This window comes from Rheinheimera sp. (genome assembly GCF_037442525.1).
Classification (GTDB): domain Bacteria; phylum Pseudomonadota; class Gammaproteobacteria; order Enterobacterales; family Alteromonadaceae; genus Pararheinheimera.
In genome coordinates this window covers 56,913-114,583 of sequence record NZ_JBBIQD010000006.1, presented here as the reverse complement: position 1 = coordinate 114,583, position 57,671 = coordinate 56,913, and the positions used below count along the sequence as shown (strand labels likewise).

Below are 57,671 nucleotides of genomic sequence, written 5' to 3'. Positions count from 1 at the left end.
GCTACGCCCTGTTAAAAATTGCCAGACCGAAGGGCTGCGCAGATAACCAAAATAAATATGGCCGCTGTCTTGCTGCCGCACTCTGCAGGTCAGGCTGGCGGCTCTTTGTAATGCCAGCGCTTCTTTGTAACTCATCTGATGCAATAAAAATAAGGTACGCAGCGAAAAACTGCCGGGCTGAGCTATTTCACCGGCCAGGATTTTGGCCCACAGCTGCTGCATAGTGGGGTTCGAGATATTCAGTACCAGTTCGCAGTATTGCTGAAACCAGTCCGGGTCTACCTCTAAGCTGGCCACATGTTCAGGGCAATAATCCTGCGTCAGTCGCATCACCTGTTCCAGATTGGCCTGTTGCCGCTCCTTGTGCATACGTTCCCGCCGCTGTGCCCGTTGCAGCAGACTCAACTGCTGGTACCCGGTCTGGATGTCCAGTTCAGCGCCGGAGCGGCTGGCCAGCTGCTGGTGGCGTTGACTGAATTCTACAGGAGCGTTGGCGGCTGTTGCCTGGCTCTGAGGTTTGCTCTGATCGGTCGCCAGCTCATGCCCCAGTTGCTGGCGGACCAGCCGTTGCAAACGCTCAAAACCCCGACCTGACTGAATGCGCTGCATCCGGTTTGACTCCACTGCGTTGCCGCTTGTTAGGGACCTTATCCGCGTTACCATAACACGCTCTTTTTGTCGTCATGATATTGAAATGTTAACTGCATGATTTAAGTGAACTTTAACAAAATGAATTGCTTTTTTTGCCTGAGGGTATAGTGTAAGCTGATTGGGTAAAAAAACTGCAAAGGATGCTGGGCGGGGCGGAATAAGCTAAGGTTGATCAGAGAAACCAACGCGTTTTCATAGCAGACCGGATTTCCCCCTGGACAGAGTAGTAAAAGGTCGGAACATGGTGTCAAAAGCGTCAGAGGAAGAGTTCCTGTTTCTGGCAGAAGAAGAGCAGGAAGCAGCGCCAGAGTCATTGCACAGCGGAGAGTGGCACCTGCTGATTGTCGATGATGATGAAGAAATTCATACCGTTACCAAACTGGCTTTATCTGATTTGCTGGTTTTGGACCGCAAGCTGGTTTTTCATCACGTGTATTCCGGCAAAGAAGCGCTGTCCTTTCTTAAAACCAATCCCAATATTGCTGTGATTCTGCTGGACGTGGTGATGGAGTCCGACAACGCCGGCCTGCAGGTGGTCCAGCAAATCCGTGAACAGTTGAAGCTGGATGAAGTGCGTATTGTACTGCGCACCGGGCAGCCTGGGTATGCACCTGAAGAAAGTGTGATCAAAGAATACGATATCAATGATTACAAAACCAAAACTGAGCTGACCCGCAACAAGCTGGTGACCACCATCATCGCTTCTATCCGTTCTTACCAGCAAATCCGCACCATCAACCAAAACCGGCTTGGGTTGCAGAAAATTATCAATGCCGGCGCCAACCTGTTGGAGCAACATTCGCTGCACGAGTTTTCCGAAGGGGTGGTCACACAGATTTCATCACTGATTGGCCTGCATGCGGAAGGTGTACTTTGCGCGCAGATTGAAGACGACGGCAGCGCCAGCGACACTATTTATGTGCTGGGTGCAGCAGGCAACTACGCACCTTTTATTAAATGTCGGCTGGAGCGGCTGAATAACGAACGTATTATTCAGCAAATCACCCAGTGTCTGGAGCAACGCCGGCATATTTTTACCGACAGAGACACAGTGCTGTACCTGGGAAATTCTGAACATGCGGCTGCTGTATATCTGGAAACCAACAGACCGGTTGAGGATTTTGACCGTCAGCTGATTGAAGTGTTTTTAAGTAATATTTCCATTGGCTATGAAAATGTCACCTTGTTTCAACAGCTCAAGCATGCGGCTTATATAGACCCGCTGACGAAAACACCGAACCGTAATGAGTTTACTGTGTTGTTGCAGGACACCCGGCGGCTGGATCCTGAGCAGACAGTGGCGGTGCTGGTGGATATTGATCACTTCTCCGACGTCAACGATGGGCTGGGCCAGGAAATTGGCAATGAGCTGCTGGTGGCTGTGACGCACCGTCTGGTGGCGCAATTTGGCGAAATCGCCCAGATAGGCCGCATTGGTGCGGATGTGTTTGGGTTAATTGGTCCGCAGTCGGCACTGAATCCGGAAAGCCTGAACGGTATTTTTGAAATGCCGTTTCAGTGCTCAGAACATGCGTTGCAGGTCAATGCGACTTTTGGTTTTTGCCGTCTGAAAGACAGTGCCAAACAAGGCATCAGCATTCTGAAGCAGGTGTATATAGCGCTGAACAGAGCGAAGAAACATCTGGCGCAGAATTTCGAGTATTACGACGCGCAGATGGAAACCATGATGATGGAGCGGCTGGTAATGCTGCGCAGCCTGCGTTCTGATTTTCAGCGCAACAAACTGCAGCTGTGGTATCAGCCGCAGGTCTGTCTGAAAAGCAATGAAGTGATAGGCCTGGAAGCCCTGCTGCGCTGGCCTCAGGCTGAAGGTGGTTTTGTTTCTCCGGCCACTTTTATTCCATTGGCTGAGTACTCGGGCCTGATTATCGAAATAGGCGACTGGGTGTTGCAGCAAGCCTGTCAGATGTTGCAGCAGCTGACCCATGCCGGTCATACCGGGGTCCGTATTGCGGTCAATGTGTCGATGCCACAGTTCCGCCATCACCGTTTTGTTCAGTCGGTGATTGACTGCATTGAGCACTATCAGGTGGACCCGGCCCGGCTGGAACTGGAAATTACGGAGTCTGTGGTGATGGACGATCCGAAAGCTGTGATAGCGGCGCTGGAGCAGTTGAAAGCCTTTGGCGTGAAGGTCGCGATTGATGATTTTGGTATCGGCTTTTCGTCACTGAGTTACCTGCAGCAACTGCCGCTGGATAGGATCAAAATTGACCGGGCTTTTATTAAAGACTTTAAAGGCACCAATGGGTCTCTGATTGCCGAAACCATAGTGCATCTGGGGCAAAAGCTGGGGCTGGCCACTATTGCTGAAGGCATTGAAACGGCAGAGCAACAGCAACTGATGGCTGCTATGGGTTGTGAAGAAGGGCAGGGCTTTTTGTATGCCCAGGCCATGCCTGCGACAGAATTGTTTCAATACCTGAAAACCACCCGCCACTAACGCATTGCCGCAGACAGTCGGTTTCATCGGCTATCTGCGGCAGATCGTGGAACTCTGCTGTGCTTTTGCTCTCTTATCCGGCATGGTGCCCTATCAGAACGAACCTGTTTCTGCCCTTGCGGTTCGACGCAGTGAAGAGGATTCTCTATGACAACATCAAGTGCCGTCAGTCTGCTGCGCAGTCTGGCCGGGCAAAGGGACGGCCAGTTGGTGGCAGGCCAGCTGGTGCATTGGCTGAGCGCACAGCATTTTGGTTTTGAACAGAAAAGCCGGGCCCACAAGTTCGCTGAGGCGATGACCGCTAACCCCAAACATGCGGCTTCCCTGGCTGCATTATTGTTTCAATGGATAGGCCAGATGCACCTGTACCCGGCGCTGGTCAGTCTGGGGATCTTTTCCCGTCGGGGGTTTTTCCGCGAAATGGCGGCGCGTTTCTATGAAAAAATCAACCCGGCACCGAAAGATTACGCCGACTTGAAAGATGTGCTGGTGCAGCTGTTTAAGTCGAGTGACCACGAAGACTGGCTGGAGCGGGGGGGAGCCGACGAGCTGGTGCAGGTTCTGCTGGATCTCGCCTCCTATTGTCCGCCTGAGGTGATGCGCTCTCTGGAACTGCATTGCCGCGAAGAAACGCTGTACGCTCTGGAAATGCTGGGGATTTGGGTGGCGGCTGAAGAAATTGAACCGGATCTGATGCGGATGGACAAACGTCTGATCAGTATCGATTCCCCTTTTATTGCTTTACACCGTGAAATGACACTCTTTGTCGAACAAGGCAAACGTCAGCTGGAAAACCCGGAGCAGCCTTGCTACGACCTGGCGCATTTTGATGTGATGTTGCGCCAATGCCGCGATCAGGTAGAGCGGTTGCGCCGACGGGGCGCTGGTGTCGGCAGTTCAGTGTCTGTGGCACATTTGCTGGAACGGCTGGAACAGACCTTAGACCGGATTGAACTGCTGGTGGCGGTCTGGCGGGAGCCCGAGCCTGAACTCTGGCAGCAAAAGTTGTTTCTGGTCCTGCGAACCCTGGTCACCGCTGGCATTGAAAAAAACTCGGTGTCCGCCTTGTGGCGCAGTAGCAGTCAGATGTTATCCAAAAGCATCACGGTCAATAAAAGTAGCCATGGCGAACATTACATTGCCCGTAGCAAGGCGCAGTTTTTTCATCTGGTCCGGTCGGCAGCCGGAGCTGGTGTCATTATTGCGTTGATGGCGCTGCATAAGATCTTTATCGAAAGCCAGGGGCTGGCTCCTTTTGCCAATGCGTTGCTGGTCAGCCTGAATTACGCTTTGGGGTTTGTGCTTATTCATATGCTGGGTTTTACCGTGGCCACCAAACAACCGGCCATGACGGCGGCCAGTTTTGCCTCGGAGGTGGAGCGTGGCGAAAACGGCCGGGCTGTGCATAAAAAACTGGCGGCTTTGCTGATTGATGTGAACCGGTCGCAGTGGGCGGCGGTCTGGGGCAATGTCACTGTTGCTGTGCTGACGGCCAGCAGCATAGCGGCACTGGTCTGGTGGTGGCAGGATGCTCCGTTACTGAGCGCCGAACAGGTCGCTTATCAGCTCAGGGCGGTATCGCCTCTGGCGGGGTCGTTGTTTTTTGCGGCCATTGCCGGGGTCTGGTTATTTTGCTCCGGTCTGATTGCCGGCTTTTTTGAAAACAGGGCCAATTACCTGGATTTACGGGTTCGTCTGTACCAGCATCCGGGCCTGAAACAAATTTTGCCTGAGCGCTCACGCAAACGATTTGCTGCTTATATGCACCAGCATTATGGTGCTTTGGCGGGTAATTTCTTTTTCGGTATTTTGTTGGGTATGACAGGGTACCTGGGGTATCTGACCGGTTTGCCGCTGGATATCCGCCATGTGGCTTTTGCGTCGGCGAATCTGGGATACAGTGCCGTCAGTGGCGATTTATCGGTTCTGAGTTTTGTATTTCATCTGTTGCTGGTGTTGTTGATTGGTTTTGTCAATTTATGGGTCAGCTTTACGCTGGCGCTGGCGGTGGCGCTGCGGGCACGCGGCAGCCGTCTGAGCCGCATTCCCGCCTTGCTGAAGTCCGTGCTGGAACAGGCCAGGCAAAACCCACTGCAGCTGTTTTTCCCTGTGGTGCTGGCACAAAAAGCTGCGCAGGACGCGGTGAAACCCCCTGCGGCAAACGCAGTGCAGCCGACAGCCGGCAGCACAGAAAATACCACAGAGTCAGGTCAGGTTCAGTAACTGGGGCTTATGCTCTCCTCTGAATCTGCACAGAGGAGAAACTGCATGAATCACAGAATCAAACTCTGGACTCTGCTGATAGTCCCGATGCTGGGCGGTACTGCCGTCGCGGATCCGGCGTTGCCCGCTGGTCAGAGTAAAACCAAGGGACCAGCAGGTTCGCCGCATCAGGGGTACAGCCCGACTCTGGTTGGGGCAGGAATATCCGTCAATGAAGCCCGCCAGCTGGCGCTTGAATACCAGTTAACAGGGGAAAAACCTTTAGCTCCGGGCAGCCGCAACAAACTGCGTAAAGGCAAACCCTTACCGCCTGGCCTGCAACAGCGGGCGGCCCCTGTGGGGTTTCTGGACCGGTTGCCTGTCCATCCCGGCTATGAGTGGCAATTGCTGGGCACGGATCTGGTGTTGGTTTCGGTGGCAACCCTGATTGTCGCTGACGTGCTGACGGATGTATTCCGTTAGCTCAGACTGCCGATGCAGAGGTGTTTGAGTTCGCAATAATCGTCAAGCCCATAGACGGAACCCTCCCGGCCCAGGCCTGATTCTTTGACACCGCCAAAAGGAGCGGCGGCGTTGGAGATCAGGCCTTCATTCACGCCTACCATACCCAGCTGCAAGGCTTTGGCTACCCGAAACACCCGTGCAACGGACTGGCTGTAAAAATAACCGGCTAATCCGGTTGGGCTGGCATTGGCCAGTTCTATCGCTTCCTCTTCCTGATCAAACATCGTCAGTGCCAGCACAGGGCCAAAAATTTCGCTGTGGCTGATCGCCATTTCTGGCGTGACATCCGTCAGGATAGTCGGCTGAAAAAACAAAGGCCCTAAATCGGCGTCTATGGTACCGCCCAATAACAGCTCGGCACCATGCTCCAGCGCATCGTCCAGCAGGCGGTGAATTTTATCGACAGCGGCCTGGTTGATCAGCGGGCCCAGCTGGCAGTTGGGGTCCAGCCCTGGCGCCAGCACCAGAGCTGCTGTGGCTTTGACCAGTTTAGCCAGAAAGTTTTCGTAGACAGCGCTGTGCACCAACACCCGGTTGACACAAACACAGGTCTGGCCGGCGTTGCGGAATTTAGCCGCCATCAGGCCTGTTACTGCTGCATCCAGATCGGCATCGTCAAACACGATAAAAGGGGCATTGCCACCCAGTTCCATCGAGACTTTTTTGACAGTGCCGGCGCATTGCGCCAGCAGCAATTTGCCCACTGCAGTGGAACCGGTAAAGCTGAATTTGGCAATACGGTGATCCTCTGTCAGGTGCTGTCCTATCATGGCGGCTTCTGTGCCAGTCAGCACCTGAAACACCCCCGGCGGCAACCCTGCACGTTGTGCCAGTTCGGCCAGTGCCAATGCAGACAAAGGGGTCAGCTCTGAAGGTTTGACGATAAAACTGCAGCCCGCAGCTAAGGCCGCTGCTGCTTTGCGCAAAATCATCGCATTCGGGAAGTTCCAGGGGGTGATGGCGCCGACGACGCCAACAGGTTCTTTTAAGACCAGAATTTGTTGGCCTGGCTGCAGGGCAGGCAAGACAGCACCATTCATCCGCAGGGCCTCGTCGGCAAACCAGCTGACATAGGAAGCCCCATAAGCAATTTCCGCTTTGGCTTCGGCCAGAGCCTTGCCTTGTTCCAACGTCAGCAGCAGAGCCAGGTCCTGTTGATGTTGCAGCATCAGTGCCTGCCAGCGGCGAAGTACAGTCGCACGCTGAATGGCCGGGCTCTGGCTCCAGAGCGCAAAGGCCTGGGTTGCTGCACCAATGGCCTGCTGCACCTGAATGCTGCTGACCTGGGCCACCAAAGCCACCAGGCTGCCGTCGGCCGGGTTATGCACGGCAAAGTGGCCTGAGCTGGCCGGGGCAAACTGGCCTTGAATAAAGCTACTGTGTTTCAGCAGTGTCGGATCCTGCAGTTCGTGGGTCATCAGTGTCTGCCTGTGTTCTCTCTGTATGCAGAGTGTACTGTGCCGCGATTGCTTTGTCAGTGCTGTGACATCTGCTGCAACTGGCGTTGCAACAGACGGCGCTCCGGTTCCAGCTGACAAAGTTGCAGCGCCTGCTGCAATGCGTCAGCCGCCAAAGACCACTGCTGCTGCTTTTTGTAGCAGTCTGCCAATGCCACATAATACAAATGGTACGCCGCCAGTTCCTGCTGCAGAGGGAGCAACAGCGTCAGTGCTGCGGCAGCACCATGCAGTTGGCCGAATGCCACAGCCCGGTTTAACGCTACGACGGCGCTGGGTTGCAAACGCAACAGCAGATCATAGAGACCAATGATCTGAGCCCAGTCGGTGTCTGCCGCTGTCGGGCTTTCGGCATGCACAGCGGCGATGGCTGCCTGCAGTGCATAAGGACCAACCCGGCCGGACTGCAATGCCTGTTCGGTCAACCGGATGCCTTGGGTGATCAGCCGTTGGTCCCACAGGGCCCGGTTTTGTTCAGCCAGCAGCACCACCTCCCCCTGTGGGTCCAGCCTGGCCTGACTGCGGCTTTGCTGCAGCCACATCAGCGCCAGCAAACCTTTGACTTCCGCATCAGGAAACAGCGGCAGCAGTTGCTCCGCCAGCCGGATCGCCTGCACTGTCAGCTCGCACGACAACAGCTGTTCACCGCTGCTCTGGTGATAACCTTCGTTAAACAGCAGGTAGATCACTTTGAGCACTGCATCCAGCCGTTCCGGCAGTTGCTGATCCGATGGCACCTGATAAGGAATAGCGGCATTTCGGATCTTTTGTTTGGCGCGCACTATGCGCTGGGCAATGGTAACCGGGCTTTGCAAAAAAGCCCGTGCCACCTGCTCTGTGGTTAAACCACAAATCTCCCGCAGTGTCAGTGCCAGCCTGGCTTCAATGGCCAGCGCCGGGTGGCAGCAGGTAAACACCAGCCGAAGCTCGTCATCGGTCAGCAACGAACTGTCCTTGTCCTGGCACTCACTGGCCAGCTCTGGTAATTCGGCCATGCTCTGTTCATGCTGCTGGCGCCGCCATTTGTCGATGGCTTTAAAACGTCCGGCACTGACCAGCCAGGCGCGTGGATTGGCTGGCAGGCCTTGTTCCGGCCATTGAGCCAGTGCGGCGATAAAGGCTTCGTGGCAGGCGTCTTCAGCCTGATCAAAATCACCCAACAGACGGATCAGCGTGGCCAGCACGGCCCGCTGATGCTGTTGATACAGTCGGGCTATTTCAGCGTGGGCTGGGGTCATTGTGCCTGCAGATCCGGGAAGTCGGCGGCAATTTGCTGAATCTCAGGCGGAAAATCTTCCAGTTCCTGCACCTGACGGATCTCAATGATCTCATTGGCTGACGCCGGGCAGCGGCAGGCCCAGTCAATGGCTTCCTGCCGGCTCCTGACGTTCAGCATCCAGTAACCGCCCAGCACTTCTTTGGTTTCGGTAAATGGGCCGTCTGTCACCACAGGGGTGCCGCTGGCAAAGCTGACGCGGGCGCCAACAGCGGGCGGATGCAGGCCGTTTAAATCCAGCAGTACGCCGGCTTCAGACAGCTGGCGGTTAAAGGCCATCATGGCGTCCACCTGCGCTGCGGTGGGCATGGCACCGGCTTCGGCGCTTTCATACCCTTTGGGGATCATCAGTAACATAAAACGCATGTTAAACCTCCAGTTGCCGGACAGGCCGGACTTCGACTGACCCCACCCGGGCGGCCGGAATACCGGCAGCCAGTTGAATGGCTTCATTCAGATCACGGGCTTCGACCAGATAAAAACCGGCCAGCTGCTCTTTGGTTTCGGCAAAAGGACCGTCGGTCAGCAGCAGCTGGCCTTGCCGTACCCGCACAGTGGTGGCTGTGGTCACGCTTTGCAGTGCTTCGGCTGCCAGCATACGGCCACTGTGCTGTACCGACTGGGCATAAGCCATGCATTCACTGTCCTTCGGGCTGTCCGGCAGGCTGTGCAGCAACTCTTCATTGCTGTAGACCAGGCAGAGGTATTTCATACAGGCTCTCCTTGTTCGGGGCTCAGTTGGAACAGCACCTGAGTGGTTACCATATCAAATGGCACTGAAAAATGGTCGTGAATAATACGCCAGTTGTTCTGCTGCAGTTGCCAGCCCTGGCTCAGCCGCATCCAGCAGCCCTGGCTGTTGCCCTGCTCGTCGCTGCCGGCGCAATACACCAGTGCTGTCACCAGAGCCAGTTCGCCGCTGCTGTGCAGTTGTACCTGATGCAGGTCAAAGTGGCTATGGCCGGGGCAAAATTCCATGCATTGCTGCCAGTGCACAAAGTAGTCGCCTGCGTTAAATTGCAGCTGCTTTACCGCGTCAAACGCACGGAACTCTGCGGGGTAAAAACTCTGTATTTGTGACAAGTCCTGGCGTTTGACCGCTAAAGCCCAGGCTTGTTGTAACGCATAAACCGGATGGGTGGCTGACATCTTGGTGCTCCTGTTTCAGTGATGATTCAGAGCTTAGTCGGTTGGGGCTGATGAAAATCGACAGCAGAACGAAAAATTTTTTACAGGAAAAACAGCCAGCCACTGAAAGCTGGCTCAGGGATCCGTGCTTAGGACTGAGGTAACGAAAAATCCCAGCTCGCAATATGCTGCTGGCCTTGCCAGTCTTCTATCAGCAACCACAGCTTTTGATTGCTGGCGGTGGGGGACTGCACTAAAGCATGCACATGCTGCATATGGTTATCGCCATGCAAAATGCCAAGGTGCGCGTCGGCAAACTGGTCCAGGCTTGGCTGCTCTGTGGCAATGGTCATATAGGCCTGACGGATCTTCGGCACACAACCGTCACAAAACTGCAGCATAAAATCTTTCACCCAGTCGCCGTCGTGCTGATACGGCGCGTCATTGGTCAGTGGTGACGGGGTGACGGTAAAAGGGCCCACCTGCTGCTGAGGCAAAGCCTCCGGAAAGGTCATGTTCATGGATTCATACAAAAACCAGAATGGCAGAATAAGCACCAGACCATTGAGTTTAAACTTATGGCGTTGCCACCAGCTGTTGTCACGTTGAGCCATCAGGACAATACCTCTTCAGTTGTGGCTGGTGCTTCGTTGCTACGGCGGGCGGCCCGCACTGTACGGCTGCCCCAAATCATAAAACCTGTGATCGACATGCCGGATAAAATCAGCCCAAACAGAAACCAGATGGCTTTGGTCCAGATGCCGCCCAGGGTGCCATAGTGCAGCGGGTCGGCGATATGCATCACTGTCTGCAAGCCGGTCATCTGCTCAGGACTGTATTTGTCCAGCACTTCACCTGTCCAGGGGCTGATATACACAGACCAGGAATACTGATCAAAAAACACAGAATCACCGGAGCCGGAAATTTTATAGACGTCCCGATGATGTTCCGGCATGCCAATATAAGCCGGTTTCAGTTGCGGAAATTCTTTCTGCGCGCTTTGCAAGGCGTCTTCCAGGCTGATGCGTGACTCTTGTTGTCCGGAAGCAGGCAGCTGCTGCTGTGTCAGCATGGGAGCTTCTTTGTAAAAGGCGACGCCGTTGTGCCACAAAATGGCCTGCACCAGATACCACAAACCGGTCAGGCTCATCAGCAGTAAAAACCAGACAGACCAGACACCGGCCAGCCGGTGCAAATCAGTCAGCAGAGTTTTGCGGCCCTGATCAAGGCGGATTTTCGGTGCAGTAAAAGCGCGCCAGAAATTTTTATAAATCACCAGACCTGTGATTAAAGCACCCAACATCACCACGGCCATAGCACAGACCAGGTAATAACCCACACTGTAACTGGCCTGCCAGGGAAATAATAACCAGCCGTGCAGAGCGCGCATAAAGCTGATGAAGTTCAGACCATAGTTCAGCTCCTGCACTACACCGCTGTATTGGTTCACATAAGCCACTCCAGGCGGCATGCCTTTGCTGGAAAACAGCACGGCGTTGACCAGGTAAGGCTCCATCACCATCACGGTGCTGACTTCGGCGTCCGGCACTTTCTGTTGGACGGCGAGGATCAGTTCAGGCGCCGCTTTGGCTGGCAAGTGCTGCGGGTTTTCCGCTCTGGCGTTTGGGTTGGTCAGCCAGGTCAGTTCATGGCTGAACACAGCAATGGTTCCGGTCAGACACACAGCACAGAAGATCAGCCAGACAGGCAATGACAACCAGCCATGTAATAAAAACCAGAAACGTTGCTTCAGCTTGAACATCACCACAGACCCTATGCAGAAAAAGGCGATAGATAGTAGTGCGGATACGAATAGTTATCAATGGTTTCTCTGGGTTTTTGCGACCAGAGACCTACGGTTGCTGACAGTTTTTTTGTTGCTACAGTTAAGTCTGGGATCAAGTGGTTACCTGAGAGTGGTGAACTGGAGGGAGTTTTGAGTCGTCAGGTTCATGGGTTTAGTTTGCTTGAACTGATGGTGGCAGTGACAGTGGCGTTGGTGTTGCTGGCTCTGGTGGTGCCGGCTTTTAATGATTTGCTGGCGCGTAATCGTGTCAGCAGTGATACCAATTTGTTGCTTTCTGCGGTGCAGCTTGGACGCTCAGAAGCCATTAAACAGAATCAGACACTGGTGTTGTGCAATGCCAACGCCGAGCTGACCGCCTGCTCAGGCCAGGCCGGACAATGGCAAGGCTTTGTGGTGGTTGATTTGGCTGACCCGCCTGCTGTGCTGAGGGCCGGACACTTCAGTGACAACGCAACCGTTTCTTTTGCCCAGCCGCAGTTGAGGTTTAATCCGCAGGGGTTTTTTCGCACTTCGGCCAATCAGCCATTAAATGACCAGTTTGAATTGTGTCCTGAGCAGGACGGCCCGGGCCGTTTGTTACGTCTGTGGTCGGCTGGCCGGACCGAAATCAGCCTGACCCAGTGCGGAGGCTCCTGATGCAGAACCGGAGCTGTGCAGGGGTGGCCCTGGTGGAGGTGTTGGTGGCGATGCTGGTGCTGGCGGCTGGAGTACTTGGGGTGGTGGCGCTGCAAAGCAGCTCAGTGCGACTGAACCAGAGTGCGCAGCAGAAAACCCATGTGCTGCTTGCGGTCAATTCGTTGGCTGAACTGCTCCGGGCTGACGCAACACGGGCCAGAACCGGCGCTTATGCCGGTGATTGCGAGCAGGACTTGTTGGCGGATTGGACAGCGCAGCTGCAACAGGCGTCGGCTTCTGCCTTATGCCCTGAGTTGAGTTGGGATGCGGCAACGGGCTTTTATACCATTGCGTTGGCCTGGTCCGACGAACGGCTGACTGCGGAGCAGGCTGTCGTTGTGCAGGTGCGGCCATGAACAGAAAAGCTTCAGGTTTTACCCTGACTGAACTGATGGTCGCCCTGGTGCTGGGGCTGTTTGTCACGGGAGTCACCCTCAATGTCTATTTGTCAGCCGATAAAACCGCCAGCTTGAATCAGCAGCTGACAGTGCTGAATGAAGCGACCCGTTCCGGCTATAGCCTGCTGGCACAGGACATCCGGCGTGCGGGGTATTCGGGCTGCGGCAATTCAGTCAGGTTATTGAATGTGGCACAGGACGCTGTTGCCGGGCAGAACTGGGCCGTCTGGAATGACGGTATTGAAGGCTTTGAACAGCCGGCTCCGGTTTTTAACGGTGTAACGCCAAACGAAGCCATGGATGCCATCCGGCTGATGTTTGCAGCGGGCCGCAGTTATGCCGTGTTAAACCACGACACTGCGGCAACTTCGGTGCAGCTCAATACCAGCGTTGGTTTTGCAGCGGGCGATTTGCTGCTGCTCTGTGACGAGACCCTGAGCAGTATTTTTGTCGCCAGCGCTGTGGCCGACGACACAGTACTGCATCAGCTGGGCGCGGCCAATTGCACCTCGGGTTTGGGGTTTCCCCTGCTTTGTGACGGAGCAACCGGCACTGTGCGGCAGTTCTCCACCAATGCAGTGCTGATGCGGCTGGATTCGGTCAGCTGGTATGTCGCCGACAGCGCCGACGGTCAGGCCTTGTCTTTGTACCGGGTGCTGAACAACGCAGAGGCAGAAGAGGTGGTGTATGGCGTTGAGGATTTTCAACTGGCGTTTATCAGCGGGCCGAATCAGGCCTGGCAGGATGCCGATTCGGTAGCAGACTGGGCCGACGTGCTGGCGGTGCGGGTCAGTCTGGTGTTGCAGTCTCCGCCGGGCATGGAGAGCGAGCTGGCAGCGGCCAGCCGGACCTTGTCTTACAGCGTTCATTTGCGCAACAGAGGCTAAACCGATGAACAGGAGCATTCAGCAGCGGGGAGTGGCATTGGTGGTGGTGTTGTTACTGCTGCTGGCGATCACGCTGGTGGCAACCTCCAGTATGCAAAGTGGCATCATTCAGGAAAAAATTACGGCCAATCTGTACGACCAGATCAGTACCAGCCAGCAGGTGGAAGCGGCTTTGCTGGAAGCTGAACAACGTCTGACAGTGGCTGACCCTGTGGCCTTGATTGATAACGCCGGTATTTATGATTTGGCGGTACCAGGGGCCACAGAGCGCTGGCTGGATGCGGAATCTGTGTGGATAGATGCCACGCTGCCAACTGCCGGGGTTGGTGAGCCGGCACAGTACCTGATTGAGTATCTGGGCGACTGGCCGCATCCTCCGGACTGCGCCAATGTGGCCAGCAAAGACCGGATTTCGGTTGGCTGTCTGTCGCCAACCTTTCGCATTACGGCGCGTTCTGTCAGCAGTGCAGGGCGTTCGGCCGTCATCTTACAAAGTCTGTTCAGGCGCTAAGAGGGGGAACCATGTCTGCAGGCTCAAACCGGGGTTCAAAGCTAAAGATGGCTCTGCTGAGCCTGTGTGCTCAGGTGTTGCCGGTCTGGGCGGCGCTGGATTTAACCTCGCCACCCTTGCAGACCGGCAGTTCAGTGGAACCCAATATTCTGTTTCTGATCGATGATTCGGGTTCGATGCACTGGGAAATCACACCAGATTTGTATACAGATAACCCTTATTACCTGTATCCCAGAGCGGACGGTATTTATGGGGCGGACGACACCAGCAATGTGGTGGTGTCGTTCCGGGATGAAAGTGACAGTGGGACTTACAATGCCGCTAACAATAACGAAGCCTTATACGCGCGGGCGATGCGCTCGTTCAGCCTGAACAAGTCCTACTACAATCCGGCCATCACCTACAGACCATGGATTAAAGCCGATGGCAGCTCCTACCCCCAGTCCAGCCCGACCGCGGCTTATCATCACCCGGTGCGCACCTCGTTGGGCAGCCGCAATTTAACGGCAACCCAAAGTCAGAATGTGACCTGGCGTTACTGCACTATCAGCGCAACCAGTAAAACCAATTGCCAGAATAGCAGTGGCAGCCGCAGCTTTTATCCTGCGGTTTACTACCGCCATACCGGAGGCAGTTTATTCACTTACACCAACTATACGCGGGTGGATATCACAGCTGGCACCGCCAGTTATTCCGGCGAAGGGCGGGAAAACCGCACGGATTGCAGTGCAGGTGTGTGCTCTTATGCGGAAGAAATTCAGAATTTTGCCAACTGGTACACCTACTACCGCTCCCGTTTGCTGGCGGCTCAGGCTGGCATAGGCCGGGCTTTTTCGACCCAGACTGCTGCCTTACGGGTAGGCTTTGGTGCCATTAATAAAGGCAGTTCCACTGTGGATGGGGTCAGTATGGGCACCCTGGTCTCCGGGGTACGTAACTTTACCGGTGCCGATCGCACTGCCTTTTATCAGCAATTGTACGAGCGGGTTTATGATTATCAGGGCACGCCGCTGCGTAAAGCGCTGAACAATGCCGGTCAGTATTTTTCCCGCACTGACAATGCCGGGCCCTGGGGCAAAACGCCGGGCAGCAATGACAGCGCCGACCATATTATGTGCCGGCAAAGCTACAGCATTCTGATGACGGATGGTTATTGGAGTGAAGACTCGGCCTCACAGGCGGAGACCTCGGCGGCGCGTAGCAACAATGACGGCAGTACCAGCAATAACCAGACCATCACCAAGCCAGGAGGTCAGTCTTATACCTACAGCGTGGCCGGGCCTTTTTCTGACAGTTACAGCAATACGCTGGCGGATGTGGCCATGTATTACTGGAAGCGCGACCTGCGCACCGACCTGGATAACCTGGTGCCGACCAGCCCGGTCAATCCGGCCTTTTGGCAGCATATGGTGACATTCGGCGTTGGGTTGGGGGTCGAAGGCACCATCAGCAGTGCCACTGCCTTTAATGCAATAGGGGCTGCCAGCAGCATTGCCTGGCCGAATCCGCTGAATTCACAGCCAGCCAAAATTGATGATTTACTGCATGCAGCAGTGAACAGCAGGGGCGGTTTTTTCAGTGCGGCCGACCCGGACACTTTTGCCGCCGGTTTGTCCAACACCCTGTCAGCCATTATCGCCAGGGTGGCGTCCGGCTCCAACCTGGCGGGCACCACCACCTCGTTGCAGGCCGAGCAACATGTCTATCAGGGCCGTTTTAACAGCGGTGACTGGAGTGGTGATTTAGTCAACTTTAATATCGACGACACCACCTCTTATGTCTGGAGTGCCGCTGAACAACTGCCGGACTGGACAGAACGGCAAATTTATTTCGGGCAGACCGAAACCACAGCAGCTGAATTGCTCTGGGGCAATCTGAGCTCAGGTGCCGGCAGTCAGCAAGCAGCGCTTGGCAGCAGTCTGGTGCTGGATTATCTGAAAGGTGACCGCAGCAATGAGCAACAAAATGGCGGTAACTTCCGTAACCGCAGTACGCCCCTGGGTGACATCGCCAACTCGTCCCCTGTCTATGTCGGGGCAGCCGTCAACTACAACTACCACCAGTACAGCTGGCCCGAAGCCAGCAGTTACCGGGCTTTTGTTGCGGCACAACGCAACCGCAGCCCGGTGATTTATGTGGGTGCCAATGATGGTATGTTGCATGCCTTTTCGGCCGACAGCGGCACTGAACTTTTTGCCTATGTACCACGTGCAATGCTGACAGCCGAGGCCGACCTGAAGCAGCTGAGTGAACCCAATGTCAGTGGGGTGGTGCGCAAAGATTATTATGTCGATGGCACATCGGTCACCGCGGATGTCTATATGGATGGCCAGTGGCGCACTGTACTGATTGGTTCCACAGGCCGTGGTGGGGCCCATTTGTTTGCTCTGGATGTGACAGACCCGAACGATTTTGACGGTTCTAAATTGCTTTGGGATAAGAGCTTTCCCCAGTTGGGCATCAGTACCAGCAAAGCCGTGATCACCCGGTTAAACAACGGCAGCTGGGCTTTGGTAGCAGGGTATGGCTACAACAGCAGCAGCGGCAAAGTTGGCCTGCTGGTGCTGGATCTGGCCACAGGCGAGCCCATAGTGAATGCGCTGGAAGCCAGCACCACGGGTGATAACGGTTTAGGGGCAGTGGAAGGCTGGGACTATGATCGCAATGGCAATACCGACTGGTTTTTTGCCGGTGATTTGCAGGGGAATCTGTGGAAATTTGATTTGTCAGCCCTGAACCCGGCGCAGTGGTCAGTGGCCTACAGTGGCCAGCCGCTGTTCAGAGCACGCGACAGTCAGAACAATGCCCAGCCGATCACTGGTGGGGTGGTGCTGGCGACAGAACCTGAAACCGGTCAGCTGTGGGCTTTTTTTGGCACTGGACGTTATCTGGAAGAACAGGACCCGCAACTGGACAGCGAACAAAGCTGGTACGGCATTATGGACGCTGTGGTCGTGTCGGGCCGCAATCAGCTGAAAGAGCGCAGCCTGACCAATGTGATGCATTCGTCCGGCGCTGCGGCCCGGCTGGTGTCCCCTGCCAGCGCCAATGATATGGCCGGTTTGCGTGGCTGGTATATGGATTTACCTGAGGACAGGGAACGTATTGTGGCGTCGCCCAGGCTGATTGGGGATGCGTTGGTGGTGACCAGCATTATTCCGGACAACAATTTGTGCAATCCACAAGGTGATGGGTATGTGATGACAGTCGACCCCTTCAGCGGCAGCCGGCTGAAGATTCATTTTTTTGATTTTACCGATGACGCTGAATTTACCGATGAGGACGGCGTGGAGCAGGGGGACGAGGTCTGGGTACTGTCCGGTTTACGTTTTGACAGCATGCCCACCGAGCCGTTATTTTTTGAAAACCAGATGGCAGTTGGGCTGGCCGACACCAATGTGGTGAATCTGGACGTCAATACACAACTGCGAAGGGGCCGCATGTCATGGCGCGAAGTAGAACAATAACGGGGTTTTCCCTGATCGAACTGCTGGTGGCTATCACTATAGTGGGCATGCTGGCAGCCATTGCTTACCCCAGCTACACCGACTATGTGCTGCGCGGCGGCCGGGCGGCGGTAACGGCCTGCTTACTGGAGCAGGCGCAGTTTATGGAGCAGGTGTACAGCGTCAACCTGACTTATGCCAGCAATAATGGCGAAGACACCGCCTTGCCCGACTTGCAGTGCAGCCGCGACCTGGCAGGCAAATTCAGCTTTGAACTCACGGATCTGGATACCCGCACCTTTACCCTCACCGCCTCTGCCCAGGGCCAGCAGGCCAATGACAGCTGCGCCTCCTTCAGCTACAACCAGGCCGGCGTAAAAACCGCCAATGGATCTGGCAGTGCCGATGCCGTGAATGCCTGCTGGTAAGATCCGAGGTGTGACCATCGGATCCGGCATTGATCTTTAGCTGTCCCGAATTAGGCTTAACTGAGTGGATCTTGAACAGGGGCAAAGGATATGCCGTACAGTTCTGGTTTTACTCTGATTGAACTTCTGATCAGCCTGACGCTGGCTGCCGTGCTGGCGTTGGGCTCCTTACTCGCCTTGTTATCTGCCCGCCAGCAGGTGTTGCTGGCGGCACAATACACTCAGGCCAGCGCCGCTCTGGCCGATTTCGCCACTCTGTATGCAGACAGCGTCGGGCCCAGCCGTGACTGGTTGCCGCTGTCTGCCGGGCCAGCCAGCTGCGCCGACGCGGATTGCAACACGCCTGTTCCGGTGCAACAGGCGGTGCAACAACGTTTTAACCGCACTGCTTTGCCTTTGTTACCAGATCCACAGCTCTGTATCCGCAGTGGGGGACTGCAACTCAGCTGGCGCAGCCGCCTGCAACTGCAGCAGCAAAGCCGCCTGTGTCCGTTGGCTCCTATGCGGCTCAGCACCAGCCTGCACAGCGCGTTATGAACGGCCGACAACGGGGGTATAGCCTGGTGGAGCTGTGCATCAGCATGGGGTTGGCGCTGGTGCTGCTGAGTTTTTTAATTGGAGCCGTGGTGACGGGGCGTAAATCAGCCTTGCAGACAGAGCAACTGGTGCAGTTACAACATCAGGCTCAGCTGGCCCATCGTCTGCTGCAGACTGAGCTGCAAAATCTCTGGTTTGTGGCAGGAAAAAGCTGGGCTGAATTGCAGGGAGCCCAGTCTCCGCCTGAACAACCGGCCGCTGATTGTGCTTTTGCCGGACAAGCGGGCAGTTTTCCGCAGGCCACACTGGGGTTTTCACCTTTGTATACGGCCTTGATTGGTCAGGTCGCACCTGCCTGTTTATCCGGGGCCAGTGCAGGCTCAGAGCTGCTGCAAATCCGCCGTTTGTTGGGTGTACCTCAAGGGCCTGCTGAATTGCTGGCAAATAAAGTGTATTTCGATCCGGCTGGCGTGGGGCGTTTTGTGGCGGGCACTGGCGGCGGTAGTGCCCTGCAGCTGTGGCCTTACCATCATGTGGTGTATTACATCCAGCAACAAAGTTGGGATGGCGGCAAGATCCCAGTGCTGATGCGCAAGCGCCTGCTGCGCAGCAGCTCTGGTCAGTTGGTGATGTCTGCCGAATCTGTGCTGGACGGGGTTGAACGGTTGCATCTGGAGATGGGGCTGGATTTGAACGCGGATGGCCAGGCCGACCAATGGTTCAGTACTTCTCAAATGACAACAGAGCTGTGGCAGCAGCCAGTCATTAGTGTGCGCTATTACCTGTTGCTGCGAAGCCTGCAAGCCGACCCGGGTTATCGCAACACAGTGTCGTACCAGTTAGGGGCGGTGCGTTTTCAGGCACCGGGCGATCCGTACCGACGGCTGCAGCTGAGCAGCGCGGTATTGATTCATAACAGCAGGTTATGACAGGACTAGTGTGATGAAACAACAGGGTTTTGTATTGATTTGTACTTTGATATTGGGTGCAGTGCTGATCATGATGGCTGGGGCCGTGTTGTATCAGTCAAGGTTAAGTCTGGCAATGGCCAGCGCAGGCATCAGTGCTCAGCAGCAGCTATTCCGTCTGCATCAGCAACGTGGGGACATGGCAGCAGCGCCACAGGCGCTGGTGTTTGGCGATTGTCCGGCCGATTATGCAGCCTGGTCGGAACCGCTGTTTCGTTGTGCCACCACCAGTCTGGTGCAACAACAACAGCAGTTTGCTGTGGTCAGTCTGGTTCAGGTGCAGCAACTGGCGGAGGCTGGTGATGAACGCCTTTAGTTTGGCACTGTTGCTGCTGAGCTGGCCGCTGTGGAGTCTGTCGCTCTATACCCACTGGCCGGATACTGGCTGGCAGGATCTGTTTCTGCTGTCTGAACCCCAGCATCAGCAACTGGCTGAGAAGTTACAGCTGACTTCGGGTGAAACACAACTGTGGCTGCAGGAATTGCAGCAGGCATTGGCCTCCGAGCCTTGTGAGCACAAAGTGGAAGCTATTGAGGTGACGTTCAATGCCGAATCTGTTCTGGTCAGCAACCGACAAGGTTTGTTGCATTTTGCCCCCGCTTCGGGACCTGGCTGGTGGTATCTGCCCTGGCATTTGTTTGACCGGTTGCCCAACCCGCATCAGGCAACAGCTTCGGCCTTGATGCATACAGGTCAGACGCTGTTTGCTGAGCATGCTGCCGGGCTTTATGTGGTGAACCTCAGTCAGCCACAGCTGGGGCCGGGTTGGCACTATGATCTGACTGAGCTGCGGTTGCTGATGGTGTCGCCTGCGGCCGTGCTGGTGGCGCGGCAGCAGCAATTGCAGTGGCTGGACCCAATGACTGGGGGGCTGATGGCTCAGTGGCAGTTTCAGCAGCAGGTAGAATGGGCAGGTATGGCCGGGCCATCGGTGCTGTTGTCCACGGCCGACCAGCAAATCTGGCGGTTGAATGCGTTGACGGAAAAGGCTACCCCGGCTGAGCTGGTTGTTAACCTGAGTCAACTGGGATCTTTTGTGGTGCGGCAGCTGCAGCTGATTGACGCCATGGTGCCACTGCAACCTGCTGCAGGCATGCATTGGCGACGACCGTCACAAGTATTATTGCTTAGTGCGGAGAAAGAAGGTGGGGCTATGTTGCTGATGTTGCGGTTAAATCATGGCAGCAGACACCAGCCCAAACTGATTGGACAGCAGCAGGACCGCCTGATGACTGAGGCTGAATTTCAGCAATTGTTGGATGCCGATGGCTGGTACAGCGAATTTGCCGCGCCACTGTACGCAGATTTTACACTGGCGGCCGGGGTCTGGTATCAACAGCTGGCGCTGCAGCACTCCGGGCCCTGTGCCACACAACCTGCAGCCGTGTCCCTGCTGGCATTGCATCTGCATTATGGCACTGCCGTCTACAGCAGCAGGCAATTGAGCAGCGACCAGGTCGCCCGACAGCTGAAGGCCAGTGTGTCGGGTCGTGGTTTTGCGCTGCAGGACGCCGGAACAGGGGAGGTTGTACTGCCTGAATTGCTGGAAATCAAGGCGCATTGTGCACAATGCAGCAGCCCTTTATTGGTTGAACATTTTCCAAGACAGAAGTTACTGGCGGTGTACCAGACTGAACATGGAGGTCAGGAATGAAAACTCAGGGTGCAGGTTTGATTGAATTACTGGTGGCTTTGGCTGTGCTGGGCATTCTTGCCTCTGTGTTGCTGCCTTCTTACCAGCAGGATGTACTGCGTAGTTACCGGCTGGAAGCGCAGCAGGAGTTATTAAAAGTGGCGGGTTTGCAGGAAGTACTGCAAGCAGACCAGCAGCGTTATACCCGCGATCTGACCGAGCTCGGGTTAGCTGGCAAGGTCATTACTACCCCATCTGGCCGGTATCGCATCAGTGCTGAGCTGACGGAGCAGGGATACCGGCTGGATGCGCAGGCTGTCGCGATGCAGCAGAAAGATGCGGACTGTCTGAGTTTTTCCCTGACCAGCCTGGGACAAAAACTGAGCGCGCCTAAAACCAATTGCTGGATGCATTAAAAGGGGAACCCGATGAACTACAAAGGGCACAGGCCTGGCACCAGGCTGGAACGGTAACGTCCGGCCTGCGATAAACTCAGACGAAAATGCCAGGGCATCACCTGACGACTGCATAAAATAAAACTACCTGAGCCCAATAAATCCAGGCTGCCATCGGGGCGAAAAATAAGCTGCTCTCTGCTGTAACTGAAACGGAACTGCGTTGGATCCGGTTCCAGCTGCTGCAGGGCAAACTCCGCCATGCCGGGCATGGCCAGCACTGTGCTGGTTAAAGGTGCGGAATCCCAGTTATTCAGACAGAGGGTTCCGAGTTGTGGACAAACCCGTACCAAGCGTTGCTGGCTGATCGCATAGACTCTGCTGTAGCGAAGTTGTTGCTCCAGCTGATGCATAAAGTGTCCGGCTTTGTACCTCAACCAGACCTCGCGCAGATTGGGGCCGGCTGACAGCGCCAGCACCATCAGCAGCACCATCACAATTAAGAGCTCCATCAGGGTAAAGCCGTCATGGTTGTGCTGGTCACTTTGCATGGCTTCACATTCCTTGTGAATCAGTTGGGATTTAAGTCTAGCTGTCTTCATTGAGCCAGCTTGCAAAACTCGTTACCATAAGCGCAATTTTAGCCATCCAGGCAGGTCCAGATGTCCTCCGCTGTTACAGTCACGCTGGTGCAGCAACCCTTTACTGTGGGTGCTGTGTCCCAAAACACCGAAAAAGTACTGAGTATTGCCAAAACCAGCACTGCCGATGTGCTGCTGTTTCCTGAATTAACCCTCACCGGTTACCCGCCGGAAGATTTGCTGTTACGTGATGAATTTCAGCAGTTGGTTGAACAGGGGCTGCAACAGCTGCTGGATGCCCGGCTGGCGGTCACTTTGGTGGTGGGCCACCCCTGGCGCGACGGTGACGCATTGTATAATGCCGCGTCGGTAATTCAGAATGGTCAGTTGCTGGCGCGCTACTACAAGCAGGAATTGCCAAACCATGGTGTGTTTGACGAGCTGCGGTATTTCACGCCCGGTGACAAGGCCTGTACTTTTCAGCTGAAAGGCCAGACCTTTGCAGTGCTGATTTGTGAAGATATCTGGCACGGTGGCCCGGCTGCACTGGCAAAAAGCGAAGGGGCAGAATGGGCGCTGGTGCTGAATGCATCCCCTTATTGTGTCGGCAAACCGGCGCAGCGTGAGCAAATACTGACCACTTTGGCCAGACGGTTAAAACTGGGTTTTGTCTATGTAAACCATGTGATCGGCCAGGATGAACTGGTGTTTGACGGCCAGTCGCTGGTGGTCAGCCCAGACGCCGAAGTGCTGTTCCGTGGCGCCAATGCCACTGCAGAGTTGCATACGCAGGAACTGTTGCCGCGTGACACCCCGTACTCGCAGCCACAGCCTCGTTCTGCCCTGAGTCTGGAAGCCGAAGTGTACCAGTTGCTGGTCATGGCCACCCGCGACTATGTGCAGCAAAACGGTTTCCCCGGTGCTGTGCTCGGTTTGTCCGGCGGTATCGATTCCGCCTTAACCCTGGCCATTGCAGTGGATGCTTTGGGTGCAGACAAAGTGCAGGCGCTGATGTTGCCTTTTACCTACACCTCGGGCATGAGTGTGGAAGATGCCGAAGCTCAGGCTCAAGCCATGGGCATTGAGTTTGGTTCTGTGTCCATTGAGCCTATGTACAACAGCTTTATGCAGCAGCTGTCGCCACTTTTTGCAGGCCGTGGTAAAGACACCACCGAAGAAAACCTGCAGGCACGTTTACGTGGGGTGCTGTTGATGGCGTTGTCGAATAAAACCGGCCGCATTTTGCTGACCACAGGCAATAAAAGCGAAAATGCCGTGGGTTACTGCACCTTGTATGGCGATATGTGTGGTGGTTTTGCCGTGATTAAAGACGTGCCGAAAACCCTGGTGTACCGGCTGGCGGCCTACCGCAACAGCCTGTCGCCGGTGATCCCGCAGCGGGTGATAGACCGGCCGCCATCGGCAGAGCTGGCGCCGGACCAGACCGACCAGGACAACCTGCCGCCTTATGACGATCTGGATGCGATGATTGAAGCTTATGTGGAGCAGGACAAATCGCTGCCGGAGATTGTCGCTTTGGGTTATGATGAAGCAACGGTGCGGCGTGTGCTGCATCTGATTGATATTAATGAATATAAAAGACGCCAGTCGGCGGTTGGCCCCAAAGTGACCCGTCGTAATTTTGGCAAGGACAGACGATATCCCATCACATCCTGGATGCGGAAACAGCGGTGAGGACCCTATGAAAAAAGTGGAAGCCATTATCAAACCCTTTAAGCTGGACGATGTACGCGAAGCCTTGGCGGAAATTAATATCACCGGCATGACAGTGACCGAAGTGAAAGGCTTTGGCCGTCAGAAAGGCCACACTGAGCTGTACCGCGGCGCCGAATACATGGTGGATTTCCTGCCAAAGGTGAAACTGGAGCTGGTGCTGTCAGACGATCAGGTTGAACGCTGCATTGACGTCATTATGAAGACTGCTCAGACCGGCCGCATTGGCGACGGCAAAATCTTTGTATTCGACGTAGAGCGGGTGATTCGTATCCGTACCGGCGAAGAAGACGAAGAAGCGGTGTAACTAACCCCCATCCAGATAAAAAACCAGTCAGCAGGGCTGACTGGTGGTACAACATCAAGGCTTAATGGCCTGAAGTTAATCTTTCACCATCGCTACTTGCTGGCCGTCGGCCAAAGGCAAAGCACCGGCAAAGGCCTGGTACAGGCCAACCAGTTGCTGGTAGTGGGTCAGCGCTTGCTGGGCCTGCGCATCCCGGCTTTGCAGCCAGTCACGTTCCGCATCCAGTAACTGCAGAAATTCCACAGTACCGGCGTCGTATTGCGCCCGGATCAGCTCGACCGCCTGCTTTGTTGCCGCCACTTGCTGGCTGAGCCAAAGCTCTCGTTCGCGGCTGCTCTTGTAGCCATGAACCGCCGTTTGCATTTGTGCCAGCGCATCAAACACCGCCTTCTGGAAGTTGGCGACTGCCAGTTGCTGTGAGGCTTCTGCACCGCGGATGCGGGCTTGAATGGAGCTGAGCTCAGTGGCTTGCCAGCGTAAGGTTGGAGCAATGCTCCAGCTTTCGTTGGCGCTGCCCAGGCTCAGGCCTGGTGAGGCTAAAAAGCCCAAAAAGCCGGTCAATGACAACTGAGGGTAAAGCTCAGCGGTCGCCACACCTATGTCGGCATGGCTGGCCGCCAGCTCACGTTCGGCTTGCGCCACTTCAGGCCGGAATTGCAAGTAGTTCAGCTGGCTGTCCAGCTGCACCGGGTTATCAAAGGCTGGTAAGGCCGGAGTGGCCTGGCTGGCCACCACCAACTGCTGCGGGCTTTGCGCCAGCAAGGCGGCCAGCGTGGCGTGCGCAGCTGTTTTCAGCTGGCGCAGCGCCGGTAAAAAGGCCTGTTGCTGGTAAATCTGCGCATCAATACGGCTCAGCTCCAAATCCGAAGCCACACCCGCGTCGCGACGGGCCTGAATAATCTGCTTGGTGCGTTTTAAGTTCTGCAGGTCCTGCTCGGCAACTGACAGGCGCAGTTCAGCGCCGCGGTAATCACCGTAGCTGCTGGCCACCTGAGACAGCAGCGCGATACGCGCCTGCTGCCAGGCTAAGCCTGCGGCTTCGGCCCGGGCATTGGCCGCCACCGCGGCCTGCTCCAGTTTACCGAATAAGTCCAGATCCCAGCTTAACTGGCCACCTAAGCTGGCCTGACGCTGGATTTGTCCGGCGTTTTGCGCGGCACTGTCCGGGATTTGCTGGTTCTGCTGGCTGGCCGCGAGATCCATCCGGGCCCAGTCGTCATTGTCGGCATCCTGAAACACGGCATAAGCGCGGTCAGCATTGGCTTTGGCGGCGGCCAGCGTCGGGCTGGCCAGCAGTGCCTGTTCAATCAGACGGTTCAGTTCAGCGTCACCCAGTTGAGCAAACCAGTCGCTGGCCTGTTCAGCCACCTGATACTGCTGTGGCAGGTTTTGCCCGGCAAAGGTGGTTGGTGCCTGATAAGGCTGGCCCACTGAGGCGCAGCCAAACAGGGTTGCGGCCAGAGCCAGGCTCAGGCTGGTCAGTCGAATGTGGTTACGCATGAGCAGACTCCTCGGAAGTTTCAGCCTGAGCCAGTTGACGGTCACGACGACGGGCTAAGGCGTAATAAAACAGCGGGGTTAAAATCAGACCAAAGACGGTGACCCCAATCATGCCGGCAAAGACTGCCACCCCCATGGCCTGACGCATTTCTGCACCAGCGCCAGTAGAGAACACCATAGGCACCACACCCATAATAAAGGCGATAGACGTCATCAGAATGGGGCGTAACCGCAGCCGCGCCGCTTCCAGAATGGCCTCCATGGTTTTCATGCCGTGGTCTTGCAGTTCTTTGGCAAACTCAACAATCAGGATGGCGTTTTTGGTCGCCAGGCCCACCAGTACAATCAAGCCAATCTGGGTGAAGATGTTGTTATCACCACCATAGATCCAGACACCTGTCATCGCCGACAGCAGGGTCATAGGCACAATCAGAATGATCGCCAGAGGTAAAGTCAGGCTCTCGTATTGCGCAGCCAGCACCATAAACACCAGCAGGATCACCAGAGGGAAAATCAGCAGCTCGGTATGGCCAGCCAGAATTTGCTGGTAGCTCAGCTCAGTCCACTCATAGGTCATGCCTGGTGGCAGGGTTTCTGTCAGAATTTTCTCAATAGCAGCCTGGGCTTCACCTGTACTGAAACCTGGGGCCGGGCCACCGTTAATTTCAGCTGTGGTATAGCCGTTGTAATGCATCACCCGGTCCGGGCCTGCCACATGCTTCACGCTGACAAAAGAACCCAGTGGGATCATCTCGCCTTTGTTGTTGCGCACTTTCAGCTGACGGATTTGCTCAGGGTTCTGCCGGAACTGCTCGTCGGCCTGAATATTGACCTGATAGGTACGGCCAAACTGGTTAAAGTCGTTCACATAAGTCGAGCCCAGGTACACCTGCAACGTCTGGAACACTTCATCCAGATCCACACCTTGTTGTTTGGCTTTGGTGCGGTCCACGTCCAGGTCCAGTTGCGGCACATTCACCTGATAGCTGGAGAACACACCTGCCAGTTCCGGGGTGGCCCAGGCTTTTTGCATCACTTGCATGGTCACACCAAACAGGGCTTCGTACCCCAGGTTGGCTCTGTCCTGAATTTGCAGACGGAAGCCGCCAATGGTGCCTAAACCCTGTACAGGTGGTGGTGGGAATATGGCAATAAAGGCGTCCTGAATACCGGCAAACTTCTGGTTCAGTTGCATCGCAATGGCGTTACCAGACAGCTCTGGGCTGTTACGGCTTTCAAAACTGTCGAGGCCAACAAACACAATGCCTGCGCTTGGGCTGTTGGTAAAACCGTTAATGGACAGACCTGGGAACGCAATGGAGTTGGCCACACCAGGGTGATCCAAAGCAATTTGCGACATTTCTTTGATCACTGCTTCGGTGCGCTCTAACGAGGACGCATCCGGCAACTGGGCAAAAGCCACCAGGTACTGTTTGTCCTGCCCAGGCACATAACCTGTTGGGGTTTGCTGGAACTGCACCGCAGTTAAGCCAACCAGACCGACATAGAGCACCGCAATCAGTGCACCCATGCGGATCACTTTACGCACCATCCACTGGTAACCATTGGACGCTTTGGCAAAGAGGCGGTTAAAGGGACCGAATAACCAGCCACCGAAAGCTTTGTTCAATACACGGGTCAGGGCATCCGGTTTGGCACCATGGGGTTTGAGCAGCAGGGCAGACAAGGCCGGGCTCAGGGTCAGTGAGTTCAGTGCCGAGATAAAGGTAGAGATGGTAATGGTCAGCGCAAACTGCATATAAAACTGACCGGTCAGGCCCGACATAAAGGCCGTAGGCACAAACACCGCAGCCAGTACCAGGGTGGTGGCGACTATAGGGCCTGTGACTTCTTTCATCGCTTTTTGCGTGGCCGCCATGGGCGACAGACCATCGGCAATATTTCGCTCGACGTTTTCAACCACCACTATCGCATCGTCGACCACAATACCTATGGCCAGTACCAGGCCAAAGAGCGACAGCGCGTTCAGTGAGAAGCCAAACAGATGCATCATGGCAAAGGTACCGACCAGGGAGACTGGTACTGCCACCAACGGAATGATCGAGGCGCGCCAGGTTTGCAGGAACAGCACCACCACCAACACCACCAGTAACACGGCTTCCAGCAGGGTTTTCACCACAGCTTTAATTGAGCCACGTACAAACACTGTTGGGTCGTAAACGATGTCGTAACTCAAGCCTTCAGGGAAACCTTTGGCCAGTTCAGCCATAGTGGCACGCACATCTTCAGAAATCTGAATGGCGTTCGAACCCGAGGCCTGGAAAATAGGAATGGCCACGGCGTCTTTGTTGTTTAGCAAGGAACGCAGGGCATAGGTTTGCGCACCCAGCTCAACCCGGCCAATATCGCGCAGGCGGCTGACTTCGCCGTTGTCACCGACTTTCACAATAATGTCGGCAAATTCCTGCTCTGTGGTCAGACGGCCTTTGACGTTAATCAGCAACTGGAATTCGCTGTCGCCACTGGGTTGTGCTCCCAGGCTACCGGCAGCAGCCTGCTGGTTTTGCTCACGAATGGCGGCAACCACCTGAGCAGGTGATAAGCCCAAAGCGGCCACTTTATCCGGATCCAGCCAGACCCGCAGGCTGTATTCGCCGGCACCAAATAAACGGACAGCACCCACCCCTTCAATACGGGCCAGTTCGTCTTTGATATTCAGTGCGGCATAGTTCGACAGATACAGCATGTCGTACCGCTCATCCGGCGAGGTTAAGTGCACCACCATGGTCAGATCCGGTGAGGACTTTTCGGTGACCACACCTAAACGCTGCACTTCCTGCGGCAAACGGGGTTTGGCGCGGTCAACCCGGCTTTGCACCTGGGTTTGGGCGCGGTCCACGTCAGTGCCAATGGCAAAGGTGATGGTCAGCGTCATACGGCCGTCTGAAGTGGCCTGGGAGGACATATACAGCATGTTTTCCACGCCGTTAATTTCCTGCTCCAGAGGGGAGGCAACTGTATCGGCGATCACTTTCGGGTTGGCCCCTGGGTAGTTGGCGGTGACCACCACAGTAGGTGGCACCACTTCAGGGTACTCGGTGATTGGCAATTGCCAGACGCTGATGGCGCCGCTGATAAAAATCAGCAGCGACAGCACGGCGGCAAAAATCGGTCTTTTGATAAAAAATTGCGAAAACATGCTGGTGCTTACCCGTGTTCAGGTTGATTGGCGGCGGCAGCAGTCAGTTGTTTCTGATGCTGTTCCAGTTGTTGCTGCTCGGTACGCAATTGGCCTATCTGTTCATCGCTGGCCATAGGCACAGTCTCCGGGCTGATGGTCATGCTGGGGCGTACCCGTTGCAGCCCGTTCACCACAATGCGGTCTTTGGCATTCAGGCCGTCTTTGATCAGACGCAGGCCATTGATCTTTTCACCCAGGGTGACAGCGCGGTACTGCAGCTGATTGTTTGCATCCACCACCAGCACAAATTTGTTCGACAGGTCGGTGCCAATGGCTTTGTCGTCAATCAGTACGCCCTGACTGCTGGCCTGACCGGCCAGTTTGATGCGGGCAAACAAACCTGGGATCAGCTGTTGATCTTTGTTATCGAAGCTGGCGCGGGCACGGATAGTGCCGGTTTGTGGGTTCACCGCATTGTCGATAAAGTCGATACGGCCCACATGGCTGAAATTGCTGTCACCGGCTAAGGCCATATAGACAGTGCCGGATCCGGCGGCGTTTTTACCTTGTTGCGCCTGACGCTGATAACTTAAGAAGGTTTGTTCGTCGGCATCAAAATAGGCATACATAGTGCTGGTGCTGACTAAGCGGGTCAGCTCGCTGCTGCCTGCGGTGACAAAGTTACCGGCGGTGATCTGGGCATAAGACACTTTGCCGCTGATGGGCGCTTTCACTGCAGTGAAGGATAAATCCAGTTCCGCTTTATCCAGTGCGGCTTTGACCGAAGCCACAGTGGCAATGGCTTGTTGTTTACGGGCCAGACGGGTGTCCAGTACCTCTTCAGAGACGGCACTTTTACGCTCCAGTTTAGCGGCACGCTGGTAATCATTGCTGGCTAAGCGCTCTGCGGTTTGCGCACTTTGCAGTTCGGCTTTTAAGCGGCTGACTTCGGCCTGGAAGGGGCGAGGGTCTATCTGGAACAGCAGGTCACCCTGTTGCACCAGAGCGCCTTCTTCGAAATAGACTTTTTCGATATAACCGGACACGCGTGGCATCAGGGTGACAGTCTGTGGTGCCTGCAGGCGGCCGGTAAATTCATCCCAGTGGGTGATGGTTTCATACACCACTTCAGCCACCTGCACTGCAGGGGCCTGCATGGCGCCTGGGTTTTGCTCAGATGGTTGACCACAGGCGCTTAACACGGCAGCGGCAAGGGCTCCTAATAACAAGGGTCGAATGCGGTGTTTCTGGCTCATGGCCTGCTCCTTAAACTATTTACCTAGAGGTGATGTGGCACAATACAACTTAATTTTGTACTGGTCGGTAAATATATAGGAGTCGAAAAGGAAGTCAATTAATTTTTGTACTGATTGGTAAAAAATAATAGACCATTTTTTTAACTGAGCGCGGCTTTTGGTTATATCTCAGGACTGTGACAGCCTGCAGTGGTTGTTATTCTATACAATAATGTACCGTGTAGTAAATATCCCTTGCTGGACAAGTGCTGTAAAGCTGTTTATCCTGTAGCCACTTTAATAGTCCGGAGTATGAGATGTCAGCTACTGCCTCTACTGCAGCGCCATCTGTAGGACGCCCGCGCGCTTTTGATATGGACACCGCCTTGCAAAAGGCCCTGGAAGTTTTTTGGCTGAAAGGCTATGAAGGGGCTTCTTTACCTGATTTATGTGAAGCCATGGGCATCAATAAGCCCAGCCTGTATGCCGCTTTTGGTAATAAAGAGCAGCTGTTTTTAAAAGCCATTGAGCTGTATGAAAACCGGCCTTGTGCCTTTTACTACCCTGCACTGGAGCAGCCGACCTCCTACCAGGTGGTGCAGCATATGCTTTGTGGCGCGGCGAAGGCCAATGCGGATCCGGCCAACCCGCCGGGTTGTGTGATAGTGCAGGGGGCTTTGGCCTGCAGCGAGTCTGGTGCTTCGGTGAAACAAGCCTTGATTGAAAAACGCCAGAAAGGCGAAGTGGCGTTGCGGGAGCGGTTGGAACGGGCCCAGGCCGAAGGGGATTTACCTGAGGATGCTGACCCGGCGGCGCTCGCCCGTTACATAGGTGCTGTGCTGCAAGGCATGGCTATTCAGGCCACCAGTGGTGCCAGTTGTGATGATCTTCGTAGGGTGGCCGAAACCGTGCTGCAGGCCTGGCCAGGGAAAAAGTAAGCTGCTGTTCTGGCAGCTGTAACGGCATTTATACCTGCAGCTGCCAGCCTGTGCCGACAAAGTTCTGCCTGACGGCTGGCAGTGCTTTAAGTCTCTGCTAGTGTTAACAAAACGTCTGCTTTGAGCCTGTTGTTCATGACTTTTGTTGACCAGAAATTCCAACTGAAACTGATCGAATTTATTCAAGTCTGCAAAGACGGTTACGCCATTCTGGATGCGGATGATCGGCTGATGGGCTGTAATCAGGCCTTTTGTGACATCTTTTATCTGGATATGGGGGCCATGCAGGGCATTCGTTTTGATGATCTGATGCGATTATCTTACGGCGCGCGCAAAGGCATCCGTTTTGACACCGATAATATTGAACAATGGTTACAGGAAGCGCACCAGAAACGTCGGCAAAATCCATTTCGTTTATTTGAGGTGGATTTACTGGATGGCCGCTGGTTTTTGTTTTCCGAGCAGGTGCTGGAATCCGGTGAAATGCTGATCCAGGCCAAAGAAATCACCAAGCAGAAGGTACTTGAGCATCAGCTCAATTCCAAAGTGGCCAGTTTAAGCGAGCTGGCACTGACCGATGAGCTGACTAAAGTGGCGAACAGGCGCAGCTTTGTGGAGTCGGTCGACACCGAACTGGCGCGTTGTCAGCGGCAGATGAAACCCTCCGCATTGTTATTGCTGGATCTGGATTTTTTTAAATCCGTCAACGACACCTATGGCCATCAGGCCGGTGATGAAATTCTCAAAGCCACCGCATTACGTTTTAAAAAAGCCTTACGGGAGTACGATATTGTCGGCCGGATTGGCGGTGAAGAATTTGCAGTGTTTTTGTCCGAAACCACACCCAAAACCGCCTTGCAGGTGGCCGAACGTATGCGATCCTTGCTGGCCGATTACCCGCTGAAAGCCGGCAGCGTTGAGCTCTGTATGACCACTTCTATTGGGGTGGCCTTCTGTCAGGGGCAAAGCAGTTTTGAAGCGCTGTATATCGAAGCCGATTCGGCCTTGTACCAGGCCAAACGCAATGGCCGTAACAGGGTAGAACTGTACAAAATGCCTGAATACCAGTCTGGCAATTGAGTGGAGAAATCTTCAGAATACGCGCCTTTAACCCCAGGTTGTTGACGGGAACATGAAATGAATCACCCGCTGTTTTTAGTCTGTTGCCGTGCTCTGGCTGCTTTGCTGTTGTTACTGGTGCTGATGTCACCGGTGCTGGTGCAGTGGCCTGCGAGCTGGCATTGGGACTATCTGAACTGGAAGCTGTTGCCCGCCGCAGGCTTTTATTTGTTGTTATTCAGTCTGTTCAGCAAAATCCGCTGGGGTTTGATGTTGCTGCTGCCCTTTGTGTTGTTGGTACCGCAAGAAGTCTTTTATCTGCACACCTATCAAAAATCAACCGACGCCCATGCGCTGGCTATCGTGGCAGAGACGGATCTGGCGGAAGCTGCAGGTTATCTGACGGGGATAGGTGTAGTGCTGGCGCTGGCTGTGCTGGTGCTGGGACTGCTGTGGTTTTATGCAGTACGCACGGCCTGGCTGTTGAAGTGGCAGTGGGGTCAGGGCTGGCGACCTTTTTTGTGGTTGGTGTTTATAGGGCTGGGAGCCTCACTGGCCTGGCACGAATGGCAGTACCAGCAATTGAATAAAGCGGCTGAGCGCAAAAATCCGCAGGAAACCGTATTTGCCAGCAGGCCTTTGCCTTACAGCCACGAAAAGTTTCACGCCACCTACCCGCTGAATTTACTCTTGGCGCTGAATGAGTTCAGAGTGCAACGGGAAGCAACGGCACAAGTGGCATCGCAGGTGGAGCAATTTCGTTTTGGTGTCAGGCAGGAACCTGAAATCAGCGGGCGCCAGATCTACCTGCTGGTGATAGGTGAAACCTTAAGGCCCGATAGGTTGCAGCTGAATGGGTATCCGCGTTCCACCACGCCGCGGCTGGCAGGTACAGCCAATTTGGTCAGCTACCCGGATATGATCAGTCCCTGGGCCTGGACCCGCATGTCGGTACCCGTGATGTTATCGCGTAAGGCTGGTACGGATCAGCGGTATTTCCCCACTGAAGCCTCGCTGGTTTCGGCGTTTAAGGAAGCTGGTTTCAGCACCTACTGGCTGTCCACTCAAAGCCCCTTAGGTGTGCATGACTCTTCGATCGCCTTACATGCCAGCGAAGCTGATCAGGTGCAGTACCTGAACCCTGTAGGTTACCGACAGGAAGGGTTTTACGATGAAATTCTGCTGCCTGCGGTGGAGCGGGTGCTGGCACAGGATGAATCTAAACAGTTGATTGTGCTGCATACCCTCGGCAGTCATTTCAGCTATGCCGACCGCTACCCGAAACACTTTGACCTCTTTACGCCTTCCGGCAAAGGGGAACGCATCAGCATGCATGACCGATCTGCCCGGCAGAAGCTGAATAATGCCTATGACAACAGCGTGGCCTACACCGACTTTGTGCTGTTTAACCTGATCAACCAGCTGAAACAGACCAACGCCAGTGCAGCGCTGTTGTATGCCTCGGATCACGGTGAAAATATTTTTGACGGTCAGTGTGGCAAAAGTGGCCACGGCCACAATACAGAGTTTGATTACAGAGTGGCCGCCCTGCTGTGGTTTTCGGATGCACTGAAAATGCAACAGCCACAAAAAACGCAATTGGCGCAAAGCCGGCGCGAGCAGCCCCTAAGTACCACCCAGCTGTTTGACACCTTGCTGGACTTAGCCAACCTGAGCTACCCGGAGCAGCAATTGCAGCAGAGCTGGGTCAGTGCGCAGTGGCAGCCAGCTCCACGTATTCTCCAGCACGGGCTGGATTTTGACAAAGCCAACAGGGACCCTGTTTGCAAAGAGCTGTCTGCACCAAAGTAGATTGTCATATTATTGAAATATTTCAGTCATAAAATAGCCTTCAAATGGTCACCTGAATGACATGAAACTGTCATTCTGTCACGCGCTTAGCGCCTGCCATTGAACGACGCCAAAGCCGGGTTGGGCCCGCTTTGGTGTTATCCAGTACAACATTCAAGTCATTCTGTTGGCTTTGGCCCGGATCAGGAAATTAACTATGTTTGCAAAAACTCTCGTTGCTATGGCGTTGACTGCGGCTGCCGTGTCGGTTGCCGAAGCAAAGGACTGGGAAATTTACGGCAAAATTAATGTGTCGGCTCAGCAGTCTGATGAGGGGGAAGGATCCTTTGGTGAATTAAAAAGCAATGCGTCACGCTTCGGTATCAAAGGGGATTATGCACTGGAACATAACCTGACGCTGATTTATCAGCTGGAATGGGAAGTGGATCCATCTGACGAAGCCAACGAAAAAAATATCAAATCACGGAACCAGTTTATTGGTCTGCAGGGTGAGTTTGGTACTGTGCTGGCAGGCCGTCATGATACGGCGCTGAAATTAGCTCAGGGCAAAATTGACCAGTTCAATGACTATGAAGCCGACATCAAAACGCTGTGGAAAGGCGAAAACCGGGTCAGCGATACGGTGATGTACCAAAGCCCCTCTGTACTGGGGTTTAAATTCACGGCGCAACAAATTATGGCCGATGAGCCAGAGGCAGACAGTGCGCAGTCCTATGCCATTGGCTATGGTGACGAAGAATTAAAAGAATCCGCCTGGTATGCAGCCGTGGCGCTGGATAATGGCGTCAATGGTTACGATGCGACCCGTCTGGCGCTGCACACCAAGCTGGCAGGTTTTAAGCTGGGCGCCATGCTGCAGCAGCAGGAAAATGTGGAAACCGGTGATGAAAAAGACGGTTATCTGGCCAGCCTGGCCTACCCGCTGGGCAAATTCGAACTGAAAACCCAGTACCAGGTGCAGGAAGACGACAACGGAGTCTCTGTGGGGGCCGATTACAAGCTGGGTAAAAATACCAAGCTGTATGGCTGGTACAGCAGCTTCGACTTCGATTCAGCCAACGACAGTGACTATCTGGCTATTGGGTTGGAACATAAGTTCTGATCCACAGTGAACAGGCCGCGTCAGCGGCCTGTTTGCTTTTGAATGCCTGAATTAAAGACTGTTACATCCGACAATACGGGCATGCTCTTGGTGCAGACGTACCACGAATAAAGGACAGCTGCTGACCCCTTCAGGTTGTTTCCGCTCTGCTCCGAGCCATAACTGCTGCACATTGAGCAAATACAACACCGGACTCAGAGGTTGGCTCGACAGCAGGCGGTAGTGCACCTGACGCTGTGGGTAGAATTCCGCCAGGCCTTGTTGATACTGCACTATGGCTCTGTCTCCGGCCACCCGTTGTCCAAGCAAATTAACCAACAACGCATCAGGCTCAAATAAGCCGGCCAGGCTCAGCCAGTGTTGCTGGTTAATGGCGTCAGCCAGTTGGTTCAGCAGTTGATGAATAGCGTCTGGAACCGGGTTCTGTGCGAGGGGGGCTGCGACAGCCTGTACAAGTGCGGACATATTTTGATTGCTCCCTGTGTTGGACTGCCGTTATGCTAAAACCTCAGGTTAACTTGAGGTCAAGTGATGAATTCATCTGGTGCAGAAAAAATCTGGCTTTCGGTGGGTGAAGTCGCGTCGCGATCCGGCGTGACTGTGTCTGCATTACATTTCTACGAGCAAAAAGGTTTAATCCAGAGCGTGCGTAATCATGGGAATCAGCGGCGTTATGCGCGCGATGTGTTACGCCGTGTTGCCATTATTAAAGTGGCGCAGCGCACTGGCATCAGTCTGGAGCAGATCAAACAGGCTTTTGATGTGTTGCCTAAGGGGGAACCCCCGTTGCAGCGGCACTGGCAACAAATGTCGGAAGTGTGGCATCAGGACCTGACAACCCGGATTGAGCAATTAACACAAATGCGCGACCAACTCAGTTTATGTATTGGCTGTGGTTGTTTGTCGTTGGCGCATTGCCCATTACGTAACCCCGCTGATCAGTTAGCGACCCAAGGGCCTGGTGCCCATTTTGTTCCGGCTGACGACAAGGTTTGAGCGACCAGGGCCGGAAATAACAAAGGGGCCTGGCAGCCCCTTTGGTTTTTAGTCAGCAGTTTAGTACTTGTAGTTGAAACTCAGGCCAAAGCTCTGGCCTTCGACGCGGCGTTGCAGCAATTCGCCTTGTTGCGTAATTTCCACGTCTTCATCCAGCAGGTTTTTCACACTGAACTTAACGGACGTCGCTTCCCATGGGGTGTAGGAATAGACGAAGTCCAGTGAGTTAAACGGCTGCTCGTAAGCGTCATCTTTGGAGTTGACGCCAGCAAACGCAATACGCTTACCAAAGACGTTGTAGGTCAGTGTTGCGTTATGTTTGTCGTCGTCTGAGTCAAAGCCTAACTGGAAGTTCACCACATGCTTGGAGTGACCATTCAGCGGACGTACCAGGTTGGTCAGGTCGGCACCCGTGATTGGCTGAATGTTAATTTCCGATTCTGACCAGGTGAAGTTACCGGCCACAAAGAAATTGCTCAGCCAGCTTGCTGTGTCACCGTCAAAGATGTTCAGCTGTTGCAGAAACTCGGTTTCCACACCATAGACTTCACCGCTTTGGGCGTTACGGAAGGACATCAGCAGGTTACCGTCTGAACCGCTCAATTCGATCGATTCAATCGGGTTTTCCAGATCTTTGTAGAACACACCGATGCTGTAGTTGCTGTCGTCGTAGTACCATTCCAGACGGGCGTCATAGGCGGTCACGTCTGTGCTTTTTAAGCCAGAGAAACCTGTCACTTTAAAGTCGGTCAGCGGGTCGACGAACAACACAGGTGTCACTTCACGTAAGTCCGGGCGCACCACGGTCTGGCTGTAACCAAAACGGGCTTGCAGATCTTCGGTGACAAAATAAGTGAAGGACAGCGACGGGTAATAACCATCTTCCAGCAACATGGAATCTTGCGGATCACCACTGATATCACCGTCGGCATTCAGCGGCAATGACACCTGGCGGAAATCTTCGTAACGTACACCCAGGTTCAGACGGAACAGGTAGTCGTAGTTCATTTCCATGCCCACATAAGCGGCATCGATCATCTGAGCAGCGACGTAATCATCCGCCTGAGTGGTGACGTTTGATACCTGGAAGCCTTTGCTGGCATCCAGAATATTGGCGTCTGAGAAAATTTCTGAGAAGCTGCCACCCAGTTCGGCCAGGCTGTAACCCACTGTGCTGAAGTTAAAGAAGTCCGTACTGGAGTTACGTTCACGTTCGAAGTACGAATAACCACCGTTCAGTACCACTTCGGCTTTACCGAAGGTCAAGGGTAGTTTGGCATTCCAGCTGCCGTTTTCAGTTTCGTCATCCATACGGGCGAAGCTGTAGTTCACGGCATTTTGGTTGCGGCGCATAAAGCGGGTGACAGAACCATCTTCACCAATTTCGTTCAGGTAACGGTATTCCACTTCACCTGGTGCGTAACGCTCTGCTTTAGCGTCTGTGAATTGCCAGTCGACACTGATGTCGTACAACCAAGGCAGGTCATGACGGCCACGGATTTGGTTCGACAGCATCGAACGTTCTTCGTAGCGGATAGAGGTGTCTGTATTGAAACGGTTTTCTTCGTTGACTGTTTCGATACTTTCACCGTTTTTGACCTTGATTTCGTCTTTGGTATCGCGCAGGTAAATGGTCGAGGTTTCAAAGCGGTGGTCTTCGTTCAGCTCCAGACCAAAGTTCAGCATACCGGACAGTTTCACCTGGTGTTCCGTGCCTTTGATATCGTCCCAGATATTCAGTGGCACCAGGCTGTCACCTGACACAGAGAAATAACGTTCCTGTTCCTCAATGTTCTGGGTAGAGCGGTCATAACTGACACCGGCCATCACCCCAAACACTGAGCTGCCGATATCGAACTTATTGCCATAAGACAGGCTGCCGTCGAAATCCGGTTTGATGCTTTCGCGTTTCACATCAATATCGCGGTTAAAAGCCAGACCCAGCTCACGCACTATGGTGCTGGCCTGGGCCAGGTTGCCGGCATTGATACCACCTAAAGCCTCGGCGATATTGATTTGGCTGATGGTGCCGTACTGGTCCAAAGCGGCGCGCAATTCGGGTGACATGCCGCGGGTACCATCGTCGCTGCCACGCCAGTCATCACCGCCGCCATTGTAGCTGTAGGCATCGTCGCTGTTCAGACTGTTGTAGCCCGTACCCAGACTCAGATTGAAACTTTCCTGCAACGGAATAGAGGCGGTGCGGATATTGACGCTACCACCACCAAAGGCGGCTGGCAGTTCAGGTGAATAAGCTTTTTGCACCACTAAGCTTTCAATAATACCGGCCGGAAACATATCCAGCGGAATGACGTTACGGGTTGGATCCGGGCTTGGCACCAGAGCGCCGTTCAGCAGGGTGCTGGAGTAACGTTCCCCCAGACCACGCACATAAATAAACTTGTCTTTCACCAGCGTCAGACCAGTGACACGGCGCAGCGCCGAGGCTGCATTGCTGTCACCGGCGCGGGAAATCTGTTCCATCCCTAATAATTCTGCCACATAAGGCTGTTCACGGCGTTCGGCCGCGGCAGATGCCGCCGAGCTCATCAGACGACCTGAGACGGAAATACGTTCAACGTCCTGTTCTTTGGTCTGTGCCGTTTCCGGGGTGGTTTCCTGGGCGGTCGCCAGCAATGGCACTGAAGCGCAGGTCAACGCCAGCATCACCTGGAGACCTAACTGACTGATACGAAATTTTTGTTTAGTGTTCATCTGAACTGGGTCCTATCAGCGGAATCTTTTTGCTACATCAAAGGCCGGTCAATTCCGGCCCATAAAAAAAGCTGCCGGACTGGTGTCCGACAGCTTCAGGCTGATTAATCGTCTAAACCTACAGCCCAGCCAGCTGTCCAGTTATTGCTTTGTGATACCGCACCAACAAAGTTCACAGTGTCAAAGAATGAATCCACAGTTTTCATATCTTTGGCTGCTGTGGTGTCTGTGGTGAAGATGCCGTTCAGCACTGCAGTACCGTCTTTCAGCACTTTGTTACCTGTTTGACCCAGGAACCAGGCTTCAGTGGTGACACCAGTCGCCACTGTGCCTTTCACGGCTTCGGTCTGGCAGGAAATCACAGAGTTGGTCATGGTCAGTTGACCCGCTGCAGCAAAGGCGCGTGATTCGTTGGATTCAATTTCCAGGCACTCACCCATACCGGCAGGACCAGTGATAACAAAGTTAGCCAGTTGCGCATTGGTACCGGCACGCAGTAACACGCCTTCTGAATCGTCATCACCGTCGAAGCTGTTACCGATAATGGTCATGTTGGCCACTGTCGGGTTCGACACCGGAGCTGCGGTCAGGTTACCTGCCTGGTTGTCTGCTTCAATACCGCGGTTGGCCTTGGCATTGTTTGGATCCATTTTTACCAGCACGAATTGCAGTTTACCGTTGTAACCGTCCGCCCAGTCGACGTTGTCGTCGCCGTTTGAGGTCAGCACCACGTTTTTACAGTTCACGCTGCCACCGAAGAACTCCACACCATCATCCACGTTCTGGTGAACCTGAATGTTAGAACATTGAGTGCCTGAACCGACGCCAGCGAAAGTGATACCGTTTAATTCGTTATCCGGAATTACTTCGTAACCTGCGTGTTTCACTACCACATAGTTCAGGGTGCCGCTGCTGTCTGCTGCGTTAGCGCCACCATATGGACCGGCTTCGCCTTCGGCCTGAACAGAACAGTTATTGATATCAGGGCACTTGTTGGTGATGGCGTTACCCAGTAATACCAGACCGCCCCATTGACCGGCCGCAGTCGGTGAACCAATCACGTCCTGTACAGAGGTCATGGTAATTGGGTTGGCTGCAGTACCGCTGGCATTGATTTTTGAACCACGGCTGATGACCAGGAAATCAGCACCTGATTTACCGTAAATAGTTACACCAGGTTGAATGGTCAGAGTGGCGCTGTTGGTATTGTCACCACCGATACGGACACGGCCGTTTAATACATAGTCAGCACCGGTCTGTAAGGTGACGTTGCTGGTGATATCGCCAGTCAGTTGACAGTTCAGACGGCCAGTTAAGCTGGAGGTTTCTGTGGTACCAGCAGGGCACTGCGTCAGACCTGAACCGCCTGTGGCATGCAGACCATGGGTCCAGCCTTTGGTCCAGTCGGTGGTGCCATCAAAAGCACCGATATAAGTGACGTCGTCAAACCAGCCGTTGACGTTGTTAGCCACGTTGTAGCCGTTGTTCAGGGCAACAGAGTTAGGTGCCGGGATATAACCACCCAATAAGGCATCACCAACGATATTGCCTGGCTGAGCACGGAACCAGTCACCAGCATTGAAGGTCACGTTACCGGCAGCATCTTTGATATTGGCAAAAGGCTCAGCACAATCAATGATGGAGTTACGGAAAATCAGCTGACCACTGTTGGCAAAAGCCGCAGTTTCTGAGGTGTTGATCTCAAAACACTCACCCATTTTTTCCGGGCCAGTGACAATGACGTTATACAATTCGGCATTGGTACCGGCACGCAGCAGGATACCTTCTGAATCTTCGTCACCGTCAAAGTTATTACCAATGATGGTCAGGTTAGAGATTTGTGGTTTAGACACCGGAGTGGCCGTGAAGTTACTGGACTGGTTGTCCGCTTCGATACCACGGTTGGCTTTGGTGTCATTCGGGTTGTGGCGGATCAGCACGTGTTGCATACGGCCTGTCCAACCATCCGCCCAGTCCAGCGAGTCGTCGCGGTTGCCCGTCAGCACCACGTGTTTCAGATCCACTGTACCACCGAAAAACTCAACGCCGTCGTCGACGTTGTTGTGCACCTGGATGTATTCCACTGTGGTGCCACGGCCTACACCGGCAAAGGTGATACCGTTTAATTCGTTGTCAGGAATGACTTCATAACCGGCGTATTTCACCTGCACATACTTCAGGGCGCCGCTGTTGTCTTCCGGATTGTTACCACCGTATTTACCGGCTTCACCTTCTGCTTCCACTGCACAGTTGGTTAAATCAGGGCACTTGTTGGTGGGTGCATTACCCAGCAATACCAGACCGCCCCACTGACCTGCTGATTCTTCATCAGACAGGCCCAGCATATCGTTGACTGATGTCATCACTATGGGGTTGCTGGCTGTACCTACCGCCTGAATTTTTGAACCGCGGGAAATAACCAGGTAGTCCGCACCGCTCTTACCGAATACTTTCACGCCAGGTTGAATGGTCAGGGTCGCGCTGTTGGCATTATCACCACCGACGACCACTTTGCCAGACAGTGCCCATACGGCATCTGTGGTCAGCGTGATGTTTGACGTAATGGTGCCGGTGATTTCGCATACAGGCAAAGTAATACCGGCCAGGCTGCTGCCCTGAGTTGCAAAGCTTGGACAAGCACTGGTTGGTGGAGGGGTCGTGCCGCCGCCATCGTCGTCGCCACTGCCTGCATTAATATTAATATCACCACCACCGCAGCCAGCCAGTATCAGGGCTGTTGCTACTGCACTCAGTTGTAAAAACTTGCGTAAAGCCATCACTCAGTCTCCGTAAGCAGAAAAAAGCTGTTGTTATAAGAAGCTGGGCGGATACCTTAAGTGGGGATAATGACTGTTTTATTACAGTGAGCATGCTGTTGTGGGAACTTATTGGATGGGGGCAGCACTGGCGCGGCCTGTAGCCGCTGTTGTCAATAAAGATTCATTAAACTGTCATGTAATTGCCTTTTTTGAAGTTGCTAAATTGTTACCGTGGTGCGGCAAAGCTGAATAAAGACTGGTCTGTTCATCGTTTTTTACACGGTTTATTTCATAAAACTGTCATAAACTTCACTGATACTGGTTTGCATAGAAAAAACACTAATTTTGGGTAGAAGGTATGTCTAGAAAGATTCTGGTGGTGGAGGACGAAGCTCCTATCCGCGACATGTTGTGTTTTGTGCTGGAGCAGAATGGTTATCAGGCCAGCACAGCGGAAGATTTTGATTCTGCAGTGAATATGCTGGTCGAGCCTTACCCTGATTTGGTCTTATTGGACTGGATGTTGCCCGGTGGCAGTGGTATTCAGTTTGCAAAGAAAATGAAAAGCCATGATCTGACCAAAACCATTCCGATCATTATGATTACCGCCCGCGGTGAAGAAGAAGACAAGGTGCGCGGCCTGGAAGTGGGCGCGGACGACTATGTGACCAAGCCTTTTTCGCCAAAGGAGCTGATGGCCCGTATTAAGGCGGTGATCCGCCGGGTTGCCCCCACCTCATTGGATGAAGTGATAGAAGTACAAGGCTTAAAGCTGGACCCGGTGTCGCACCGGGTGACTGCGGCTGAGCAGCCTGTGGATATGGGGCCAACTGAATTTCGCTTATTGCATTTTTTTATGACACACCCGGAGCGGGTTTACAGCCGTGAGCAACTGCTGGATCATGTCTGGGGCACCAATGTTTATGTCGAAGACCGTACTGTGGACGTGCATATCCGCCGTTTGCGCAAAGCCATTTCGGTAGAAGGCCATGATCGTCTGGTGCAGACTGTCCGGGGTTCAGGTTATCGCTTCTCAGCCAAGTAGGTGCTATGCGACTGTTATTATCCAAAAGGAAGATCTTCAGCAAAATCTTCCTTTTGTTTTTTTTGGTCACCTTGCTGGGCTGGTTGACTGACCTGCTGTTTCCGCTGTTATTTGTCACCAGTCTGATCCTGCTGATATGGCACTACAAACATCTGCTGATGCTGGATAAATGGCTGTGGCGTGATAAAAAACTGTCTCCTCCGACTGGCGATGGCAGCTGGCGGCAGATTTACGATGGAATCTATTACCGCCAGCGCAAAGCCCGTAAAAAGAATAAAGAATTGCGCGCGCTGATCCGCCGTTTTCGCGATGGGGCAGAAGCCTTACCTGATGCCATTGTGGTACTGAATGATGACTGGACCATTGTCTGGTGTAATAAACTGGCGCAGCAACTGGTGGGGTTGCGCTGGCCACTGGATGAACATCAACGTATTGATAACCTGATCCGAAACCCTGAATTTCAGGCATATGTGCAACAAAAGCAGTTCAGCCAGGCGCTGGAGCTGATGTCTCCGGTCAATGATGAACTGACGCTGGAATACCGGGTGCTGGCGTATGGCCATAACCAGTTTTTGATGATAGTGCGCGATATTACCCAACTGAAACAGCTGGAACAAATCCGTAAGGATTTTGTCGCCAATGTGTCGCATGAACTGCGTACGCCGCTGACGGTGCTGCAGGGCTACCTGGAAGTGATGGAACCCCAGCAGTTGCCACAGGCCGCTATCTGGCAAAAAGCCCATACCGTGATGCTGGAACAGACCAAACGTATGGATGCGCTGGTGCAACAGCTGTTGACCCTGTCGCGCATTGAAGCAGCCACCAAAGTTCAGTTTGATGAACAGGTGGATGTGCCAGCTATGCTGGCGATGCTGGAACAGGAGGCGCAAAGCCTGAACCGGGACAAGCAGCATCAGATTGAGTTTTTGATCGACACCGGGCTTTGTGTGAACGGTATTACCGAAGAGCTGCGCAGCGCCTTTTCCAACCTGATCACCAACGCCATCAAGTACACGCCGCCAGGAGGGCAAATTAAAGTCAGTTGGCAGCGTCAGCATCAGAAAGCAGTGTTTTCAGTGCAGGACAATGGGGATGGAATAGCTCCACAACATGTGAAACGACTGACGGAACGTTTTTACCGGGTCGATCAGGCCCGCACCCGGGCCACGGGCGGCACAGGTCTGGGGCTGGCCATCGTCAAACATGTATTGCAGCGCCATAACAGCAAGCTGATGATTTTCAGTGAACCCAAACACGGCAGCACTTTTTCGTTCAGTCTGCCGCTGGAACCGGTGCGTGCTACCAAGGCGACTAAGCTGAAAATAAAAACTCAATAAAGGCCGTCAGCACGGGGCTCTGATAGCCCTTGTGCTGCACCATCCGAAAATGCCGCTGCAGCCGCAGCGGGCTGTCCAGCCGGATCAACTGGCCGGAGCGCAGTTCCTCTTCAATCGCCAGCAGTGGCAGGCACCCAATGCCCAGGCCATGCCGCACCGCCTGTTTTATCGCCTCAGGGCGCTGCAGTTCCAGTACTTTGGCAGGAGACCAGCCTAAACGTGCCAGTTCGTGCTCCAGCACGGCTCTGGTGCCTGAGCCGCGTTCCCGGACTATCCAGCGTTGTTGCTGCAGTTGGTTGGCATTGAGCTGATGGTGTAAATCCGGCTGACCAAACAACACAGTCAGGTCGTCACGCCATAAGCGGATATCAAATGCATCGGTCAGTACAGGCCCTTCAATAAAACCCAGCTGTGCCTGTTGCTCAGACATGTACTGCAGTACTTCAGCGCTGTTGCACAGCTGCAGCTGAAACTCAAAGTCCGGCCGCAACCGACTGAAACGGGCCAGCAGCTCTGGCAACAAATAACAACCTGTGGTTTCGCTGGCCACCAGCCGCAATGGATTGCTGGAATGGCTGTTGTGAACCAGTTCAGACTGCAGGTCGAGAAGTTGTTGTAGCTTTGGCCGTAAATCCAGCGTGTGTTGAGTGGGGACTAACTGACGGCCCTGGCGCAAAAACAATGGGGTGCCAAGCCGTTGCTCCAGCTCTTTTAATGCCTGACTGGCCGCTGGCTGGCTCAGGTTCTGCTCGTCGGCAGCTTTCGTCAGGCTGCGCAACCGGCAAATGGCATCCAACAGCAGCCAGTGGCGTGGGCTCGGGTAGTTCATAATTTATTTGGATTTTAAGTATTTAATAAATCCATTATTCTTATATTTTAATGGCAGTACAATCACCTTGTTGAATTGACGGAGTCACAACAATGCGTTTTGTGCTGGGTACTGTGCTTTGGCTTGGCTGGCTTGCCTTCTGGCTCGCACCAACACTAGGGCTCAGTCCTGTGTTACTGGCTTTGGTCAGTGGTATGGTCTGGAGTTTGTGGCAACAGAGGCAGGCGCCGGGCAACAGCTGTCCTGGCTGGCTGAGCCGTTATCAGCCCTGGGCGCTGCGGGCCGGGCTGGTGCTGTTTGGCCTGCAGCTGCCCACTGGAGTGCTGGATTTATCACTGCTGCAGCGCTTGTGGCCTTTAGTCTTTGGTGTGCCGCTGGTGCTGGTGACAGGGCTGTGGCTGGGACGAAAGCTGGGGCTCAGTGCCAATACCAGCTGGCTGGTCAGCGCCGGTTTGGCTTTTTGTGGTACTTCGGCGCTTTTTGCGACCCAGACGGTTCGCAAAGCATCGCCCGCTGAGCTGAGCCAGAGTCTGGCCGCAGTGCTGTTGATGGGATTAGTGTCCTTGCTGTGCTATGGCCTGCTGCCGCTGACGTCCGAAGCAACGGCTTTGCTGATCGGGGCTACGGCGCCAGAAGTTTCGCAAGTGGTGGCAGCCAGTAGTCTGTTACCTGCCAGTGTTGCGGTGCTTGCGATACTGCTTAAACTCAGCCGGGTGTTGTTATTGGTGCCTTTCCTATTGTGGTTGCCTCTGTTACAGGCCAAAGGGCAAGGCAGAGCCTCAGGACCCTGGTTTGTGCTTGCAGTGCTGCTGGCTGCCTGGGCGTCTCAGGCCGGTTGGGTGCCTGCGACTATGGTGCCACTGAGCAGGGGGGCTGCGGAATTTCTGTTGGTTTCGGCAATCTGGCTGGCTGGTGTGCACACCGACTGGCGGGCCATGCGCCAGGGCAGTGGCAAGGTACTGCTGCTGGCGCTGCTGTTACTGCTATTGCTGTTCAGTTGGTTCTTTCTCTGGCTGGCTGTTGCAGGTAGTCCAGCGCCAGCGCCGTCAGGGCTCTGACACCGTTTTGCAAGGCGGCTTCATTCACCGCGAAATAAGGGGAGTGATTGGGCGCCACCTGATCGAGAGCTGTATGTTCCGGCGCTATACCTAAAAAGAAGTAGACCCCGGGCACCTGCTGCTGAAAAAACGAAAAATCTTCCGAAGCCGTAATGGGTTTGGTGGTGGTGACACCGGCATCCCGTGCCGCCCAGCGCAGGCTCGGCATGGCCCATTCCGTCAGCGCCGGGTCATTCCAGGTGACGGCGGCAAACCCATGCTGATGAAACTCGGCGCTGGCGCCGCTGGCCGCTGCAATATGCTGCGCTGTATGCTGCATTTTTTGCAGCAGCTGCTCGCGCATTTGTGGGTCAAAGGTACGCACTGTGCCTTCCAGTTTGACTTCATCCGGAATAATGTTCCAGCGCACTCCGCCATGCACCTGACCCACAGACAACACGGCCGGTGCCTGGGTCACATCCAGCTGACGGGCCGGGATCTGGTGCAGCGCCGTAATCAGCTGGCCTGTAACGGCGACAGGGTCTATGCCACGCCAGGGGCTGGAGCCATGCACCTGTTTGCCTTTGACTGTGATACTGAAGCTGTCGGCGGCCGCCATAATGCCTTCGCTTTTCACCTGCAGCTGACCTGCAGGGCCTGGCCAGACATGCAAACCAAAAATGGCGTCTGGTTGATGCTCAGCAAAGACCCCTTCTTTGAGCATCAGTTTGGCTCCCCCTTCTTCGCCGGCGGGCGGGCCTTCTTCGGCGGGCTGAAACACAAATAAAATGGTGCCCGAGAGTTCATCCTGCAGTGGTGCCAGCACGGATGCGACTGCCATCAGGATGGCGGTGTGGGCATCGTGACCGCAGGCGTGCATCACACCAACCTCCTGACCATTAAACTGACTGCGCACTTTGGAGGCAAAAGGCAGGTTGACCATTTCGGTGACGGGCAAGGCGTCCATATCAGCACGCAGAGCCACCACAGGGCCCGGCTTTTTACCCTTCAAAACGCCCAGTACACCGTGATGGGCGATGCCAGTGCGCACTTCCAGCCCCAGAGATTTCAAATGAGTGGCCACGGTTTTCGCGGTATTGACTTCCCGGTTGGACAGTTCGGGGTATTGATGAAAATGCCGCCGCCATTCAATCAGCTGTGGCTGAATGGCGGCTATCGCGGTTTCAGTTTGAGGTTTTAAATCAGCCGCCACAGCGGGCAGGGCCAGCATAGTCAAAGCGAAAACAGCACAACGCATCACAGACTCCTTGGGATCTTTTTCTTTACCTTAGAGTCTGTCCTTTGAAATGCAAAGCTTTTTCTGGCTCAGCCAAGGGGCGTGTCAGTCATCCAGATCGGTCAGATCAAAAGCGCCGGCCAAGGCAGCGCATTCAGTCAGCACTGGGCAATCCAGATGAAAAGTGATTTTTTTCAGCAATTGCTGTTCCTGTTGTAAATCTGCCAGCAGTAAAGGTTGTTGCAATAACCAGTCTTTTGGCAGCTCCAGCGTGAGCTGATGAGAGCGGGCACTGACCTGTAAAGGCGGTAGGAAGTCGTCCTGACGTTTTTGGTTTAACAGCACGGCCAGGCGCAATAACACCAGCAGGTTTAACACGGCTGGCATCTGGTACAAGTGAAAAGCCGGCAGTTCATCGGCTTTAATTTTGCGGCGGTGAAAACGTACCAGGGCGGACAACAACAACTGTTGCTCCTGATTAAAACCCGGCAGGTTGGCGTGGCGCAAAATATAAGCACTGTGGCGCTGCACACTGGACGAATTGATATGTAAACCAATTTCATAGACTGTGGCAGCCCAGCCCAGCAAGTCGGCATGATCATCGTCCAGTTGCCAGCCGAGCCGGACCTGGGAGAATAACTCCATCGCGGTTTGCCGTACCCGGCCGGCCTGCGCAATATCAATGCTGTAGCGCTTAATCAAGCTGTGAATGGTGTGCTCACGGATATCATGGTGATGCAGCCGGTCGCTCATTTCATAGAGCACACCTTCACGCAAGGCGGCGTCGACGTAATACATCTGCTCTATGCCCAGTAACTGGAAAGCGGCGATCAGTATCGCGAGGCCCGAGCAAATCAGCGGTTTACGATCATCTGCCAGACCGGGCAAGTCCAGCTGGTAACTGTTTTGCTGGGTGATCAGCAATTCCTGCAGCCGCAGCAAATCTGGCAAGGTAATGCAGACCGGGTGCCAGCCAAGGCCAACAATCATATCCCGGATGGTTTTGATGGTGCCTGAAGTGCCGACAGCCTGCTGCCAGCCTGTCTCTTTGTATGCCGAAACCACAGGTTCCAGTTCCTGTTCGGCCTGGATAATGGCGCGTTCAAAGCGTTTGCCGCTGATTTTGCCATTGGCAAAAAACTGGTTGGCGTAACTGACGCAGCCCATATTGCGGCTGGCAAGGCGCAGCGGGTGAAAGCCTTCACCTATGGCAAATTCGGTGGAACCGCCGCCAATGTCCATGACCAGACGGCGGCCATCATAGTGTTCAAAGTGAGCCACCCCCTGATAGATAAAGCGGGCCTCTTCCTGACCGGAAATCACTTCAATAGGGTAAGGGAAAACCGCCTGAGCCCGGTGCAAAAACATAGCGCTGTTTTTGGCGCGGCGCAGGGTGTAAGTGGCAATCACCCGCACCGACTGGGCCGGTACGGGCTTTAAGGTGTCCGCAAACTGAGCCAGAACGGTCAGGCCCCTGTTGATGGCGTCTTCCGATAAAATCAGCTCCTCATTCAGGCCTTCGGCCAGCTGCACTTTTTGTTTTTCCCGGTGCAGCAGCTGCAAAGCCCCATCGACCACCCGGGCTATCACCATATGAAAGCTGTTGGAGCCGAGATCCACGGCCGCCATGTAGCCTGAATCCTGCGGGTTTGCAGTCCAACGTTCAGTCATTGGTGCAGGTCCTGATGCAGGCTGGCAAAGTAGTCATAAATCTCCTGTTGGCTGCGGATCGAACGTTTATTACCACGTTTGACATAATGATTGCTTTGATCGCGGTCTATCATCCGTGCTTTTACATTGTCGTGCCACTGAATGTCCAGCGTGGTCAGGATCTGTTGTTTAATAGTGGCATCATAAATAGGCACGCCCACTTCGACCCGCTGGTCCAGATTACGGGTCATCCAGTCGGCGGAAGACAGATACAAATCGGTTTCACCGCCGTTATGGAACACATAAACCCGGGCATGCTCCAGATACCTGTCCAGAATACTGATCACCTGAATATGCTCACTGCGGCCTTTAACACCCGGGATCAGTGAACACATGCCACGGACAATAATGCGGATCTTCACCCCGGCCATACTGGCTTTATACAGCAAGTCCACAATCTGGTAGTCGACCAGATTGTTCACCTTTAACAGAATTTCAGCTTTTCGGCCAGAGGTGGCATAGCGGATTTCCCGTTCAATCAACTCGACCAGTTTGGGGCGACTCCAGGTCGGCGATACAATCAGGTGATTGAATTGATAAGGCTTGTAGCTGTACTGAATAAATTCAAACACTTGGTCCACTTCATCACAAATGTCGCTGTGGCAGGTGAACAGGCTCATGTCTGTGTAGATCCGGGCGGTTTTTTCGTTAAAGTTCCCTGTGCCTATATGGGCATACTTCACCAGTTTGCCTTTTTCCTGCCGGCTCACCAGGCAAAGCTTGGAGTGGGTTTTTAAGGTCTGTAAGCCAAAAACAACCTGAATGCCGGCCTCGGTCATGCGGCGCGACCAGTGAATATTGTTTTCTTCATCAAAGCGGGCTTTCAGCTCAACCACCACTGTCACTTGTTTACCGTTGCGCACCGCATCAATCAGCGAATGGATCACGCGGGAATGCTTGGCTACCCTGTACATGGTCATTTTGATACTGCTGACTTTGGGGTCAAAAGACGCCTGCCGGATCCATTCGGTAAAGTAGCTGAAGTTGTGGTAAGGGTAATGCAGCAGAATATCGCCAGAGCGAATGGCATCAAAACTGGTGGTGTGCGCTTCAAACTGTGGGCTTTTCAGCGCCGGCATCGGCGGAAATTCCAGCGAGGCATGGCCTATATTGGGAAAACCAATAAAGTCTTTAAAATTTCGGTATTTACCGCCAGGGATTAATGCATCGTTCGAGCTGTAGCCCAGCAGTTTTTTCAGCATTTTCAGCATATGGTCCGGCATATGAGCGTCATACACCAGCCGCACCGGTTCCGACTTTAAGCGTTGTTTAATGCCTTTGGACATTTTGTCTATTAAGGATTGGTCCAGTGTGTCACTGATGTTGTATTCGGCGTCACGGGTCAGCTTCAGCGAAAAAGCCTGCACTTCACAAAACTCAAAAAAGCCGGCAAACAGGTCGGTCAGGCAGTGCACTATGATGTCGTCCAGCAAAATGATCTGACGGCGAAAACGGCCACGTTTTTTGCTTTTATTCAAATGCACCGGCAATTCAATAAAACGGGACAAGGCGTCAGTGGGTACCTGCACTATGGCGTATTCAGGTTTGCCAGCGCCTGTCATTTCCACCATCAGGTACGTCGCGTTATCTTCCAGCTGTTTGCCAAGATCCACCTCGTCGGACGACAGAATAATAGGTGAGATATGGCGTTGCACTTCCTGCCGGTAAAAGGTGCGGACCCAGCTGGCCTGGCTTTCGGTCAGCTTGTAGTTATCAATCAGTTCGATATTGTGTTTTTTCAGTTCCTGCTGCAAATCGTCATAAATTTTATTAAAACGTTCGCCCAGCTTCAGCACAATTTTCTGAATGTCGTGTAATAACTGTTCGGCATCTTCCTGTTCATCCGACTGGTATTTTTTCAGCAAAATGCGGCGTTTGACGTCGGCCACCCGTACCCGGAAGAATTCATCCATATTGTTGGAATAAATACCAAGGAAACGTAAACGTTCAATCAGCGGGTTACGTTCATCTTCGGCTTCCTGTAACACCCGGCCATTAAAAGACAACCAACTGAGTTCGCGGGGAAAATGCATGACATGACTCATATTTGTTTTAAGCTCTGACACAACCATAGGGCACTCCGGATCCTGGGAATGCCGTTACTCTATGGCAGATTTATGACAGTCGGATGAAGCTGTACAACTTCTTCTGGATCAGGCTTCTATATCCACCATCACATCAGAAGCAATAGATTCCAGGGCGGTCACTACATCGTCTTTATTTAACCCCGGTGGCAGTTCCACAGTGGCGATGGCGTGAAACAGCGGCACCCCCCAGTTGGGTGCACTTTGTTTATTGCTTTCAAAGTGCACTATATTGGCGCCTTTGTGTTTAATCACCGCAGAGAGTTCCTTGACGATGCCGGGCCTGTCATTGCCGGTGATGACAAACTGCAGTTGCTGTTCAGAGCGCAGAGCAGAATCCAGTCCCTGCTGGATACGGATATCCAAATCCGTCATCCGCTCCAGCTCAGTGGTCAATGCGCCCAAATGGGCTTCGGCCACTTCGACTTGCAGAATACCGGCGAAATACCCGCCTAAATGACTCAGGTTGCTGGCCATCCAGTTGCCATGATGACTGGCAATCACTGTCGCCAGTTGTTCGACCAGTCCGGCTTTATCCCGGCCAATTAAGGTTAAGATTAACTGCTTCATAGAGAACCCTTCATCAAAAAATTAAAAAAATGCAACGAAAACAACAACAACCCCATTGTAGACTCAGCTATTGTTTTTAACAGCCGACTTGTCGCATTTTTGTACCTTTCGGTTAAAAATTGGACAAAACTCTTAGGCTAAACTTTATTTCGTCATATTAGTGTCATATTTCTTACTTACCATGCTTGCAACAACAACCCGAACCACAGACAGCCTTGGCTGTTGTGAGGAGAGCAACGTGAAAGTCGCAAAATTATTAACTACTGTCAGCCTGATCGCTGCCGCTTTTGGCCTGACCGCTCAGGCTTCTATTATCGAAGCTGATCCTAAATTGCCTGCGTATGTCAAAGCGACTGGTGTGTCCGGCAATATTTCCAGTATCGGCTCAGATACGCTGAACAATCTGATGACCAAATGGGCAGAAGAGTTCCGCAAGCAATATCCAAACGTCAATATTCAAATTCAGGGCGCAGGTTCGTCTACAGCCCCAACAGCCCTGACGGAAGGCACCTCAAACTTCGGCCCGATGAGCCGTCCGATGAAACCTTCTGAAGTTCAGGAATTTGAAGCCAAGTATGGTTATAAGCCAGCTGCGATTCCTGTCGCTATTGACCTGTTGGCTGTTTATGTCAATAAAGACAACCCAATCAAAGGCTTAAGCCTGCAGCAGGTGGACGCGATTTTCTCTGCAACCCGTAAATGTGGTTACAAGGAAGATGTGACCCGTTGGGGGCAGCTGGGCCTGGAAGGTGCCTGGGCCAACCGTGACTTTACCGTCTACAGCCGTAACGCCGTATCCGGCACTTATGGTTACTTCAAAGACGTTGCGCTGTGTGGCGGCGACTTTAAATCGACCATCAATGAACAGCCAGGTTCTGCTTCTGTGGTACAGGGCATCAGCGAGTCGATCAACGGTATCGGTTACTCAGGCATAGGTTATGTGACGTCCAGCGTGCGCGCTCTGCCGCTGTCGAAAAAAGACGGTGAGCCCTTTGTTGCGCCTAATGCAGAACATGCACTGGATGGCAAATACCCCTTGTCACGTTTCCTTTATGTGTACGTGAACAAACACCCGAACAAAGAAATGCAGCCATTAGAACGTGAATTCGTCCGTTTTATCCTGTCTAAAAATGGCCAGGACGTAGTTGCTCACGACGGTTATGTACCAGTGCCAAACTCAGTGGCTGCCAAAGCCCTGGCTGACCTCGGTATCAAATAAACTGCAGTATTGCTGAAACAAGGGCGCCATAGGGCGCCTTTTGTTATTGGGATCATGGGCTTAGCCTGAAGCTTCAGTCAAATATTTCAATTAGATTTCAGTTGTGTGACAAAAATTGCCCGATGTAATATTTCTGACACAAAACTGAACTATAGTTGCGACCATTAAACTAGTCACTGGTGGTATCGCAACTATGCATTCAACCCAAGCTAACCAGGAGCAAGCAGAAGTGACTTCTGTGCAGTCCCTGTTACCGACCGGGGAGAGCCGGGCCCGTTTACGGCGCTGGCGCTCTGCCAAAGATAAAATTTCCAAATACGGCATCAGTTTTGCCGGCATCAGTGTGGTGCTGGCTTTTGCCACTATTTTTGTGTATCTGTTTTCTGAAGTGGGCCCTATGTTTTCTTCGGCCTCTGTGGAACAGAACAAAACTTACCAAAGCCCGGTGCAAAAGCCGTTGTTCAGTAGCCTTGAACGCTATGGCGAAATCGGTCTCTCTGTGACTGACCAGGCTGAACTGGTGTTTTACAGTGCGCAAACCGGTGAAGTGAAACAAAAAGTTCAATTGCCATTGCCTGTGGGGGTGACAGTGACCTCTTTTGCTAAGGCCGACCCAAGAACAGGGACCTTGGTATTGGGGTTGTCTGACGGTAAAGCTTTTGTCGTCAAACATGAATACCTGTTGAGTTATCCCAAGGATCAGCGCCAGATCAACCCGAAAGTCAGTTACCCGCTGGGACTGGAGCCGGTGCAGCTGGACGCGATGGGTCAGGCATTAACTGCGGTGGCCATTCAGGAAAAAGACGAGAACAGGGTACTCGCTGCTTTTACTGCAGATGGCCGTTTACTGCTGACCACGCTGGTGGCGGAAACTGCTTTTCTGACGGGCGAAACCACAGTGGTCAGCACCGACTATCAATTACCTGATGCTCCGGCGTCTGCCAGCAGGCTGCTGATTGACAGCACTTTCCAGAGTCTGTTTGTGGCCGATGATCAGGGCCAGATCCACTACTACAGCATTCAGGACCCAAGCCATGCCCGTTTGGTGCAGAAGGTGGCCGCTGTGGCTTCGGGCCAGCAAATTACCGCACTGGAGTTTCTGGTCGGTACTGTCTCCCTGATTGTCGGCTCGTCCGATGGCCAATTGAGTCAGTGGTTCCTGGTGCGGGATGAGCACAATAACTTTGATTTAAAGCACATTCGCAGTTTTGAACAGCACCCGGCTGCTATTAGCCAGATAGAACCTGAATATTCCCGCAAAGGCTTTTTGGCCATAGACGCCAAAGGCACTTTGGGGATCCACTACGGCACCTCAGCCCGCACCTTATTTTTAGAGGCGCTGGACGATGGCATTGAGGCAAGCCAGATTGCCGTATCCCCTATCAACACCAGTCTGCTGGTGCTGACGCCACAAGGCCAGACCCTGAACTATGAACTGGACAATGCTCACCCGGACGTGTCCTACAAAGCGCTGTGGAATGAAGTCTGGTACGAAGGCCGTGCTCAGGGCGAATACATCTGGCAGGCTTCGGCAGGGTCAGATGAATTTGAAGCCAAAATGAGCATGGTGCCACTGGCACTGGGTACTTTAAAAGCGGCCTTTTTTGCCATGTTGTTTGCCACCCCGCTGGCCATTATGAGTGCCATTTATGTGGCGTACTTTATGACGCCGGCACTGCGCGGTAAGGTCAAGCCCACCATCGAAATTATGGCCGCACTGCCAACGGTCATTCTGGGCTTTCTGGCCGGTTTATGGCTGGCGCCTTTTGTTGAAGAGTATTTAAGTGCAGTCTTCGCCATTTTATTGCTGATGCCTTTTGTGATGCTGCTGGTGGCGTACCTGTGGCGTTATATGCCGGAGTCCGTGCGCAATAAACTGGGGCTGGGCTGGGAAGCGGCTATTCTGGTGCCGGTGATTATGTTGTTTGGTTACCTGGCGGTCAGTTTAAGCCCGGTGATTGACCATAGCTTCTTTGGTGGCAGCCTGCGTCAGTGGTTTACCGACAACGGCATGAATTATGACCAGCGTAACGCCCTGATTGTGGGGATAGCCATGGGGTTTGCGGTGATCCCGAATATCTTCTCTATTGCGGAAGATGCCATTTTCAACGTGCCGCGGCATTTAACCCAAGGCTCGCTGGCGCTGGGAGCCACGCCGTGGCAAACCATGGTGGGTGTGGTGTTGCCAACGGCCAGCCCAGGTGTGTTTGCTGCTGTGATGGTGGGATTTGGCCGCGCTGTCGGTGAAACCATGATAGTGCTGATGGCAACAGGCAACAGCCCTGTGGTGAATTTCAACATCTTCGAAGGCATGCGTACCTTGTCGGCCAATATTGCGGTGGAGCTGCCGGAAACTGCAGTGGGCAGTACCCACTTCCGCGTGTTGTTCCTGGCTGCGCTGGTGCTGTTTGTGTTTACCTTTGTATTTAATACGCTGGCGGAAGTGATACGCCAACGTTTACGCCAACGTTTTAGCAATCTGTAAGGGGCTGTAGTCATGAGAGCTTGGTTTAGATCAGGAACCCCCTGGATCTGGTTAAATGGCGGCGCTATTGCGCTTTGTCTGGTGATGGTTATTGGTATTCTGGGCCTGATAGCCGTGCGCGGTGGCAGCCACTTCTGGCCTGCGGATTTGCAGCAAACCCAATGGACGCCAGAGCAGGGTGAACCTAAAACCATTCTGGGTGAAATGGTGCGCTCTGAGCTGGTGTCGGCCACTATGGTGCGTGAAGCGGGCGCTACAGTGCCGGAAGGTCGTGACAGCGTAACCCGTTACTTAGTGAAAGTAGGCAACCGGGACCTCTATGGCCGTGATTTCGCCTGGTATATGGATTACGAAATCAGCGGCTGGACCACTCCGCTGGGAGCCATTGCACTGGAGCGGCGTGAACGCGGTAACTTTTATGGCTTCCCGCTGCGACTGACCGAAAATGGCCAGCTGATTGCCGAAGGTGCCGCTTTATGGCCTGAACTGCAACAACGCATTGAACGGGCCAATCAGATTTTTGCTGAAATGAAGTCGATTGAGAAAAATGAGATTTCTCAAATCAACAATGGGATTGAAAAACTGCGTCTGAACGAGCGCAAGCTGGTGCTGAATAAAGCCAGCGACACTGAGCTGGCGGCCTTTCGCGCCGAAGCGGATGCAGAGCGTCAGGCCTTAAATGCCGACTATGAGGTGATCCAGAAACGCCTGGACGAGCTGCGAGCGCAGTCGAACCGCGATCAGCTGATTGCCCGCACCGGTGATGGCCGGGAAGTCACTATTTCACTGGCCAATATTGTGCGTGCCCATTTGCCGAACGATATGACGGTGATGGAAAAGCTGGGTCAGTATTTTGTGTCTGTCGGCAACTTCCTGTGGGATGAACCACGCGAAGCCAATACCGAAGGCGGTATTTTCCCGGCTATTTTCGGCACCGTCACTATGGTGATCCTGATGTCCATTATCGTGACCCCTTTTGGCGTACTGGCGGCCATTTACCTGCGTGAATACGCCAAACAGGGCCCGCTGCTGAAGATTATCCGTATTTCGGTGTACAACCTGGCCGGTGTACCTTCTATTGTGTACGGCGTCTTTGGTCTGGGTTTCTTTGTCTACATTATGGGCGGCAGCATTGACCAGCTGTTTTACCCGGAAGCCCTGCCAGCCCCGACTTTTGGTACGCCGGGTTTGTTCTGGGCTTCATTAACCCTGGCGCTGTTAACCTTGCCAGTGGTGATTGTGTCCACCGAAGAAGGGTTGTCGCGTATTCCAAGTACGATTCGTATGGGCAGCCTGGCATTGGGAGCCACTAAATCAGAGACTTTGTGGAAGGTGGTGGTGCCGCTGGCGACACCGGCCATGATGACAGGTCTGATCCTGGCGGTCGCCCGTGCTGCAGGCGAAGTGGCACCGCTGATGCTGGTGGGGGTGGTGAAACTGGCGCCGACCTTACCTATTGACGGTAACTTCCCCTTTATCCATTTGGAACAGAAAATTATGCATCTGGGCTTCCATGTTTTTGATGTGGGATTCCAGAGCCCCAACGTGGAAGCATCCCGGCCGCTGCTGTATGCCACAGCGCTGGTACTGGTGGTCCTGATTGTGATCCTGAATATGTCGGCGATTTATCTGCGTAACCGCCTGCGTGAGAAATACCGCAGTGATTCGGACTAACCGCCACTGATACGCCAAACACGAGCTGAATTAACGAATTATTAGATGGTAACCAACATGACTCAAGACAATCTGACTGTCCCTGTAGAAAAAGAAATCAGTCTGACCGACGAAAAAATCAAGCTGCAGGTCAATGACCTGAAACTGTATTATGGGGATTCGCTGGCGCTGAAAAGCATCAATATGCAAATCCCGGAGAAGCGTGTGACAGCCTTTATCGGCCCTTCAGGCTGCGGTAAGTCGACCTTGCTGCGTTGCTTTAACCGGATGAACGATTTAGTCGATATCTGCCGTATTGAAGGTCAGATCCTGATGGATTCGCAAAATATTTACGATCCGAAAGTGGATGTAGCCGAGCTGCGTCGTCAGGTGGGTATGGTGTTTCAGAAGCCAAACCCCTTTCCGAAAAGTATCTATGAAAACGTGGCGTACGGCCTGCGCCTGCAAGGCGTGAAGGACAAACGTATTCTGGATGAAGTGGTGGAGAATTCACTGAAAGGTGCGGCATTGTGGAATGAAGTGAAAGACCGTCTGCACGACAACGCTTTTGGTCTGTCCGGTGGTCAGCAACAACGTCTGGTGATTGCGCGCGCCATTGCGATAGAACCTGAGGTTCTGCTGCTGGATGAACCGGCCTCGGCGCTCGACCCAATCTCCACGCTGAAAATTGAAGAGCTGATTTATGAACTGAAAGACAAGTACACCATTGTAATTGTCACGCACAATATGCAGCAGGCGGCGCGGGTATCGGACTATACTGCCTTTATGTATATGGGTGATTTAATTGAATTTGATGCGACCAACCGGATGTTTACCAACCCGTCGCAGCAACAGACCGAAGACTATATCACCGGCCGTTTCGGTTAATCAGGGCCTGACATCCAGGAGTAGCATATGGATAAAATGAATCTGACTAAACACATCTCCAGTCAGTTTAATGAGGAGATAGAGCAGGTCCGCAATCACGTAATGGCGATGGGCGGTTTAATCGAACAGCAACTGGCTGATGCGCTGAATGCGATAGCAGGTGGCGATGCTGATTTAGCCCGTCAGGTGATTACCAATGATCTGAAGGTGAATGACTGGGAACTGAAGATTGATCACGAATGCACCCGTATTATCGCCAAACGTCAGCCGGCCGCCAGCGACTTGCGGCTGATTATGGCCATCATCAA

Annotated in this window: 49 protein-coding genes (2 of these 49 cut by a window edge); 29 read left to right on the top strand and 20 right to left on the bottom strand. The window is 53.7% G+C overall.

The genetic code is table 11. The features are described from left to right. Positions 1 to 609 carry the 5' portion of a TIGR03899 family protein gene (locus WKJ03_RS10940; RefSeq protein ID WP_337842243.1) on the bottom strand. 303 nt of this gene lie to the left of the window's left edge, so only the first 609 of its 912 coding nucleotides appear in the window; it begins with the start codon at positions 607 to 609; the stop codon falls past the left edge of the window. Between the two features lie 283 nt (positions 610 to 892). Between WKJ03_RS10940 and WKJ03_RS10935 the strand changes: the two genes are divergently transcribed. The 3 genes from WKJ03_RS10935 (at position 893) to WKJ03_RS10925 (ending at position 5,800) form a co-directional block, all read left to right on the top strand. Then, entirely contained in the window at positions 893 to 3,115 is a 2,223-nt protein-coding gene (locus tag WKJ03_RS10935) for an EAL domain-containing protein (protein WP_337842242.1), read from the top strand. A gap of 147 nt (positions 3,116 to 3,262) precedes the next feature. After that, positions 3,263 to 5,338 carry a site-specific recombinase gene (locus tag WKJ03_RS10930; RefSeq protein ID WP_337842241.1) on the top strand — a complete coding sequence of 692 codons (2,076 nt, stop codon included), beginning with the start codon at positions 3,263 to 3,265 and terminating at the stop codon, positions 5,336 to 5,338. Positions 5,339 to 5,383: 45 nt separating this feature from the next. Beyond that, positions 5,384 to 5,800: an anti-virulence regulator CigR family protein gene (locus tag WKJ03_RS10925; RefSeq protein ID WP_337842240.1), complete on the top strand. Its 417-nt coding sequence runs from the start codon at positions 5,384 to 5,386 to the stop codon at positions 5,798 to 5,800. On the opposite strand, the gene WKJ03_RS10920 is transcribed toward WKJ03_RS10925, so the two are convergent. The 7 genes from WKJ03_RS10920 to WKJ03_RS10890 form a co-directional block, all read right to left on the bottom strand. Further along, a complete protein-coding gene (locus WKJ03_RS10920) occupies positions 5,797 to 7,260 on the bottom strand; it encodes an NAD-dependent succinate-semialdehyde dehydrogenase (protein WP_337842239.1) in 1,464 nt (487 codons plus the stop codon). The two genes, WKJ03_RS10925 and WKJ03_RS10920, sit on opposite strands and share 4 nt — an antisense overlap. Before the next feature lie 56 nt (positions 7,261 to 7,316). Beyond that, positions 7,317 to 8,537, bottom strand: coding sequence for a sigma-70 family RNA polymerase sigma factor (locus WKJ03_RS10915; protein ID WP_337842238.1), 1,221 nt, complete (start codon positions 8,535 to 8,537; stop codon positions 7,317 to 7,319). Then, positions 8,534 to 8,941, bottom strand: coding sequence for a YciI family protein (locus tag WKJ03_RS10910; protein WP_337842237.1), 408 nt, complete (start codon positions 8,939 to 8,941; stop codon positions 8,534 to 8,536). Before WKJ03_RS10910 ends, WKJ03_RS10915 begins: the two co-directional genes overlap by 4 nt. Before the next feature lies 1 nt (position 8,942). Further along, the gene (locus WKJ03_RS10905; protein ID WP_337842236.1) at positions 8,943 to 9,287 is read right to left on the bottom strand and encodes a YciI family protein; all 345 of its coding nucleotides are present in this window, start codon (positions 9,285 to 9,287) and stop codon (positions 8,943 to 8,945) included. Then, the gene (locus WKJ03_RS10900) at positions 9,284 to 9,724 is read right to left on the bottom strand and encodes a nuclear transport factor 2 family protein (RefSeq protein ID WP_337842235.1); all 441 of its coding nucleotides are present in this window, start codon (positions 9,722 to 9,724) and stop codon (positions 9,284 to 9,286) included. The genes WKJ03_RS10905 and WKJ03_RS10900 overlap by 4 nt, the downstream gene beginning before the upstream one ends. Positions 9,725 to 9,852: 128 nt before the next feature. Beyond that, on the bottom strand, positions 9,853 to 10,317 hold the full coding sequence (locus WKJ03_RS10895; protein WP_337842234.1) for a hypothetical protein: 465 nt from the start codon (positions 10,315 to 10,317) through the stop codon (positions 9,853 to 9,855). After that, positions 10,317 to 11,465 (bottom strand): PepSY-associated TM helix domain-containing protein, encoded by a 1,149-nt coding sequence (locus WKJ03_RS10890; protein WP_337842233.1) that lies wholly within the window; start codon positions 11,463 to 11,465, stop codon positions 10,317 to 10,319. The genes WKJ03_RS10895 and WKJ03_RS10890 overlap by 1 nt, the downstream gene beginning before the upstream one ends. Positions 11,466 to 11,639: 174 nt before the next feature. Between WKJ03_RS10890 and WKJ03_RS10885 the strand changes: the two genes are divergently transcribed. The 11 genes from WKJ03_RS10885 to WKJ03_RS10835 all read left to right on the top strand — a co-directional run bounded on the left by WKJ03_RS10885 (position 11,640) and on the right by WKJ03_RS10835 (position 21,410). Beyond that, positions 11,640 to 12,146 (top strand): GspH/FimT family pseudopilin, encoded by a 507-nt coding sequence (locus WKJ03_RS10885; protein ID WP_337842232.1) that lies wholly within the window; start codon positions 11,640 to 11,642, stop codon positions 12,144 to 12,146. Beyond that, positions 12,146 to 12,541, top strand: a complete 396-nt coding sequence (pilV, locus tag WKJ03_RS10880; RefSeq protein WP_337842231.1) for a type IV pilus modification protein PilV — start codon at positions 12,146 to 12,148, stop codon at positions 12,539 to 12,541. Before WKJ03_RS10885 ends, pilV begins: the two co-directional genes overlap by 1 nt. Beyond that, positions 12,538 to 13,470 carry a PilW family protein gene (locus WKJ03_RS10875; RefSeq protein ID WP_337842230.1) on the top strand — a complete coding sequence of 311 codons (933 nt, stop codon included), beginning with the start codon at positions 12,538 to 12,540 and terminating at the stop codon, positions 13,468 to 13,470. Before pilV ends, WKJ03_RS10875 begins: the two co-directional genes overlap by 4 nt. Before the next feature lie 4 nt (positions 13,471 to 13,474). Further along, positions 13,475 to 13,981, top strand: a complete 507-nt coding sequence (locus tag WKJ03_RS10870; protein ID WP_337842229.1) for a pilus assembly protein — start codon at positions 13,475 to 13,477, stop codon at positions 13,979 to 13,981. 11 nt (positions 13,982 to 13,992) lie between these two features. After that, positions 13,993 to 17,448, top strand: a complete 3,456-nt coding sequence (locus tag WKJ03_RS10865) for a PilC/PilY family type IV pilus protein (protein ID WP_337842228.1) — start codon at positions 13,993 to 13,995, stop codon at positions 17,446 to 17,448. Then, positions 17,427 to 17,855 (top strand): type IV pilin protein, encoded by a 429-nt coding sequence (locus tag WKJ03_RS10860; protein ID WP_337842227.1) that lies wholly within the window; start codon positions 17,427 to 17,429, stop codon positions 17,853 to 17,855. Before WKJ03_RS10865 ends, WKJ03_RS10860 begins: the two co-directional genes overlap by 22 nt. Positions 17,856 to 17,945: 90 nt before the next feature. Beyond that, positions 17,946 to 18,392 carry a prepilin-type N-terminal cleavage/methylation domain-containing protein gene (locus tag WKJ03_RS10855; RefSeq protein WP_337842226.1) on the top strand — a complete coding sequence of 149 codons (447 nt, stop codon included), beginning with the start codon at positions 17,946 to 17,948 and terminating at the stop codon, positions 18,390 to 18,392. Then, positions 18,389 to 19,321, top strand: coding sequence for a PilW family protein (locus WKJ03_RS10850; RefSeq protein ID WP_337842225.1), 933 nt, complete (start codon positions 18,389 to 18,391; stop codon positions 19,319 to 19,321). The genes WKJ03_RS10855 and WKJ03_RS10850 overlap by 4 nt, the downstream gene beginning before the upstream one ends. Before the next feature lie 13 nt (positions 19,322 to 19,334). Further along, a complete protein-coding gene (locus WKJ03_RS10845) occupies positions 19,335 to 19,676 on the top strand; it encodes a hypothetical protein (protein WP_337842224.1) in 342 nt (113 codons plus the stop codon). Beyond that, positions 19,663 to 21,015 (top strand): hypothetical protein, encoded by a 1,353-nt coding sequence (locus WKJ03_RS10840; protein ID WP_337842223.1) that lies wholly within the window; start codon positions 19,663 to 19,665, stop codon positions 21,013 to 21,015. Before WKJ03_RS10845 ends, WKJ03_RS10840 begins: the two co-directional genes overlap by 14 nt. Beyond that, a complete protein-coding gene (locus tag WKJ03_RS10835; protein ID WP_337842222.1) occupies positions 21,012 to 21,410 on the top strand; it encodes a type IV pilin protein in 399 nt (132 codons plus the stop codon). The genes WKJ03_RS10840 and WKJ03_RS10835 overlap by 4 nt, the downstream gene beginning before the upstream one ends. Positions 21,411 to 21,427: 17 nt before the next feature. On the opposite strand, the gene WKJ03_RS10830 is transcribed toward WKJ03_RS10835, so the two are convergent. Further along, complete coding sequence (locus WKJ03_RS10830) at positions 21,428 to 21,940, bottom strand: GspH/FimT family pseudopilin (RefSeq protein ID WP_337842221.1); 513 nt, start codon at positions 21,938 to 21,940, stop codon at positions 21,428 to 21,430. Positions 21,941 to 22,051: 111 nt separating this feature from the next. Between WKJ03_RS10830 and WKJ03_RS10825 the strand changes: the two genes are divergently transcribed. Beyond that, on the top strand, positions 22,052 to 23,665 hold the full coding sequence (locus WKJ03_RS10825; protein ID WP_337842220.1) for an NAD+ synthase: 1,614 nt from the start codon (positions 22,052 to 22,054) through the stop codon (positions 23,663 to 23,665). A gap of 7 nt (positions 23,666 to 23,672) precedes the next feature. After that, complete coding sequence (glnB, locus tag WKJ03_RS10820) at positions 23,673 to 24,011, top strand: nitrogen regulatory protein P-II (RefSeq protein WP_337842219.1); 339 nt, start codon at positions 23,673 to 23,675, stop codon at positions 24,009 to 24,011. Between the two features lie 75 nt (positions 24,012 to 24,086). Here glnB and WKJ03_RS10815 read toward each other — a convergent pair whose 3' ends face one another. From WKJ03_RS10815 to WKJ03_RS10805, 3 genes are read right to left on the bottom strand one after another with little or no spacing between them, the layout of a single operon-like run. Then, entirely contained in the window at positions 24,087 to 25,511 is a 1,425-nt protein-coding gene (locus WKJ03_RS10815) for an efflux transporter outer membrane subunit (RefSeq protein ID WP_337842218.1), read from the bottom strand. Continuing rightward, a complete protein-coding gene (locus WKJ03_RS10810; RefSeq protein WP_337842217.1) occupies positions 25,504 to 28,671 on the bottom strand; it encodes a multidrug efflux RND transporter permease subunit in 3,168 nt (1,055 codons plus the stop codon). Before WKJ03_RS10810 ends, WKJ03_RS10815 begins: the two co-directional genes overlap by 8 nt. A gap of 8 nt (positions 28,672 to 28,679) precedes the next feature. Then, positions 28,680 to 29,909, bottom strand: coding sequence for an efflux RND transporter periplasmic adaptor subunit (locus WKJ03_RS10805; RefSeq protein WP_337842216.1), 1,230 nt, complete (start codon positions 29,907 to 29,909; stop codon positions 28,680 to 28,682). A gap of 296 nt (positions 29,910 to 30,205) precedes the next feature. Here WKJ03_RS10805 and WKJ03_RS10800 point away from each other — a divergent pair, with 296 nt between their 5' ends. The 4 genes from WKJ03_RS10800 to WKJ03_RS10785 all read left to right on the top strand — a co-directional run bounded on the left by WKJ03_RS10800 (position 30,206) and on the right by WKJ03_RS10785 (position 34,799). After that, a complete protein-coding gene (locus WKJ03_RS10800; RefSeq protein WP_337842215.1) occupies positions 30,206 to 30,826 on the top strand; it encodes a TetR/AcrR family transcriptional regulator in 621 nt (206 codons plus the stop codon). Positions 30,827 to 30,961: 135 nt separating this feature from the next. Further along, a complete protein-coding gene (locus WKJ03_RS10795; RefSeq protein ID WP_337842214.1) occupies positions 30,962 to 31,906 on the top strand; it encodes a diguanylate cyclase in 945 nt (314 codons plus the stop codon). A gap of 57 nt (positions 31,907 to 31,963) precedes the next feature. Continuing rightward, on the top strand, positions 31,964 to 33,697 hold the full coding sequence (locus WKJ03_RS10790) for a phosphoethanolamine transferase (RefSeq protein WP_337842213.1): 1,734 nt from the start codon (positions 31,964 to 31,966) through the stop codon (positions 33,695 to 33,697). Positions 33,698 to 33,893: 196 nt separating this feature from the next. Then, complete coding sequence (locus WKJ03_RS10785) at positions 33,894 to 34,799, top strand: porin (RefSeq protein ID WP_337842212.1); 906 nt, start codon at positions 33,894 to 33,896, stop codon at positions 34,797 to 34,799. A 51-nt stretch (positions 34,800 to 34,850) separates the two neighbouring features. Here WKJ03_RS10785 and WKJ03_RS10780 read toward each other — a convergent pair whose 3' ends face one another. Then, the gene (locus tag WKJ03_RS10780; RefSeq protein WP_337842211.1) at positions 34,851 to 35,264 is read right to left on the bottom strand and encodes a hypothetical protein; all 414 of its coding nucleotides are present in this window, start codon (positions 35,262 to 35,264) and stop codon (positions 34,851 to 34,853) included. A 66-nt stretch (positions 35,265 to 35,330) separates the two neighbouring features. On the opposite strand from WKJ03_RS10780, the gene soxR reads away from it, so the two are divergent. Further along, entirely contained in the window at positions 35,331 to 35,795 is a 465-nt protein-coding gene (soxR, locus tag WKJ03_RS10775) for a redox-sensitive transcriptional activator SoxR (RefSeq protein WP_337842210.1), read from the top strand. A 60-nt stretch (positions 35,796 to 35,855) separates the two neighbouring features. Here the strand turns inward: soxR and WKJ03_RS10770 are convergent, their stop codons facing one another. Together WKJ03_RS10770 and WKJ03_RS10765 are read right to left on the bottom strand one after the other, a co-directional pair. Further along, positions 35,856 to 38,510, bottom strand: a complete 2,655-nt coding sequence (locus WKJ03_RS10770) for a TonB-dependent receptor (RefSeq protein WP_337842209.1) — start codon at positions 38,508 to 38,510, stop codon at positions 35,856 to 35,858. Between the two features lie 104 nt (positions 38,511 to 38,614). Further along, entirely contained in the window at positions 38,615 to 41,287 is a 2,673-nt protein-coding gene (locus WKJ03_RS10765; RefSeq protein ID WP_337842208.1) for a hypothetical protein, read from the bottom strand. A gap of 340 nt (positions 41,288 to 41,627) precedes the next feature. Between WKJ03_RS10765 and phoB the strand changes: the two genes are divergently transcribed. Further along, a complete protein-coding gene (gene phoB / locus WKJ03_RS10760; RefSeq protein ID WP_337842207.1) occupies positions 41,628 to 42,314 on the top strand; it encodes a phosphate regulon transcriptional regulator PhoB in 687 nt (228 codons plus the stop codon). Between the two features lie 5 nt (positions 42,315 to 42,319). Continuing rightward, positions 42,320 to 43,651, top strand: coding sequence for a phosphate regulon sensor histidine kinase PhoR (gene phoR, locus WKJ03_RS10755; protein ID WP_337842206.1), 1,332 nt, complete (start codon positions 42,320 to 42,322; stop codon positions 43,649 to 43,651). On the opposite strand, the gene WKJ03_RS10750 is transcribed toward phoR, so the two are convergent. After that, complete coding sequence (locus WKJ03_RS10750) at positions 43,626 to 44,480, bottom strand: LysR family transcriptional regulator (protein WP_337842205.1); 855 nt, start codon at positions 44,478 to 44,480, stop codon at positions 43,626 to 43,628. The two genes, phoR and WKJ03_RS10750, sit on opposite strands and share 26 nt — an antisense overlap. A gap of 92 nt (positions 44,481 to 44,572) precedes the next feature. On the opposite strand from WKJ03_RS10750, the gene WKJ03_RS10745 reads away from it, so the two are divergent. Then, on the top strand, positions 44,573 to 45,538 hold the full coding sequence (locus tag WKJ03_RS10745; RefSeq protein WP_337842204.1) for a putative sulfate exporter family transporter: 966 nt from the start codon (positions 44,573 to 44,575) through the stop codon (positions 45,536 to 45,538). Here the strand turns inward: WKJ03_RS10745 and WKJ03_RS10740 are convergent. The 4 genes from WKJ03_RS10740 to WKJ03_RS10725 form a co-directional block, all read right to left on the bottom strand. Then, complete coding sequence (locus WKJ03_RS10740) at positions 45,474 to 46,775, bottom strand: amidohydrolase (protein WP_337842203.1); 1,302 nt, start codon at positions 46,773 to 46,775, stop codon at positions 45,474 to 45,476. The two genes, WKJ03_RS10745 and WKJ03_RS10740, sit on opposite strands and share 65 nt — an antisense overlap. An 84-nt stretch (positions 46,776 to 46,859) precedes the next feature. After that, positions 46,860 to 48,425 (bottom strand): exopolyphosphatase, encoded by a 1,566-nt coding sequence (locus WKJ03_RS10735; protein WP_337842202.1) that lies wholly within the window; start codon positions 48,423 to 48,425, stop codon positions 46,860 to 46,862. After that, positions 48,422 to 50,497, bottom strand: coding sequence for a polyphosphate kinase 1 (gene ppk1, locus WKJ03_RS10730; protein ID WP_337842201.1), 2,076 nt, complete (start codon positions 50,495 to 50,497; stop codon positions 48,422 to 48,424). Before ppk1 ends, WKJ03_RS10735 begins: the two co-directional genes overlap by 4 nt. Positions 50,498 to 50,617: 120 nt before the next feature. Then, positions 50,618 to 51,118, bottom strand: a complete 501-nt coding sequence (locus WKJ03_RS10725; RefSeq protein WP_337842200.1) for an ACT domain-containing protein — start codon at positions 51,116 to 51,118, stop codon at positions 50,618 to 50,620. A gap of 271 nt (positions 51,119 to 51,389) precedes the next feature. Between WKJ03_RS10725 and WKJ03_RS10720 the strand changes: the two genes are divergently transcribed. From WKJ03_RS10720 to phoU, 5 genes are all read left to right on the top strand, one after another. Then, the gene (locus tag WKJ03_RS10720) at positions 51,390 to 52,337 is read left to right on the top strand and encodes a phosphate ABC transporter substrate-binding protein PstS family protein (protein ID WP_337842335.1); all 948 of its coding nucleotides are present in this window, start codon (positions 51,390 to 51,392) and stop codon (positions 52,335 to 52,337) included. A 193-nt stretch (positions 52,338 to 52,530) separates the two neighbouring features. Then, the gene (locus WKJ03_RS10715; protein ID WP_337842199.1) at positions 52,531 to 54,822 is read left to right on the top strand and encodes an ABC transporter permease subunit; all 2,292 of its coding nucleotides are present in this window, start codon (positions 52,531 to 52,533) and stop codon (positions 54,820 to 54,822) included. A 12-nt stretch (positions 54,823 to 54,834) separates the two neighbouring features. Further along, on the top strand, positions 54,835 to 56,496 hold the full coding sequence (gene pstA / locus WKJ03_RS10710; protein WP_337842198.1) for a phosphate ABC transporter permease PstA: 1,662 nt from the start codon (positions 54,835 to 54,837) through the stop codon (positions 56,494 to 56,496). A gap of 45 nt (positions 56,497 to 56,541) precedes the next feature. Beyond that, the gene (gene pstB, locus WKJ03_RS10705; RefSeq protein WP_337842197.1) at positions 56,542 to 57,363 is read left to right on the top strand and encodes a phosphate ABC transporter ATP-binding protein PstB; all 822 of its coding nucleotides are present in this window, start codon (positions 56,542 to 56,544) and stop codon (positions 57,361 to 57,363) included. Positions 57,364 to 57,390: 27 nt separating this feature from the next. Next, positions 57,391 to 57,671 carry the 5' end (the start) of a phosphate signaling complex protein PhoU gene (gene phoU / locus WKJ03_RS10700; RefSeq protein ID WP_337842196.1) on the top strand. 430 nt of this gene lie beyond the right edge of the window, so 281 of the gene's 711 nt are visible here — the first part of the coding sequence; the start codon lies at positions 57,391 to 57,393; the stop codon falls past the right edge of the window.

Excerpts from the sequence above, each read along its gene's own strand:
- WKJ03_RS10935 (WP_337842242.1), top strand. The coding sequence starts at position 893 with ATGGTGTCAAAAGCGTCAGAGGAAGAGTTCCTGTTTCTGGCAGAAGAA.
- WKJ03_RS10930 (WP_337842241.1), top strand. The coding sequence starts at position 3,263 with ATGACAACATCAAGTGCCGTCAGTCTGCTGCGCAGTCTGGCCGGGCAA.
- WKJ03_RS10925 (WP_337842240.1), top strand. The coding sequence starts at position 5,384 with ATGAATCACAGAATCAAACTCTGGACTCTGCTGATAGTCCCGATGCTG.
- WKJ03_RS10920 (WP_337842239.1), bottom strand. The coding sequence starts at position 7,260 with ATGACCCACGAACTGCAGGATCCGACACTGCTGAAACACAGTAGCTTT.
- WKJ03_RS10915 (WP_337842238.1), bottom strand. The coding sequence starts at position 8,537 with ATGACCCCAGCCCACGCTGAAATAGCCCGACTGTATCAACAGCATCAG.
- WKJ03_RS10910 (WP_337842237.1), bottom strand. The coding sequence starts at position 8,941 with ATGCGTTTTATGTTACTGATGATCCCCAAAGGGTATGAAAGCGCCGAA.
- WKJ03_RS10905 (WP_337842236.1), bottom strand. The coding sequence starts at position 9,287 with ATGAAATACCTCTGCCTGGTCTACAGCAATGAAGAGTTGCTGCACAGC.
- WKJ03_RS10900 (WP_337842235.1), bottom strand. The coding sequence starts at position 9,724 with ATGTCAGCCACCCATCCGGTTTATGCGTTACAACAAGCCTGGGCTTTA.
- WKJ03_RS10895 (WP_337842234.1), bottom strand. The coding sequence starts at position 10,317 with ATGGCTCAACGTGACAACAGCTGGTGGCAACGCCATAAGTTTAAACTC.
- WKJ03_RS10890 (WP_337842233.1), bottom strand. The coding sequence starts at position 11,465 with ATGTTCAAGCTGAAGCAACGTTTCTGGTTTTTATTACATGGCTGGTTG.
- pilV (WP_337842231.1), top strand. The coding sequence starts at position 12,146 with ATGCAGAACCGGAGCTGTGCAGGGGTGGCCCTGGTGGAGGTGTTGGTG.
- WKJ03_RS10875 (WP_337842230.1), top strand. The coding sequence starts at position 12,538 with ATGAACAGAAAAGCTTCAGGTTTTACCCTGACTGAACTGATGGTCGCC.
- WKJ03_RS10870 (WP_337842229.1), top strand. The coding sequence starts at position 13,475 with ATGAACAGGAGCATTCAGCAGCGGGGAGTGGCATTGGTGGTGGTGTTG.
- WKJ03_RS10865 (WP_337842228.1), top strand. The coding sequence starts at position 13,993 with ATGTCTGCAGGCTCAAACCGGGGTTCAAAGCTAAAGATGGCTCTGCTG.
- WKJ03_RS10860 (WP_337842227.1), top strand. The coding sequence starts at position 17,427 with ATGGCGCGAAGTAGAACAATAACGGGGTTTTCCCTGATCGAACTGCTG.
- WKJ03_RS10855 (WP_337842226.1), top strand. The coding sequence starts at position 17,946 with ATGCCGTACAGTTCTGGTTTTACTCTGATTGAACTTCTGATCAGCCTG.
- WKJ03_RS10850 (WP_337842225.1), top strand. The coding sequence starts at position 18,389 with ATGAACGGCCGACAACGGGGGTATAGCCTGGTGGAGCTGTGCATCAGC.
- WKJ03_RS10845 (WP_337842224.1), top strand. The coding sequence starts at position 19,335 with ATGAAACAACAGGGTTTTGTATTGATTTGTACTTTGATATTGGGTGCA.
- WKJ03_RS10840 (WP_337842223.1), top strand. The coding sequence starts at position 19,663 with ATGAACGCCTTTAGTTTGGCACTGTTGCTGCTGAGCTGGCCGCTGTGG.
- WKJ03_RS10835 (WP_337842222.1), top strand. The coding sequence starts at position 21,012 with ATGAAAACTCAGGGTGCAGGTTTGATTGAATTACTGGTGGCTTTGGCT.
- WKJ03_RS10830 (WP_337842221.1), bottom strand. The coding sequence starts at position 21,940 with ATGCAAAGTGACCAGCACAACCATGACGGCTTTACCCTGATGGAGCTC.
- WKJ03_RS10825 (WP_337842220.1), top strand. The coding sequence starts at position 22,052 with ATGTCCTCCGCTGTTACAGTCACGCTGGTGCAGCAACCCTTTACTGTG.
- glnB (WP_337842219.1), top strand. The coding sequence starts at position 23,673 with ATGAAAAAAGTGGAAGCCATTATCAAACCCTTTAAGCTGGACGATGTA.
- WKJ03_RS10815 (WP_337842218.1), bottom strand. The coding sequence starts at position 25,511 with ATGCGTAACCACATTCGACTGACCAGCCTGAGCCTGGCTCTGGCCGCA.
- WKJ03_RS10810 (WP_337842217.1), bottom strand. The coding sequence starts at position 28,671 with ATGTTTTCGCAATTTTTTATCAAAAGACCGATTTTTGCCGCCGTGCTG.
- WKJ03_RS10805 (WP_337842216.1), bottom strand. The coding sequence starts at position 29,909 with ATGAGCCAGAAACACCGCATTCGACCCTTGTTATTAGGAGCCCTTGCC.
- WKJ03_RS10800 (WP_337842215.1), top strand. The coding sequence starts at position 30,206 with ATGTCAGCTACTGCCTCTACTGCAGCGCCATCTGTAGGACGCCCGCGC.
- WKJ03_RS10795 (WP_337842214.1), top strand. The coding sequence starts at position 30,962 with ATGACTTTTGTTGACCAGAAATTCCAACTGAAACTGATCGAATTTATT.
- WKJ03_RS10790 (WP_337842213.1), top strand. The coding sequence starts at position 31,964 with ATGAATCACCCGCTGTTTTTAGTCTGTTGCCGTGCTCTGGCTGCTTTG.
- WKJ03_RS10785 (WP_337842212.1), top strand. The coding sequence starts at position 33,894 with ATGTTTGCAAAAACTCTCGTTGCTATGGCGTTGACTGCGGCTGCCGTG.
- WKJ03_RS10780 (WP_337842211.1), bottom strand. The coding sequence starts at position 35,264 with ATGTCCGCACTTGTACAGGCTGTCGCAGCCCCCCTCGCACAGAACCCG.
- soxR (WP_337842210.1), top strand. The coding sequence starts at position 35,331 with ATGAATTCATCTGGTGCAGAAAAAATCTGGCTTTCGGTGGGTGAAGTC.
- WKJ03_RS10770 (WP_337842209.1), bottom strand. The coding sequence starts at position 38,510 with ATGAACACTAAACAAAAATTTCGTATCAGTCAGTTAGGTCTCCAGGTG.
- WKJ03_RS10765 (WP_337842208.1), bottom strand. The coding sequence starts at position 41,287 with ATGGCTTTACGCAAGTTTTTACAACTGAGTGCAGTAGCAACAGCCCTG.
- phoB (WP_337842207.1), top strand. The coding sequence starts at position 41,628 with ATGTCTAGAAAGATTCTGGTGGTGGAGGACGAAGCTCCTATCCGCGAC.
- phoR (WP_337842206.1), top strand. The coding sequence starts at position 42,320 with ATGCGACTGTTATTATCCAAAAGGAAGATCTTCAGCAAAATCTTCCTT.
- WKJ03_RS10750 (WP_337842205.1), bottom strand. The coding sequence starts at position 44,480 with ATGAACTACCCGAGCCCACGCCACTGGCTGCTGTTGGATGCCATTTGC.
- WKJ03_RS10745 (WP_337842204.1), top strand. The coding sequence starts at position 44,573 with ATGCGTTTTGTGCTGGGTACTGTGCTTTGGCTTGGCTGGCTTGCCTTC.
- WKJ03_RS10740 (WP_337842203.1), bottom strand. The coding sequence starts at position 46,775 with ATGCGTTGTGCTGTTTTCGCTTTGACTATGCTGGCCCTGCCCGCTGTG.
- WKJ03_RS10735 (WP_337842202.1), bottom strand. The coding sequence starts at position 48,425 with ATGACTGAACGTTGGACTGCAAACCCGCAGGATTCAGGCTACATGGCG.
- ppk1 (WP_337842201.1), bottom strand. The coding sequence starts at position 50,497 with ATGCATTTTCCCCGCGAACTCAGTTGGTTGTCTTTTAATGGCCGGGTG.
- WKJ03_RS10725 (WP_337842200.1), bottom strand. The coding sequence starts at position 51,118 with ATGAAGCAGTTAATCTTAACCTTAATTGGCCGGGATAAAGCCGGACTG.
- WKJ03_RS10715 (WP_337842199.1), top strand. The coding sequence starts at position 52,531 with ATGCATTCAACCCAAGCTAACCAGGAGCAAGCAGAAGTGACTTCTGTG.
- pstA (WP_337842198.1), top strand. The coding sequence starts at position 54,835 with ATGAGAGCTTGGTTTAGATCAGGAACCCCCTGGATCTGGTTAAATGGC.
- pstB (WP_337842197.1), top strand. The coding sequence starts at position 56,542 with ATGGTAACCAACATGACTCAAGACAATCTGACTGTCCCTGTAGAAAAA.